Annotated in this window: 40 protein-coding genes; 36 read left to right on the forward strand and 4 right to left on the reverse strand. The window is 45.7% G+C overall.

Translation table 11 applies throughout. The features are described from left to right. A partial coding sequence (locus FPZ49_RS36145) for a hypothetical protein (RefSeq protein ID WP_222429988.1) occupies positions 1-412 on the forward strand: 412 nt, incomplete at its 5' end. Between the two features lie 326 nt (positions 413-738). Here FPZ49_RS36145 and FPZ49_RS29885 read toward each other — a convergent pair. After that, the gene (locus FPZ49_RS29885) at positions 739-1,044 is read right to left on the reverse strand and encodes an IS110 family transposase (protein ID WP_144854025.1); all 306 of its coding nucleotides are present in this window, start codon (positions 1,042-1,044) and stop codon (positions 739-741) included. Positions 1,045-1,404: 360 nt separating this feature from the next. Between FPZ49_RS29885 and FPZ49_RS29890 the strand changes: the two genes are divergently transcribed. The 6 genes from FPZ49_RS29890 (at position 1,405) to FPZ49_RS29915 (ending at position 9,445) form a co-directional block, all read left to right on the forward strand. Then, on the forward strand, positions 1,405-3,141 hold the full coding sequence (locus tag FPZ49_RS29890; RefSeq protein WP_186446174.1) for a sensor histidine kinase: 1,737 nt from the start codon (positions 1,405-1,407) through the stop codon (positions 3,139-3,141). Further along, positions 3,142-4,776 (forward strand): response regulator transcription factor, encoded by a 1,635-nt coding sequence (locus FPZ49_RS29895; protein WP_144854027.1) that lies wholly within the window; start codon positions 3,142-3,144, stop codon positions 4,774-4,776. Positions 4,777-4,867: 91 nt separating this feature from the next. Further along, positions 4,868-6,169: an ABC transporter substrate-binding protein gene (locus FPZ49_RS29900; RefSeq protein WP_144854028.1), complete on the forward strand. Its 1,302-nt coding sequence runs from the start codon at positions 4,868-4,870 to the stop codon at positions 6,167-6,169. A gap of 47 nt (positions 6,170-6,216) precedes the next feature. Next, entirely contained in the window at positions 6,217-7,104 is an 888-nt protein-coding gene (locus tag FPZ49_RS29905) for a carbohydrate ABC transporter permease (RefSeq protein WP_186446175.1), read from the forward strand. Between the two features lie 13 nt (positions 7,105-7,117). Beyond that, positions 7,118-7,951 carry a carbohydrate ABC transporter permease gene (locus FPZ49_RS29910; protein WP_144854030.1) on the forward strand — a complete coding sequence of 278 codons (834 nt, stop codon included), beginning with the start codon at positions 7,118-7,120 and terminating at the stop codon, positions 7,949-7,951. 24 nt (positions 7,952-7,975) lie between these two features. Continuing rightward, a complete protein-coding gene (locus FPZ49_RS29915) occupies positions 7,976-9,445 on the forward strand; it encodes a sulfatase family protein (protein WP_144854031.1) in 1,470 nt (489 codons plus the stop codon). 991 nt (positions 9,446-10,436) lie between these two features. Here FPZ49_RS29915 and FPZ49_RS29920 read toward each other — a convergent pair. Together FPZ49_RS29920 and FPZ49_RS29925 are read right to left on the reverse strand one after the other, a co-directional pair. After that, positions 10,437-11,210 (reverse strand): sugar phosphate isomerase/epimerase family protein, encoded by a 774-nt coding sequence (locus FPZ49_RS29920; protein WP_144854032.1) that lies wholly within the window; start codon positions 11,208-11,210, stop codon positions 10,437-10,439. A gap of 25 nt (positions 11,211-11,235) precedes the next feature. Then, positions 11,236-12,117 (reverse strand): TolB family protein, encoded by an 882-nt coding sequence (locus FPZ49_RS29925; RefSeq protein WP_144854033.1) that lies wholly within the window; start codon positions 12,115-12,117, stop codon positions 11,236-11,238. Between the two features lie 353 nt (positions 12,118-12,470). Between FPZ49_RS29925 and FPZ49_RS29930 the strand changes: the two genes are divergently transcribed. From FPZ49_RS29930 to FPZ49_RS30070, 29 genes are all read left to right on the forward strand, one after another. Continuing rightward, entirely contained in the window at positions 12,471-13,484 is a 1,014-nt protein-coding gene (locus tag FPZ49_RS29930; protein ID WP_186446176.1) for a response regulator transcription factor, read from the forward strand. After that, the gene (locus tag FPZ49_RS29935; RefSeq protein WP_144854035.1) at positions 13,481-15,337 is read left to right on the forward strand and encodes a cache domain-containing sensor histidine kinase; all 1,857 of its coding nucleotides are present in this window, start codon (positions 13,481-13,483) and stop codon (positions 15,335-15,337) included. The genes FPZ49_RS29930 and FPZ49_RS29935 overlap by 4 nt, the downstream gene beginning before the upstream one ends. Before the next feature lie 92 nt (positions 15,338-15,429). Beyond that, complete coding sequence (locus tag FPZ49_RS29940; RefSeq protein ID WP_144854036.1) at positions 15,430-16,983, forward strand: extracellular solute-binding protein; 1,554 nt, start codon at positions 15,430-15,432, stop codon at positions 16,981-16,983. Between the two features lie 189 nt (positions 16,984-17,172). Then, positions 17,173-18,132: an ABC transporter permease gene (locus tag FPZ49_RS29945; protein WP_186446178.1), complete on the forward strand. Its 960-nt coding sequence runs from the start codon at positions 17,173-17,175 to the stop codon at positions 18,130-18,132. A gap of 1 nt (position 18,133) precedes the next feature. Then, positions 18,134-19,003 (forward strand): carbohydrate ABC transporter permease, encoded by an 870-nt coding sequence (locus FPZ49_RS29950; protein WP_144854037.1) that lies wholly within the window; start codon positions 18,134-18,136, stop codon positions 19,001-19,003. An 88-nt stretch (positions 19,004-19,091) separates the two neighbouring features. Continuing rightward, positions 19,092-19,550, forward strand: coding sequence for a VOC family protein (locus FPZ49_RS29955; protein ID WP_144854038.1), 459 nt, complete (start codon positions 19,092-19,094; stop codon positions 19,548-19,550). A 36-nt stretch (positions 19,551-19,586) separates the two neighbouring features. Next, entirely contained in the window at positions 19,587-20,093 is a 507-nt protein-coding gene (locus FPZ49_RS29960) for a VOC family protein (protein WP_144854039.1), read from the forward strand. Further along, entirely contained in the window at positions 20,090-20,746 is a 657-nt protein-coding gene (locus FPZ49_RS29965; RefSeq protein WP_261381683.1) for a ThuA domain-containing protein, read from the forward strand. The genes FPZ49_RS29960 and FPZ49_RS29965 overlap by 4 nt, the downstream gene beginning before the upstream one ends. Positions 20,747-20,895: 149 nt before the next feature. Continuing rightward, a complete protein-coding gene (locus FPZ49_RS29970; RefSeq protein WP_144854040.1) occupies positions 20,896-21,600 on the forward strand; it encodes an SDR family oxidoreductase in 705 nt (234 codons plus the stop codon). Between the two features lie 42 nt (positions 21,601-21,642). After that, entirely contained in the window at positions 21,643-22,110 is a 468-nt protein-coding gene (locus FPZ49_RS29975; RefSeq protein WP_144854041.1) for a heme-degrading domain-containing protein, read from the forward strand. A 457-nt stretch (positions 22,111-22,567) separates the two neighbouring features. After that, a complete protein-coding gene (locus FPZ49_RS29980; RefSeq protein ID WP_144854042.1) occupies positions 22,568-23,407 on the forward strand; it encodes an aldo/keto reductase in 840 nt (279 codons plus the stop codon). Positions 23,408-25,256: 1,849 nt separating this feature from the next. Then, positions 25,257-26,519 carry an ATP-binding protein gene (locus FPZ49_RS29985; RefSeq protein ID WP_144854043.1) on the forward strand — a complete coding sequence of 421 codons (1,263 nt, stop codon included), beginning with the start codon at positions 25,257-25,259 and terminating at the stop codon, positions 26,517-26,519. Positions 26,520-26,744: 225 nt separating this feature from the next. Further along, positions 26,745-26,984 carry a cold-inducible protein YdjO-related protein gene (locus FPZ49_RS29990; protein ID WP_315899214.1) on the forward strand — a complete coding sequence of 80 codons (240 nt, stop codon included), beginning with the start codon at positions 26,745-26,747 and terminating at the stop codon, positions 26,982-26,984. A gap of 246 nt (positions 26,985-27,230) precedes the next feature. Beyond that, positions 27,231-27,482 carry a hypothetical protein gene (locus FPZ49_RS29995; RefSeq protein WP_144854045.1) on the forward strand — a complete coding sequence of 84 codons (252 nt, stop codon included), beginning with the start codon at positions 27,231-27,233 and terminating at the stop codon, positions 27,480-27,482. A 289-nt stretch (positions 27,483-27,771) separates the two neighbouring features. Continuing rightward, positions 27,772-28,074: a histidine phosphatase family protein gene (locus FPZ49_RS37110; RefSeq protein ID WP_261381684.1), complete on the forward strand. Its 303-nt coding sequence runs from the start codon at positions 27,772-27,774 to the stop codon at positions 28,072-28,074. A 752-nt stretch (positions 28,075-28,826) separates the two neighbouring features. Continuing rightward, positions 28,827-29,876, forward strand: coding sequence for a LacI family DNA-binding transcriptional regulator (locus FPZ49_RS30005; RefSeq protein WP_144854046.1), 1,050 nt, complete (start codon positions 28,827-28,829; stop codon positions 29,874-29,876). A 157-nt stretch (positions 29,877-30,033) separates the two neighbouring features. Beyond that, positions 30,034-30,780: a glucosamine-6-phosphate deaminase gene (locus tag FPZ49_RS30010; RefSeq protein WP_144854047.1), complete on the forward strand. Its 747-nt coding sequence runs from the start codon at positions 30,034-30,036 to the stop codon at positions 30,778-30,780. A 53-nt stretch (positions 30,781-30,833) separates the two neighbouring features. Continuing rightward, positions 30,834-31,946: an N-acetylglucosamine-6-phosphate deacetylase gene (locus FPZ49_RS30015; RefSeq protein WP_144854048.1), complete on the forward strand. Its 1,113-nt coding sequence runs from the start codon at positions 30,834-30,836 to the stop codon at positions 31,944-31,946. Between the two features lie 19 nt (positions 31,947-31,965). After that, complete coding sequence (locus FPZ49_RS30020; RefSeq protein WP_144854049.1) at positions 31,966-33,186, forward strand: Gfo/Idh/MocA family protein; 1,221 nt, start codon at positions 31,966-31,968, stop codon at positions 33,184-33,186. Between the two features lie 13 nt (positions 33,187-33,199). Further along, the gene (locus FPZ49_RS30025) at positions 33,200-34,552 is read left to right on the forward strand and encodes an ABC transporter substrate-binding protein (protein WP_144854050.1); all 1,353 of its coding nucleotides are present in this window, start codon (positions 33,200-33,202) and stop codon (positions 34,550-34,552) included. 92 nt (positions 34,553-34,644) lie between these two features. After that, positions 34,645-35,544, forward strand: a complete 900-nt coding sequence (locus FPZ49_RS30030) for a carbohydrate ABC transporter permease (RefSeq protein WP_144854051.1) — start codon at positions 34,645-34,647, stop codon at positions 35,542-35,544. Position 35,545: 1 nt separating this feature from the next. Then, positions 35,546-36,385 carry a carbohydrate ABC transporter permease gene (locus FPZ49_RS30035; RefSeq protein ID WP_144854052.1) on the forward strand — a complete coding sequence of 280 codons (840 nt, stop codon included), beginning with the start codon at positions 35,546-35,548 and terminating at the stop codon, positions 36,383-36,385. A gap of 12 nt (positions 36,386-36,397) precedes the next feature. Further along, positions 36,398-37,396 (forward strand): Gfo/Idh/MocA family protein, encoded by a 999-nt coding sequence (locus FPZ49_RS30040; RefSeq protein ID WP_261381685.1) that lies wholly within the window; start codon positions 36,398-36,400, stop codon positions 37,394-37,396. 159 nt (positions 37,397-37,555) lie between these two features. Beyond that, positions 37,556-38,584 carry an alpha/beta hydrolase family protein gene (locus FPZ49_RS30045; protein ID WP_186446181.1) on the forward strand — a complete coding sequence of 343 codons (1,029 nt, stop codon included), beginning with the start codon at positions 37,556-37,558 and terminating at the stop codon, positions 38,582-38,584. A 950-nt stretch (positions 38,585-39,534) separates the two neighbouring features. Then, complete coding sequence (locus tag FPZ49_RS30055; RefSeq protein WP_144854054.1) at positions 39,535-40,677, forward strand: HD-GYP domain-containing protein; 1,143 nt, start codon at positions 39,535-39,537, stop codon at positions 40,675-40,677. Between the two features lie 1,472 nt (positions 40,678-42,149). After that, positions 42,150-42,302: a hypothetical protein gene (locus tag FPZ49_RS36155; RefSeq protein WP_186446183.1), complete on the forward strand. Its 153-nt coding sequence runs from the start codon at positions 42,150-42,152 to the stop codon at positions 42,300-42,302. Between the two features lie 996 nt (positions 42,303-43,298). Continuing rightward, positions 43,299-45,290 (forward strand): GTP-binding protein, encoded by a 1,992-nt coding sequence (locus FPZ49_RS30060; protein ID WP_144854055.1) that lies wholly within the window; start codon positions 43,299-43,301, stop codon positions 45,288-45,290. A 580-nt stretch (positions 45,291-45,870) separates the two neighbouring features. Continuing rightward, positions 45,871-46,530, forward strand: a complete 660-nt coding sequence (locus tag FPZ49_RS30065; protein WP_261381686.1) for a Vps62-related protein — start codon at positions 45,871-45,873, stop codon at positions 46,528-46,530. Positions 46,531-46,992: 462 nt separating this feature from the next. After that, a complete protein-coding gene (locus FPZ49_RS30070; protein ID WP_186446184.1) occupies positions 46,993-47,286 on the forward strand; it encodes a sensor histidine kinase in 294 nt (97 codons plus the stop codon). A 162-nt stretch (positions 47,287-47,448) separates the two neighbouring features. Here the strand turns inward: FPZ49_RS30070 and FPZ49_RS30075 are convergent, their stop codons facing one another. Continuing rightward, positions 47,449-47,532 (reverse strand): IS3 family transposase, encoded by an 84-nt coding sequence (locus FPZ49_RS30075; protein ID WP_261381681.1) that lies wholly within the window; start codon positions 47,530-47,532, stop codon positions 47,449-47,451. Positions 47,533-47,534: the final 2 nt, after the last annotated feature.

Genomic DNA, 47,534 nt, shown 5'->3' on the forward strand with positions numbered 1-47,534 from the left:
GTTTACGAGTGCAGGACTAATGGGATTCTCCATGCAGGGGACGAGCCTTGGTAACGGGATCAAATGGGTTCTTGAAGGCCTGGCTCATCAGTCATTTTTACTTTTTGCCATTAGCGTAGTGTTAATTATCATTGCAGTCACGTTCGTAGGCATTCATCCAATGGTGATCGTGACCGCATTAGTCACTCAAATGAACGCCCACGAGCTCGGTACGACAAATCACGTGCTTGCCGTGTTGCTTATGCTAGGGTGGTCGATCTCGTCTGTATTAAGCCCGGTCAATCCGTTAAATATGCTTGTAAGCCGACTCTCCGGAGTAGCTACAGGAATTGAGGCTGGGTTCCGGGCCAACGGAATTCACTTAACCGTTGTAGCCATCATAGGCTTGCTGATCATAACATGGATCCATTAGCAGGCAATCAAGCCATCTGTAAAGAAAGTTTTAAAAAGCAAATCCTTTGCCGCAGCCTTAGTTCAGTATTAACCGTTCAAAGCTTGTAGGAGCATTGAATTCACCACAAATATGACAATATGAGTTGCGAAAAAGCCCGGATGCGTGTTCACACACAGAATCGGGCTTTTTAAGTCTATATTATTTATGTATCTTAGAGGTCTAACCTCATTTAATTTTTTCAGCGTGAATCCACCCACATTTTGTGTGAGATTATGTGTGCGTATTCAACTGACAGGGAATCCTACACCCGCATCGAAGTAATTTTGCAAGCCACTCGGCGTCTTTCATGTCTTTTTTCGGCCGGGAAGGTTTTTTACATGATGAGCATTAGCCAAGATAAGCTCAACGTCAAGCGCTTCAAGGACATTCCAAACGGGCTTCCAGTAGATGCCTGTGCTTTCCATGGCGACATGGGAGCATTCCATTATAGTGAGCCATTCGCCGAGTTCGAGCAAATCTTCCGTCATCGTTCCAAACGTTCGAATCTCCATCCGTGGAGCCCGATCGAGCGGACCAGATAAAACACAAGCAACGACCGTTTCTTGGTGAACATCCAACCCTGCACAGCGTTCCAGAATAGCTTCCATCATGAGAACAACCAACCTCCGAAAGGAAATGGGGGGCCAGAAAACAACCTGAAAGAGGAAAATTTTTATCCGGACTCGAAGTTCCAATAGCCTGTGCTTCAAAGGTTGTTCATTCAGTTTTATTTTCGGGATCAAGTCACCACAAAAAGCCACGAACTGATCCAGCCCTTAATTCTAAGTATTGTCAGTTGGTGAAAAAGAAAAACGGCTACGATGAGATTTTCATCATAGCCTGTGACCGGGAACGTCATGAAAGTTTTATTTGCATTCTCGTGAAACTGGTACATGGAAAGGAGCAATTATATCTTGCTAAGGAAAGTTCGCAATAAATTTCCATTCAAACGCTGGAGCATAAGAACTATTATGTTAGCGAGTTTTGTCTTGATGGTCATGATTCCGCTGCTTACGATGGTGGTCGTATCTTATCAAAGTTATAAATCGATTGTCACCGAGCAGTCCACGCAGCAAACGTTGCGTACGTTAGAGCAAGTGTCCGTCGGCGTTGATCGGGAAGCCGGGCAAATCATGAACACGGTCGGATATTTGTACAAAGATCCAATATTGCTAGCCGCCGTCGATGAGGCCCACAGCCAGGGCGCTGACGGTACCAGAGTGCAGAGTCTGGTCCACAACTATTTCCAATACACCAACGAGCTGATCGATGTCGTTTTCTTTTTTCGCGGGGGCGGGGCTTATTCTGCAAACCGTGCGGTGCCGATTGACGAAAGCTTGATGAGAACCTCCCTCTGGTACAACAAATCGCTTGCCGCGCCCAGTCAGATCAAGCTATTCGGGGTACAGCCGAGCCATATGTCCGAACTGGACGAGAAATACATTAACACTGCTGCAGTGGCTTTACCTTCCGATATGAACGATCAGTCGCAGGTAGAGGTTATTTATTTTGTTTTTAAAGGCTCACTATTTCAGCATTTATTTGAATCCTCCACCAAAGAACAAGGAGACTTCCTTGTTCTGGACAATGAAAGCCGTGCCATCGCGGCTAACCGTGAGACGTATATTCAGAACTGGCTCGATCAACCTTCTTATTTGTATAAGACCGGCTGGTATTCATCCGGCGAATATACGGTAAGCATCGACGGTAGGACCGCATTTATCACCTATTTTACGGCGCCGGTAACCCAGTTTAAAGTCATCCATATCATCCCTTACGATTCCTTAACCCGTCCTTTACGCAAGGTGCTGAATATGACGTTGTGGGTCGGTGGGATGAGTACGGTGCTGTTTTTGGCGGCTTCATGGTTTTTTGTTCGGACGATTACGGGGCCGATTAGTTCGCTCGTGCGTTGTATGTACCGAGTGCAAACCGGCACGCTTCAGCTGGAATTTGACCCGTCCGGGCCTTCCGAGATATTCATGCTCGGCAATAAATTTCATGCGATGATTAAGGAAATGGAAGTCTTAATGAAGGACAAAGAGGAGCAGCAGCGAGCCAAAGCGATGGCTGAGCTGCAAGCGCTGCAGTCGCAAATCAATCCCCATTTTTTACTGAATACCCTCAATGCGATTAAATTGATGGCGGTCATCAGCCGGGTTCCGAATATCCAAAAAATGACGGACGCCTTTATCCGGCTGCTTTCCACTTCGCTTAATCGAGGCGGGACGATGCATACCATTAAGGAAGAGATCGATTATTTAGAGCAATATTTATATATAATGGAATTCCGTTACGGTTCCTTCGACGTCCAGTGGCATTTTGATGATCGTCTGTACGGCAGTTTTGTCTTGAAGCAGTTGATTCAGCCGATCGTGGAAAACGCGATTGTTCATGGTCTGCAGCATAAAGAACACGACGGACAGATGAAGCTGAGCGGTTTCCTGGAGGACCAAAAAGTGGTGATTGTGGTAGAAGACAATGGGCCGGGCATCGAGTCCAACGATCTGGACGAGCTGCTCGCACCGTCAAGCGAAGACAATTATAACAGCATAGGCATTAAAAATGTGAACGACCGCATCCGCCTACATTACGGGGAATCGTACGGGCTTAAGCTCATTAGCGAAGCAGGCGGAGGAACACGAGTCGAGGTTCATTTACCGTTCGTGGGTAGTACGAGTGAGACAAGAGAAAGGGATGATGACTAAATGGATACCTCGGACAACTACCAAGTACTGATTGTCGATGACGAGCCACTGTTCAGGCTCGCGCTGCGAACCTTAATTACGGAAAGCGGATTGCCGTTTACGATCGCGGGCGAAGCGCCGGACGGGGAAGAGGCACTGGCTTACAAACAACAGCATCCCGAGGTCGATCTGCTCATCGTCGATATGAAAATGCCTAAAATGAGCGGCGTCGAGTTGATGAGAGAATGGAGGGAGTTCGAGGGTTCGAGTGATCGCGGTCCGGTCATGCTGGCACTAAGCTCGTACCGCGATTATGAATTTGTACGGGAAGCGTTTTTGCTCGGAGCCATAGATTATATTGTGAAGGTCGATATGGACGAGAGCCATGTGATCCCCGTACTCCGAAAAGCGATGTCCGAGCTGGAAAAACGAAAGCAGGTGTTTCCTCGTAAAACCGCTGCTATGTCCGAAGGGACCGATGTGATCTTGAAAAGAATGCTAACGGATTTGCCTGAGGAAGAATCGTCATATCTCAAGATGCTGAGTGAGCGGGGGGTGGTTTTGCCTGAAACACAACGGATTGCTGCTGTCATTCTTCCCGACTCGGCGGATTTCGGCGCTTCCGATGCGGGTGTTGACCTGATCCCTACCGTCACGGAACAGGCTCTTCAGGCCAAGGGGATACACGCGGAAATGCTGCTATACCCGCAGTCCGAGGTGGTGTTATTGTTTCATGCCTTCAAGACCAATAGCTATATGTTCCTGAGAAATCAGCTAAACGAACTGTTCACCGTTATTCAGCGACGCTTAAACCGGTATGCGAATTTAAGCGTGACCGTGGGCGTCAGCGAGGCGGGCAACGTCTTTTGGCGGAGGCTTGTTGAAGAGGCTCGGCGCAATACGAGGAGCCGTTTTTTTAGCGGCGGAGGCAGACTGTATTTTTCGGACACCCTGAACTGGCCCGAGTATACGGACGCCCAGCCGGCGACAGATGAATCGGTATTCGCCGAGCAGACCCAAGAGATGTTAACTGCGCTCACGGACTCGAATCCGGAGGTCTGGATAGCTTCTTTCGATACTTGGACGGGAATGATCCCACCCGGCGACGAGCAGTACATCCGCAAATCGTTTGCGGACGTCGTCTGGAAGCTGGGCTCCTTGCTCGTGGTGAACGGCTGCGTTTGGGAGCAGCTTCCAGATCCCTACCAAAAACCTTTTGTATTGCTGGATCACTGTATCACCTTGAAGCAGCTATGGAGTCGGCTTAAGGAACTGATGGGGGCGGTGCATGCCGCCGTTCACGAATCCAAAGCGTCAGCGGCTTCGTCCTTTAAAGGAGTGCTCCAGCAAGCGAAATCGTATATCGAGCAGCATTACGGCGACGGGATCACCCTTACGCTGGTTAGCGAATGGGTCGGCGTCAGCGAAGGTCATTTAAGCAAATTGTTTGTGAAGGAAGCCGGCTATAAATTTATCGATTATTTAACGGGCATCCGGATCGAAAAAGCAAAGGAGCTTATGCACACCGGCTTGAAGCTATACGAAATTTCTGAGCAGGTCGGCTATCCGAACCCGGAGCATTTCAGCCGGGTGTTCAAAAAAGAGGTGGGACTCAGTCCCGCTCAATACCGTGAGCGTCTGGATGCGCAAAAATAATCAAGAAAAGAACAAAAAACATCATCCTCAATCCGTTTTAGATTAGGCACAATGGGGGAGTATCATATTGAACTCTAAGGGGAGATATTCCATGAAAAGAAAGCGCATACTCTTATCACTGCTGAGCGCTGCCGTTTTGTTGCCTGCTTGCTCCGGGGGCGGGGGCGAAGTTAAGCCTGCGGGCACTTCCGCTGCGGATAGCCAAAATAAACCAAAGGAGCCCGTAACCATCGAGTTTTCGACTGGTTTGGATGCATCGGGGGAAATGACCAAATCCATCGAGCGTTTCAACAAGTCACACACGGACATTCAGATTAAATATGTCGAACTGCCCCAGGTGCCCAATGAACAGCTGACCCGGTATACGACCTGGTTCAACAGCAAGAGTAAAACGCCGGATCTGCTCATGACCGATGTGATCTGGCCCAAAATGTTCGCTTCCGCCGGCTGGATTGCGCCAATTGATGAATATGTGAATGCCGACTACCTCAAGCAGTTTTATCCGGCTGCGGTGGATGTAGCGAAAATCGACGGTAAGCAGTACGGCATTCAAGGCTGGATCGACGTCGGCATGATGTACTACCGCAAGGATTTACTGGAGAAATATAATCAGAAGGTACCTACGACGTGGGCAGAGCTCGAGCAAGTAGCCCAAGAGATTTTGAAGAAGGAGAATGATCCGAATCTCGTCGGGTACGTGTTCCAGGGAGCAAAGATCGAAGGAGCAACAATTAACTGGCTCGAATTTTTGTGGGGGAACGGTGGCGATGTGTTTGATGCCGCCGGTAAAATCAAGGTGGACACACCCAAGGCCGTGGAAGCTTTGAAAAAAATGCAGGGCCTCGTCCAGCAATCGAAGGTTTCACCGGTAAGCGTCGCGACCTCGAATCCGAATGATAATCAGATCGTATTCGGCAATGGCAATGCGATATTTATGAGAAACTGGCCGGGCAGCTTCTCCACCCTGAAGGACACGAAGGTATCGGGCAAATATGACGTCATGCAGATTCCTCATTTCGATGGCGGCAAAAGTACTCCGAGCACCGGCGGCTGGGTCTATGCGATTAACAGCAACTCTCAGCATAAAAAAGAAGCGGTGGAGGTCATGAAATTTTTCCTGTCCGATGCTGAGCAAAAATCGATGGTGCTTCAAACTAGCAAGCTCGCTACGAACCGGAAGGCCCTTACGGATCCGGAGGTTGCGTCCAAGCAGCCGATTACCCAAAAAGCCCAGACGATGCTGGAAACCGCGAAGAGCCGTCCAGCGCTGCGCGCTTACGAGCAGTTTAGCCGTGCGATGCAAACGGAGATCAACCTCGTCCTGAACGGGCAAAAGGATCCGGAGCAGGGGATCAAAGACGCGCAGAAGGAAATCGACAAGATTAAGGAGTGATGCTGGTGTCCTCACGGTCTATAGCTGCTAGGCAGGTACTTCTGCCCATGAAAAGATCCAAAAGATTAAACGATAAAACGCTGGCTTTTTGGTTGATCACTCCGCCAGTGCTGTTCTTGCTTTTGTTCACGCTCTACCCGATCGTTAAAGTATTCTGGATGTCGCTGCATCAAATTTCGGTGACCCAGCCTTGGCTGGGTACCCCCTTTATCGGGTTGGACAATTATGCCGAGGCCCTGAAGGATACGCGATTTTGGCATTCCACCGGCTTCACCCTGGCGTTCTCTCTTATCACGGTGGTGTTCGAAATCGTGCTTGGCCTGTTTCTTGCCATGATCGCCAACAAGACGTTTCCTTTCCGCGGCCTGGTCCGGGCGGCGATCCTGTTTCCATGGGCGCTACCGGCGGTGACCAATGCGTTAACCTGGAGATGGATGTACAATTCCGATTACGGCTTGTTCAATGGAATGCTGCTTCAGTGGGGGTGGATCGACAAGCCGATAAACTGGCTGGGAAGTACCAATCTGGCTTTCATCTCCGTGTGTATCGTTGCCATTTGGAAAACGGCCTCCTTTATGGCCATTATTCTCTTGGGCGGATTGCAATCCATTTCTCACGACATTTACGAAGCGGCCCATATCGATGGAGCCAGCAAGGTGCAGGCTTTTTTTCAAATTACGTTGCCACTGTTGAAAAACGTCTTTTTGGTAGCCCTGGTTCTCCGCACGATGCACTCGCTCCAAGCGTTTGACCTGATGTACGGATTGACGCAGGGAGGGCCGGGCAATTCCACCGAATCACTCCCAATGTACATTCATACGAAGGCGTTTATCGACATGGAGTGGGGCTACGGTTCCGCGCTCGGCGTGCTGTTGTTTGTCATCATCTTTGCTATTTCGATGTTATACCTGAAGTTTTTATACGATCCGGAATAAAGGAGGAAGCACATTGGCCGGGATTGAACCTGTTAAAAAACTTATTTTTTTCATCACCGTCGCAGCCCTTGTCGTCCTTTCCTTCTTTCCTTTGTACTGGCTGTTTATTTCCTCTCTGAAGCCGTCCGATCAGTTGTTTTCCATGCCGCCCAAATGGATTACGCTGACACCGACGCTTAAACATTACATTGCCGCTTTCAAAACGCAGCCGTTAGCACTGTATTATTGGAACAGCACGGTTGTTGCAATCGACACTTTGATCATTACGCTGATTTTCGGCTGCATGATCGCGTACCCGGTGGCCCGTCTGCAGTTTCGCGGCAAATCTGCGGTGTTGATGCTGGTCGTTGCCACGTCCATGTTTCCGGCGATGACGATGGTGCTGCCGATTTTCTCCGGCCTGCGCGATATCGGGCTGCTGAATTCGTTCACCGGACTTGGCATCACCCACGCGGCTTTTTCACTGCCGATGGTCGTATGGCTGCTTTCAGCCCTGTTCAAGGATGTGCCGATGGAATTGGAGGATGCGGCGCTGATCGACGGCTATAACCGGCTTCAGGCATTTCTGCGTATTATGCTGCCGCTGGCGGCACCCGCCATGGCGACAGCTTCGATTCTGGTATTCGTCAACAGCTGGAATGAATTTCTGTTCTCGTTTACCTTGATGTCCGAAGCCGGCAAACGCACACTGCCCGTAGGGATCATGATGTTCCCGGGCGAATACGAGTTCCCTTGGGCTACCATATCGGCAGCCATCGTGGTTTCCGTAGTACCGCTCGTTCTTGTCATTTTGTTTTTTCAGAAGCAGGTTGTTCAAGGATTAACAAATGGTGCCGTCAAGGGATAAGACACATGTGAGGAGATCAAACCGATGAGAATTTTGTTACTTGACCTGGATTCGCTTAGCCCGGATCATTTGGGCTGTTACGGCTATCACCGCAATACGTCGCCTAATATCGATAACATTGCCGGGCAGGGCGTCCGCTTCGAAAATTATTACACCTCCGATGCACCGTGCTCACCTTCGCGCGCGGCGTTAATGTCCGGCCGGTTCGGTATTACTAACGGGATCGTGGGCCATGGCGGAACCGCGGGGGATATGAGGCATGAGGGCATTACCCGCGGCTTCCAGGATAAGCTGGCCAAGGAGAGCCTGCCTGCTTTGCTTCGTTCAGCCGGTTTGAACACAGTGCTATTCAGCCCTTTTGGCGAACGGCATTCACAATGGACGTTTTATGCAGGATTTTCTGAAATTCACAACACCGGCAATCGGGGGATGGAATCGGCCGAAGAGGTTACTCCCGGCGTGCTGCGTTGGATGGAACAGAATGCGGCTGAGGATAATTGGTTCCTTTATGTGAATTATTGGGATCCCCACACGCCTTACAGGGCCCCGGCCGATTTTGGCAATCCCTTTGCGGGCGATCCGCTCCCGGAATGGATTACGGAAGAGGTGCTGGAGCGCCATAAGCAGAAGGTCGGACCGCATAGCGCACGGGATATTAACATGTACGATAATAAAACGAATCCCTCGTATCCGCGCCATCCTGGAGAAATAATGGATATGGAAGGAATGCGTAGGATGATTGACGGGTACGACTGCGGCATCCGTTATATGGACGAACACCTTGGACGGTTGTTCGGCGAGCTTGAGAGGCATGGCGTATTGGATGATCTGGTGATAATCATTACCGCCGATCACGGAGAAAACATGGGGCAGCTCGGGATCTACGGTGAGCATGGCACCGCTGATCAAGGAACATGTCACATTCCGATGATCGTTAGGTGGCCGGGGGTTACATCTCCGCACGTTGACAAGGGTCTCCATTATCATCTTGATCTTGCCCCTACACTAGCCGAGTTGCTTGGCCAGCCGGCTGCTTCCGGCTGGGACGGTCAAAGCTATGCGCCGGCGCTTACACAGGGAGCCGAATGCGGTAGAGAATATTTAGTTGTATCCCAGTGTGCGCACGTATGCCAACGAAGCGTTCGATTTGATGAGTGGATATACATCCGCACTTACCACGATGGCTACCATCTGTTCCCAGAGGAAATGCTTTACAATTTACGGGACGATCCTTTCGAACAGCAGGACGTTGCCGCCGATCATCTGAGAACACGTAAGGACGCGGTATATTATTTGAATCAATGGCATGATGAAAGGATGAAAAAAATGCCGTTTGCAACCGATCCGTTGTGGACGGTCATGAAAGAGGGCGGACCGTTTCACGCAAAAGGACACTTGGAAGCATATATTGAGCGATTGAGGGAGTCGGAGCGCGCTCACGCAGTGGAAGAGCTCATAAGTCGACACCCTTACGAAGTGAAAAATAGTAAGTAAACTCTGTCTTGCAGCATTAAACCTGAAAACCGGCGTAGTACGTCGATCGATAAGTAAAAAGGGCCAAAATATATTAATCGCTTGATAAAAGGTGGTGAACTGTGACCCAGAGGGTGGATACTTTGAAAAAAGTGCCCACCCTCCGGGTCATTTGCGTTTATCTAGCCGTTCATTCAGCAGTAGCACTTTATTATTCTCTTGAACGAACGGATCGCGTACTCAAAGAGTACGGAATAGGGATTTTCAAGAGTATTGATATGAGCAAGAATCAAGCAAAATTCAATTTAAAACTGGTCAATCTGTCCACCTTAAAAAGACGGTGTTTTTTGTCTGTCGGGAATGGGATAAAGTTCTTGTCATTTATGACATCAAGTTCTTGTCAACCGACACTTCCCGCAGTGGTCATTTTCATCAACCTAGGAAACCTATTTTGTTCTCCGTTTATATGCTTTGAAGAAAATCATCTCAACATCGAAAAGGAAATGTCACCTCCTAACTGGTATACCCTGGTAAAAAAGAATAACCGATGGTATTAGCACTAATTATTGATGCAATTATTGATGCAGTACAAAATGATGGATAACAACAACCTCAGGTAGAAGAATTGATTCGATTATTTTGTCTCCGGTGGGATGTAAGGCGAGACAAACATAGGCGCTTTGAGATCTCGCAATAGGGACCGCGACTGTTGAACTCTGCACATTCAAATGTTAGGTTGTCCCTAACAAGGGGGAGATGATCGAGCCTGTAGCGGCTCTTTTGCTTGTCAGTACTTAACAACGGTGATACAAGCTTTTATGATCCCATAAGCGCCTGCTAGAAAGTGTCATCGGTGGGCATTGATGGACAAAGGCATATCGCCTCTATGGGCAATATTCGCGTGTTGCCGAACGGCTACAATACCCTAGATAAACGTTAAAGCCCCACTTCCCTCGATATCCTTCGAGGGAAGTGGGGCTTTTTGCAGCAATCGTTAACCGGAAGATAAGTTCTAACGTACTAGGCATACTGCTCGTTTAAGCGTTAATAAATCATGTTCTGCTTCCAAGTATTCATTTTCGCCACCCCGGAATTCTAAAGACCAGCAACCCTGGTATCCTCCTTGATGCAGCAGCTGCACCTTATGTAGGAGATCCGTCCCCGAAAAATCTACAAACGCACGGTCGAACTGGGCATGCATCGTAAAGGGTGCAACCATCTCATCGCCGATTTCCTTGTCTACCAACCAACGGCTTACATTTAGTAAAATTCCAAACCCAGGAGCTGAAATTTCGTTATAGATGCGCTTGAGGTTTTGGGGAGCTTGGGAAGCAGGTTGATGAGTCTGCGGGCCTACCCGAAATCCATGGTCATAAGCAAATTGCGCATATTCTCTATACCGCTTGATACAATACTCAAACTGTTCTTCCGACATTTCTACCGAGCCTACTCCCATATCGATCCGAAGCGTTTGAACTCCCCACCTACGTGCAATGTCGAGGTACAAAAGTGCTTTTTGATACTTTTGATCACGTATTGCGGGATCGTTATGCCAGACGTCTGCACCATCCACACTTAGACACGCAACTGTCAATCCTTCTTCATCCAAGGTTGTCTTGATGCTTTGAATATAATTATCCTCTGTTGAAACGAGCATACCGTTCCAAATGTCAGCATGACTGAGTCGATAGCGATACTTGATACTCTCTAAATAGCCGAACAAATTCATTTTCCCTGATTTAAATAGACCATGAAATGACCACGAACCTATAGAAAACGCCGTCATCTGAGACCTCCCAAATAATTATTAATTAGTCTTTAAGTTTGTAGCTCACAAACGCCAGTTGCCTACTCTCGGGTGACCAAGAATTTACATTGATGGTACCCTGTCCGCCGAACAGTTTGACCAGTGTACGGGTTTCGCCTCCAGAACTGGACATTAAGCAAATTTCAACGTTCTTGTTTGCGGGATGTTCCCCGGGTGCGACATCACCCTTGCGGTAGGCGATAAAAGCTACCCATTGTCCATCAGGGGATACATGAGGAAACCAATTGTTACTTTCGTCGAAAGTCATCTGTACCTGATCATCACCATTGGCGTTCATACGCCACACTTGCATAAGGCCCGTTCGCACAGAGTTAAACCAAATGTAATTGCCGTCAGGAGAATATTCAGGACCGTCATTAAGTCCAGGGGAGTTAGTCAACTGCGTTTCAACACCCCCGTTTGTTGGTATGGTGAATATGTCGTACTCGCCGTTACGCTCTGCGCAATAAGCCAGCGTACTTCCATCAGGCGACCAACCATGCAAATAGCTGGGGGCGATCGGCGTGATCAGGACGGGATTTCCGCCCTGAAAGGGAAAAATGTAAATGCGGGACATGCCATCCTCGTAAGTGTGATGGCTTACAGCGATGTTCGAGTTATCCGGTGAAAGCACATGGTCGTTATTACATTGATTGGCGTATCCTGAGTCTATAACGGTACTTTCGCCCGTTGCAATGTCGAAAGAGTAGAGGCAGCCCAAACTATTATAAATGAGCTGTTTACCATTGCGAGTCCAGTTAGGTGCCTCAATCAGAAAATCGAATTCGGCTAGAACCTTACGCTCGCCACTATACACATCAACCGTTTCCAAGAAGCTTGTCACGTTTCTGCCAGTAATCTTACGGGGTTCTTTTAAAGTATTCATAGTGTTCTCTTCCCTCCATAATTATTGTATTAGCTAAAAACTAGACAGGGAACAAATTTAATAAAGTTCTGTGGGTTTTGATTGTAAACTAGTTAGATGAATATTTTTTGCGTTGCTATGTACTAGTTAACCTTGGCTCTTAAAACGATTTTCTTAAATAACAATGATAGTATACTCTTTTTTAAGAGAAAGGCATGAATCAATCTTTTGATTTCTTACTCAATCGTATTAATATAAAAAGATTTATTTTATATTCCAATATTCGACAATGCTTTTGAACAGATTCATATAAAATAAAAAAATGAACGCGCGTTCACTGCACTTAAATCATGGCCACCATAGGGGGTTATACGATGTTTCAGGTATTAGTGGCTGAAGATGAAATATGGATACGCGATGCTGTTGCGGAAATGGTCGATCGCCTGGCACCCCACTTTAGTGTGGCGGGAGAAGTAAGCAATGGCCAGGAAGCATGGGATTTCATTCAAGAGCATTGGCCCAGTATCGTAATCACGGATATTATGATGCCGAACAAAAACGGTATTTGGTTAAGTGAACAAATTTACCAGGCTAATTTACCTTTAGTTACCATCATTGTAAGCGGATATGATAATTTTCAATATGCTAGGCAGTTGATGCGGTTCGGCATTACCGAGTATTTGCTGAAGCCGGTCGTTGAAGAGGAGCTACATGCGGCTCTGAGAAGGTCGCTCGTGAAATTAGAGGGAATGGCTGAGATTCACAAGGGTGTCATGAATATCCAGAGATTTGTCGAGCAGATGGCCGAGATGAGCCATCAAGAAGCGGCCATAGAGCTCAGGACGCTGCTGACTTCCATGCAGAAGCTGAAGGTAACGACCCCGGGCATGCGAAAGAGCCTGCTGGCAATTTTGTCCTCCAAATTAAACGGATTGCTGGAAGTGTATGATCACCGGCGCACCTTTATACCGCTTGACGTTGAAGATGAATCGGGGATACATAAATATTTTGCAGGCTTAATCGAGGAATGGCGGCTTATTTATCCTCAAAATGCTCAGCATCATGTAAATAATTCGATAAAAAAAGCACAAGAGTATATCGATGCTCATTACTATGAGAATTTCTCGCTGGCCCGTTTAGCCGAAAAGTCCCACATGAGTGTTTCGCATTTCAGCATGCTTTTCAAAAAAACGACTGGCTACACCCTTTTAAATTATTTGAATCTGGTCCGGATCACCAGGGCTAAAGGGCTTCTACAGGAGCCAGATTTGAAAATCTACGAGATTGCCGATATGGTAGGATACTCATCTTTGCCTTATTTTAACCGAATATTTAAGCAGACCGTTACAATAACCCCCGTTGAATATAGAAAGAGAATGGGTCAATGAACAATTATCCGATCCTTCCGAAGCTATCGATAAAAATGAAGATGGTGCTGGCCTTTCTCAGCGTAAGCGTATTGTCGGTACTGCTTGCAGGCGGTTTCTCTAACTACTACTACAGCAAAGCGGCGGAACAGGAGTTTATTAGTGTCTCCAGCGAAGCATCGTCGCGATTGAATTATCATCTGGATTATTATTCTCAGCAGCTCCAGCAGTCTACGCATTCGATTATTCAAAATGATATTATCCAAGATTGGCTAACCAGCGAAAGCTATACGAATATTGACGTACAGAACGTCGAGAAGGAACTGCAAAGATACTTAGCACTGAATTATTCGGAAATTCAAGGCATGTTTCTCATCTCTAAATCCAATCATATCGTTTCCATGGCACAATATTATGGCAAGCTGGACCATATCGCAGACGAACCCTGGTATGGCCTTCCTGTTTCCCCGGATATAAGAATTCTCCCGACTCATATTGCGAAATATGAAGGAGCTTTCGGGCAACCGGTAATATCAGTGCTTTTGCCCATTTACGATAAGAAAACGATCGATCTGATTGGAGTCCTTGTTTTAGACATTTCCCTGCGAGAAATCGACAGATCCATAAAGATATCGAAATTAGGGTCCTCGGGGATCTTTTTCATCCTTTCCGAAAATGATACTATCGTGTATCACCCGAATGAAGCATGGAACGGACTTCCAAGGGGATTGACCGATCTGTCTTCTCTTAAAATTCCAGATAATGCTGAAATCTCCATTCAACAGTATAAAGGATCAGACTACTTAATCGGGGGTTCACGCTCGTCTGTCACCGGTTGGCGAATTGTATCGCTCGTTCCTTTCGCTGAGGTAGCGATAGGCTTAAGCTCTGCGCGTTTTTCTACCCAATGGGTACTAGGCATTATTACTCTTCTTGTAATCTTCGTCGTTCCGCTGCTGTCCAATCGTTTTGTCAATCCGATACTAAACCTGAGAGGCTTAATGAACCGGGTGTCTACAGGAGACCTAAGCGTGCAAACGGAATCCGTGCCGGGGCAGGATGAGCTACAGCAGCTGTTTCATAGCTTTAATGTGATGGTAAAGCGACTCGACGAATTGATCGCTACCAATTCGCGATTGCAGATGAAAGAAATGCAAGCTCTATTGAAGCAAAAGGAGACCATGATTAAGGCGTTGCAGAATCAGATCAATCCTCATCTGCTGTACAATACGTTAGGTATTATTACCAGCATCGCTTATCTTGAAAATGTACCGGTAATTGTGAGGATGGCGCGTAATTTGTCAGATGTTTACCGGTACACAGCCAAATTTACGAATATGGAAGTGAAGCTGGAGGATGAACTCGGGCAACTTCGCAAATATTTGGATATTATTCACGTCCGTTTTCCAAAGCACTTTCAGAGCCGGTTTCTTATAAATGAAAAATTTAACTGCTGTCTTGTCGTTAAGTTTATTCTTCAACCCATCGTAGAAAATGCAGTGAAATATGCGATCGAACCAAAGGGAGGAGAAGGGGCGGTCATGATCAGCGCGTACGATGACGGTCCCGATCTTGTCATTGAAATAGCCGACAATGGTCCGGGGCTCAAGGAACAAGAATTGCAGCAGATCAACGGGCAATTGGAGAAGATTTCGGCGGCGGTTGAACAGAGCGAGGCACAGCAGGATTCACTTGGTATAGCCAACGTGCACGCAAGGCTGATTTTGCATTATGGTTGTGAATATGGGGTCAAGCTAACTTCTTTTCCGGGCAGGGGTACCGTCGTTTCCATCCGTATACCCATTCATTTCGATAACACGGATTCCTTGGGGGATTATCATAAGATTAGACCTGAAATACTTAAGGAAATCTGATAGGAAATCATAATATTTGGTAATGTGTTCGTTATCAATTTACCTTATGTTTAACTATGTAAGATTCACATTGACTTAAGGGGGAAAGCGGAATGGTTCAATGGATGAAAACGTTCGTCGTGCTTGCACTCTCCGCCAGCTTAATTGCGGGATGCTCTGGTGGCGAAAAGAAGCAATCTGCAGGAGATAAGCCTGTGGAGACCAAATCGTCAGACACGAAAACGGCGGCAAACGGCACCGGTATAGACCTAAGTGAGAAAATCAGCATTAATATGATGTCGATCGCCTATGAAGGCGGCGCTTGGGGCGAAAAGCACCCGGTCATTGACGAATTAAACAAGAAGCTCAATATTGATCTGAAGATTCAATGGATTCCATCTGACAACTTTGTAGAAAAACTGGGTACGATGGCCGCATCCAACTCGTTTCCGGATGTATTTAGAATCAATAAAGACGAATATCTGAAGTGGCGTGATAAGGGCGTTTTTCTAGATATCGCGCCTCTGCTCAGCAAGTTTCCGAATCTGCAAAAGGAAATGGATCCGGAAACGCTAGCCATCGGCAACCCAAAAGGCAAAATCTACGGCTTGCCTAACTGGACTCCCGAATACCGAGAAACCTTGCTCATTCGTAAAGATTGGCTGGAGAAGCTTAACTTAAAGCCGCCGACAACGCTCGACGAATTTTATGATGTGGCCAAAGCATTTACGAAGAACGACCCGGACGGCAATGGTAAAGACGATACGATGGGCTATTCCTTCGCGATTGCTAATAACAGAAGCTTTACCCGTGGCGCCGATCCGCTCCGTTTCGCCTTTGGACTAGCTAATGGCTGGAAAGAGAAAGACGGAGGTATCATTCCGTGGCAGTCTCAAACGAAGGAATTGAAGGATTTCTTAACGTTCACGAGTAAAATGTATGCGGATGGACTTTTGGATAAAGACTTCGCCATCAATAAACAGCAGGATCCGGATTTTAAATTTGAGTCTAACAAGGTCGGTTTCACGGATGTTCCCGGAACAAATATTTACGACACCGGTCTTCCGAATCTTAAGAAAGTCGTGCCTACGGCAGATGTACTTCAGTTAGCGCCGCCGAAGGGTCCTGCAGGTCAAGGAAATACGACTTATGCGACTACCAACAAGGTTGTTATCAATGCCAAGATTGATAAGAAGAAGCAGGAACGCATTCTGGCGCTGATGGATTATATGGTTACAGAAGAAGGACACAACCTGATTACATACGGCGTAGAAAACATTCATTACAAGAAAACCGGTGACAAGTGGGAAATGCTCCCTGCCTTTGAGCCCGACCGTCCCATGCTGATCAACTTCTGGTTCTTCCACAAGTTTGATCCGTTTAACACGGTCAGACCTTGGGAGGATCAGGAAAAACCGAAGAAGGTTAAAGCTTTGTTCGAGGAAAACAAGAAGTACTTGGTCAAGGACAAAGGAGCAGGGCTCTACTCAGAAACCCTCACCAAGTCTGGAGCTTCCTTGGACCAAAAGATGATGGGCGAGATGGTAGCCATCATAATGGGCAAGAAGCCTGTTGATGCGATCGAAGCAGCCGTAGAAGCCTGGAAGAAAGACGGCGGAAACAAAATTATTGAAGAAATGAACGAGCAATATAAGCTTACCAAATAAGCGGAAATACGCTTAATGAAACAAAGAAACCCGCGACGCCCAAATGTCTGCGGGTTTTCTTATCAGTTCCATCTGCAGGGCAAGAAGACAACAAGATTTGAACGGAAATCGTAAAAAGTGATCATTACATTATTTCTCGATAGGAATATAGTTAACTTATACATAACATTCAGGAAAGGACAATGCTTTATGGAAGCGATAACAGTTAAGGGAATGGAACAAAAAGCACCTGTATTGACTGAGCGCCAAAGAAATATTCGCATTTGGAAACGGGGCATACCACTCTATCTGATGCTTTTTCCAGGACTGCTTTATTTTATTGTTTTTAAATACATCCCGATGGCAGGGATCGTGATCGCTTTTCAACAGTTCGACCCTTTTGACGGATTTCTGAAAAGTGATTGGGTTGGCTTGGATAATTTTCGAAGACTGTTTGCGGAGCAAGATTTCCTTAGGCTCTTTAGCAATACCTTATTGTTAAGCTGCCTGAATTTAGTACTGTTTTTCCCTGCGCCAATCGTCCTTGCCTTGCTGCTGAATGAAGCCAGGTTGGTATTGTTCCGCAAATTCATACAGACCATTGTCTATGTTCCCCATTTCTTATCCTGGGTTATCGTTGTCAGTCTCACTATACTATTGTTCTCGGTTCAAGAGGGCGGTATTAACAAGATGCTGGTCAATTGGGGCTTCTCCCCGCTTGAGTTGCTAACCGATAGCCAATACTTCCGCTGGGTTTACGTATCACAAAGCATTTGGAAAGAAGCCGGATGGAGTGCGGTTATCTTTTTCGCAGCACTTGCGTCCATTGATCCTACCTTATACGAAGCGGCCGTTGTTGACGGCGCCAGCCGCTGGCGGCAATTGTGGCATATCACGCTGCCGGGCCTAAGAACTACAATCGTGATCTTATTCATTCTACGGGTTGGCTACTTAATGGATACCAGCTTCGAGCACATTCTCTTAATGCAAAATCCGACGAATTTGCAAATCTCTGACGTATTCGATACGTACGTATACCGGATGGGAATTGTGCAAGGCGATTTCAGCTACACGACGACGGTCGGACTTTTTAAATCCGTTATCGGATTAAGCTTGATTTTATTTGTGAACCGTGTTGCTAAAAAGTTCGGCGAGGAAGGGGTTTACTGAGATGAAAGCACATGATTTCAGGGGAAATGATCCGATTTACCAGACGATCGTCTATTCTTTTCTGGTTCTTATCTTAGTCATTGTGCTCATCCCATTTTTGTACGTTGTACTTGCCTCTTTTGCTACTAAGCAGGAAATCTATACGCGAGGCTTTTTCCTGATACCGCATACTTGGACTACGAATGCCTATCAATATTTGATGGTAAATAAGAACTTCCTTACCTCCTTTAAAAACTCGGCCATCATCGCTGTAGTGGGCACATCGATCAGCATGGTGATTACTACCTTAATGGCTTACTCGCTTTCCAAAAGCTGGCTCAAAGGCCGTAAAGTTGTGAATTTCATGGTCTTATTTACGATGCTGTTTAGTGGAGGCATTATCCCACTCTACCTGCTAGTCAGAGGCTTAAACCTGATTGACAGCTTTTGGGCCCTGTTTTTGACAGGCGCAATTGCCCCCTTTAATTTGATTGTGATTCGCAGCTCGTTTCAAAATTTCCCTTCCGAAATTGAAGAGTCGGCCAGGATAGACGGCTGCTCCGAATTCGGTTTACTTTGGAAGATCGTGCTTCCGCTTTCCAAGCCGGTCTTGGCAACTTTTACGCTCTTTTACACCGTGGATTATTGGAACTCCTATTTTGGCGCCTTATTGTACTTGACTTCTGTCGAAAAAATGCCGCTGCAGGTGTTCCTTAGACAGATGCTGATTCAACCGACCGAAAATATGGGACCAGCGATAGAAGGTCTGGAATTCAGTCCGGCCGTTAGAATGGCGGCAGTAGTCTTTACTGCAATTCCGCTGCTAGTTGTCTACCCATTCCTCCAAAAACATTTCAACCAAGGGATGCTGCTGGGCTCTGTAAAAGGATGATGTATTATTTATCACTTTCATAAATGGGGTTTTCCTTTCCTTTATATCCCTGTTTATAAATAAAAAACATTCAAAGGAGATTAACAACATGGAAAAAAACTTGCTGGGTACAAACGTTATCGCGCAAATCGGGATTTTGGTTCATGATATCGAGAAGACGTCTCAGGTTTATGCAGACTTTTTCGGTGTAGAAAATCCGGGCTGGCAGATCACGGACGTGGTAGATAAAGCACAAACTGAATATAGAGGGAAACGAACGGAGGCGAGAGCCAAGCTGGCATTCTTCAAAATGGGTTCTCTACAATTGGAACTAATTGAGCCTGACGAACATCCGAGCACCTGGCGGGAATATTTGAACGAGCATGGCGAAGGTCCGCATCATATCGCATTTCGTATCGAAGGAATGAAAGATAAGGTCATGACCCTTGACCGTAATCAAATGCCACTGCTGCAGAAAGGCGAATATACGGGCGGAAGATACGCCTATATCGATACGTTCGAGCAGTTGAAGGTCATTGTGGAACTACTGGAGAATGACAAGAAGTAATTATTCCGAATGATACGTAGAGGAGCTGCGGGAAATATGGAGCACATTGAGAATCGTAATTTAGTGAAAATCGGTATTGTTGTAGGCGACATTGAAGCGGCGGCCAAACACTATGCCGAACTGTTTGGCATGGAGATGCCGAAAATTCGCATACCCGATTTGAACCGTGTGCCTGAACATAAGGAGAGCGGCTATACCTGGTACCGTGGTAAATTTATCCCGGGCCGTGTCAAATTGGCCAATATGCAGATGGGGCCCGTGACGGTGGAACTGCTGGAAGCGTATGACGAGCCGGGTCCGTGGAACGAATATAAAGTGCAGTACGGGCAGGGCGTTCATTTCATTACTTTTACAATTTCCGGCTTTGAACAGCATATCGATTTTGTCGAAAGCAAAGGATTTCCATTGACACATAAGGGTGAATATGGAAGCGGACGATATTGCTACTTCGATTCGATCGAGAAGCTTGGGGTTACGCTTGGCCTACAGGAGCTGGGCAAGCCCAAGGATACGCCGGTTATGCCGAAGGAGGAACGGGCATGAGTCCTGTGAAAACCGTATACGCGATTGTCGGAGATTATTATCATGTCAGTGAAAATGTTCGAGAGTCTTTGAACCAGGCGCTAAAACCTATGGTGGATGGCGGCCAGTATCAGTTGGAATACATATCGGAAGAAAATTTGACACAGCGATTGCAAAGCAAGCCCGCTGCGGTCGTCTTGTTTAAGGAAGACCGGCTTAATCCCAAAGATGAGAAGATTCGGCATTGGTTAACGGAAGAGATATCCGAAGCGATATGCCGTTTTGTGGAAGAGGGCGGAGGCTTTCTTACCTGGCATTCGGGACTGGCTTCCTACCCACCAGATTCCGCATTTATCAAAATGCTGAGAGGATATTTCGAATATCATCCGACCAAGCATCAAATGGTTAGCTATTCAGGCGTGCTTCCGACGGATCCTTCCCGCGAGGTAGCTTTTGAAATTTTGGATGAGCATTACTTCGTATTTTGTGACGAAGCCAATACGAACATTTTTCTAAAATCGGATTCGGTTGACGGACATTCCATTGGTGGTTGGTATCACAGCTACGGGCAAGGAAAAATTTGCTGTTTAACCCCCGCGCATAACAAGGAAGGACTGTTGCATGAAGGAACGCTGGAGCTACTGCGCAGTTCGGTACAGTATTGCTGCGGGTAGCTATAGATGATTTGGAGGAGCCGTTCAGAACCAAAAAGCGTCAAGGGTGTTAAATTCCTGGACGCTTTTTCCTTAAGGCAACGATGTCATAAATTGAGCATCATTCGTGAATGCGATTATAACGATAATTCCCAGGAGAGTGTACAATAATGAATATTTTGATAACGGGTACGAACCGCGGTCTTGGCTATGAATTAACGGTCCAAGCTGTAGAGAGAGGCCATAAGGTTATAGCCGGAGTCCGTTCCTCACGCCCAGAAGGGCAGCTGCTGGAATTAATGGGACGTTACCCCGGACAGATCGAGGTCGTAGAGCTGGATGTTACCAAAGAAGATACGATTGCCCGTTTGGCAGAAAATATCAAAGCACAAGGCCAGGTGCTGGAGGCAATCATTAATAATGCCGGGGTTTTGCTTGGCAGAGGTGTTCCGCTAGAGGACTTATCGATGGATGATGTGGTACGAACTTTCCAGATTAATTTGTTTGGGCCGATTATGGTCGCCAAGCATTTGCTGCCGCTTGTGCCAAAAAACAATTCAGGAGTTGTGATCAATATTTCTTCAGAAGCGGGAAGCTTGACCAATGCTTATGGTGGCGATTATCCCTATGCCATCTCCAAAACAGCATTAAACATGTTTTCCAAACAATTGAGAGCTCTCGTAAAGAAGCAAGGAATCGGAACACGTGTATTTGCGCTTCATCCGGGATGGATCAGAACCGATATGGGAGGGGATAAAGCTCCTGGTGATCCGCGAGAAAACGCACGAAACATTATGGATATCGTAGAATCGAAAACGGAGATTCCAGCCGAGCATTTTTTCATTAATTTTAAAGGCGAGCCTATGCCGATTTAATCGTGCCTTGCCTTGTATAATGGACATAGGAGGAGAAGGACAATGACCGATTATGCTCAGCAATTAGCTGGTCTATTGGAAGAAGAAGAGAAATTGCAATTCTCGAAATTTACCAACGAGATGGCCCTTCAGATTGGCTGCAGAATTATTGAAAAAGTAAAAGCAGAAAATCAGCATGTAACCATCAATATTTCCAGAAATGGACAGCAATTATTTCACTATTCTTTTCCTGAAACTTCAACTGACAATGATATCTGGGTGAAACGAAAAAGTAATGTAGTTTATCGTTTCGGGCATAGCTCCCATTATATTTATACATACCTTAGGTCTATCCAAAAAAATATTCAAGAAAGATTTTTCGTCGATCCTTCGGAGTACGCAGCAAGCGGAGGGGCGTTCCCGATTGCTATAAAGGATGTCGGAATTGTCGGGGCTATAGCCGTTTCTGGTTTGGCTCAAGAGGAAGATCATCGGTTAGTAACTTCCGTGATCAAAGAATTTATTTCATAAATCGGTTCATACCGTTATCAATCGATGGGCTGCGATTTGCACACAATATCTACATTTTTTGGATAATTAAACCTTAAAGTAGCAAAATAAGTATTGGCAGTAGTTCTGTAACAGCTCTGCAAACAATTCCGATCCGTATCATCAAACGATTCTAAGCAAGAATCGCTTGTTCCGATGTGGTGTTTAGAACCATTTTAAACAAATGATCAAAGCGATATGTTGATCATTTATGTCGATAATCTTTGCAAAACGTTGGAAAAAGTGGTTATAAAACTTTTCGAAGCCATTCATCGAGGCTTGATTACGGTTACTCAAACCAAGACAACTGTGCAGATCAACGAAATTTATAATTTCCGGCGGTACTGATCTTTCACAGCAAGGATCTGTTAATTGGAAGCAGATAATGGAGGAGCGAATCATTTTGAGAGGCGATACAGATGAAGGAGGAGACAGGATAATGTTTAAGAATCTGAAAAGCAGTACTACACTACATAATGGTGTCAAAATGCCTTGGATTGGTTTAGGTGTTTTCAAAGTGCAAGACGGAGAGGAAGCCGTCAACTCTGTTAAGGCTGCGTTGGAAGTCGGTTATAGGAGCATTGACACTGCTGCGATTTATCGCAATGAGGATGGCGTAGGCAAAGGAATCAAAGAATCCAACGTACCACGTGAAGAACTTTTTATTACGACGAAGGTCTGGAACGCGGACCAAGGATACGAATCTACTTTGGCGGCTTTCGACACTAGCATGAAGAAACTGGGGTTAGATTACCTGGATCTTTATTTGATCCACTGGGCTGCTCCGGCGGTTGGTAAATATGTAGAGACTTGGAAAGCGCTTGAGAAGCTTTATAAAGACGGGCGTGTTCGTGCTATTGGCGTAAGCAACTTCAAGATTCATCATCTTGAAGAAGTAATGAATCAATGCGAAATTGTACCGATGGTAAACCAAGTGGAATACCATCCACGGTTTAATCAACGCGAACTGCATGCATTCTGCAAAAAACACGAAATTCAGCTTGAAGCATGGTCTCCATTAGCGCAAGGCGGCCTGCTTGAGGATCCAACCTTGGTCGAGATCGCCAACAAGTACAACAAATCAGTAGCGCAAATCATTATCCGTTGGGATTTGCAAACGGGAGTCGTTACCATTCCGAAGTCGACGAAGCCTCACCGCATTGAGGAGAATGCGAATGTCTTTGATTTTGAGCTTTCGCCTGAGGATATGACAAAGATTAACTCGCTCAACACGGACCAGCGTTTATTCGCGGATCCGGATGATTTTAACCGAGTGTAATGCGAGGCTTATGTATTAAGAATACAAATATTGGCGACTCCATCGGCTGTTTTAGGGGGATTAATATCTAAAAAGCAAAAGTTAGAGTACGTAAATTCGAGCAAATTTAACAAACATAGTTTAAGCTAAAAACAATACGATAAAAGCCTGCCATCAACCTAGGGATAGCAGGCTTTTATCGTATTGTTGAATATCCCTGCAACTGCTGTTCAGCCATCTGAACCAGTCTGCGGGTTATGTTGCCACCTTATCGTGAGGAATTAGACAGAAGGTGACAAGATTGGAAAACGGAACCGCGCCCTTTGTACTCCAAGGAGATTATGTCTTTTTAAATGAACCAATAACCCTTGAGGCGTAATTGATTCATTGATTGAATGGGCAAATGAATATTTACGTTTAACAGATATAAATAGGATCAGGCTGTTATTATCAAGTATCATAGGTAATGGCAGTAATTATATTCCATCTTATTTTTTAGAAATTAAGGTGTTGATTTTTTAGAAATTAAGGTGTTGGCTGAAAAGAACTATATAACATAAATGACAAGAACATTATATCATTCCTGAAAGCCGCCAAAAGTCCGGATGTTGTGTTAAAGACTCGATCAGTGGCAAGGCGATCGCTGCGGAAACATACTAAGTTGAAATTTGAACCGATTGGGGTATAATGAATGTATAAAGAGTAGATCCCTTGAGAAGACTAAAAGACCCGGACCTGCGCTAACAGGAACCGGGCCGCATCAATAGTCGCCCTTCAAGGGGGCTAGCTCGTTTTGGGTGAGAATGGACCGTCACTTTTCCGAGTGGGGCGGTCTATTTCTTTTTATGGAACGTTGTGATCAACGTGATCATTAGATTGACGAACAGAATCGTAAGGGTTACAGCTCCTATGACAATCGTTGCTACGTCTTTTGTCTCCACTGGCTCGCCTCCTTTCGGAGGAGCCAACACCCATGAGAGCACACTTTTCGATGCTTCAAGAATTATATCATAGGCTGGTATATTAATCTATCAATCGGGACATGCAAGAAATGAAGAATAGTGGTTGACATTCCACACGGCTAATGCAGTGGGATTCTGAACTAGTTCGTACGTCCGCAGTCGTTTCCAGATTGGACATTGATGCGGTTATATATACCGCTGCTGAGGCTTGAAGCGCGGAAATCCCGGTTTCTCACCCGATTTCGCTCGTCGAAAGAAGGCTTGAAAAGCTTTATGTAAGCGTTTTGCAATGTCTAGTAGCACTTGGGAGTATACCTGTTTGAGTGCGGGAATATGTTGCCTTCGCTCTTTTAACGTATTGGATTGATCATAGTAGTTCAGGCTGTTACCTTCCGTTTTGTATGCAATGATGCGTTCTTCGAGCAACCGGTTATACAGCAGGGGGCATCGTTCGAGTGTGAATTGAATGTACTGCTCTGTTCTTTGGTTAGATACAATCTATATTTATACGTGAGTCTCAACCTCTACTTCACCTCCATGATTTATTATATCACAGATAGGGAACGTGTGTTTGCAAAATTCGAAGAAGGCGGCTTATATCCCACAACTGAAGAGAGTGGGTTTTACGCCTCTATAAATGATAACGAACCCCTTGGATACTACTCGCTCCAAGGGGTTATTTCTTATTCTCTAAGAAAAGATGATGTCCACCTCTACGAATACCATATTGGTAACACTTATTCCATCTTGAACCGTCTGGACGTGATGAATTAAATGGAGAAAAATATGGGGGGTTGCCGCCTCAAAGGCTGTCATAACATTTAGAATTTATTAGAATTTAATGGTAGTAGAACATAAAAGTTGAATGTTATTATACATATAAAGCAAATTCAAAGGTGGAGAGCATATTGGCGCAATGGTTTCAAATCATCATGGGGAATTTTGTGTTTATATGTATTCCATTAATTTTATATTTTGTTTTTTGGATGAGATTTGGTTACAAAATTGAGAAATTCTCGAAAATTGTATTGTCCCTATTTTTAAGCACTGCATTATTATTATGTCTGTCTTTTCCTTATCAGTTTGAAGATGGCTATCTTTTTGATTTTAGGCTTATTCCTCTTGTGCTAGGCATAATATATGGTGGTCCATGGGTAGGGGGAGTACTTTTTGCAATTCTCATAGTGTACCGTTTTATGATTGGTGGGGATGGTGTCTACATCGCGGTGCTAGTGGCTAGTTGTACCTACTTAAGCCTTGTGATCTTCTCGACCAAAGAACGTTTGAATAGCTCCGCGAAACTATTTAGAGCGCTTATTGTATCTACTGCACTTATCCCAATATCGATGAAAATTATTTGGTTTTTCTTGGGCAATATCAACTACAAACAAACTTTAATAATGATTTCGTACAGAATTATTGAGTTCCTCGCGATATGTGTAACAGTCTACCTCGTGGAGTTTGTTAGCAGTCATTTCAGAATGCAAAAGGAACTTCAAGAGATTGAAAAAATGAGAGTGATTAGTCAAATTGCGGCTAGTGTATCTCACGAAATCAGAAATCCCTTAACGACAGTTAAGGGGTTATTACAACTGTTTAAAGAGAAAGAGTTGCCTCTGGAGAAGCGTGAAAATTTGTCCGAATTAGCGATTAATGAACTAAATACAGCTATAAATATAATTTCTGATTATCTAACATTTGCAAAACCCCAAATTGCCAAAATGGCCTGCCTTGATATGTCAATGGAACTGCAGCATGTTATTGTCGTTTTGACCCCTTATGCAAATATGCTACAAGTAACGTTAACGTTTGTTTCGGACATCGATCAATCAATCCTTGGTGACAGCCAGCAACTCCGTCAGAGTCTAATCAACCTTATCAAAAATAGTATTGAGGCTTCATCAAATGGAAGAGTGGATATAGCCGCTCTAATGGTCCGAGAATCCGTGGTGATACGAATCCAGGATACGGGCTGTGGCATGACAGAAAAACAGATTCAAAGGCTTGGTACTCCTTACTATTCAACGAAGGAAAAAGGTACTGGTCTCGGTACTATGGTAGCCTTTAGCCTTATTAAGGCGATGAATGGATCAATACATGTAGAAAGTGAAATTAATAAGGGGAGTTTATTTGAGATTTCATTTCCAAAAGCTACTCGTGTTTCTCAGTAATAGTTAATGATTATTTGGGTATTTTTGAATTCGTATTGAAAAATATCGGCTCGTGTTCGCATGTTCTGCGACCGAGCCGATTTCTGTTTTGCGTGAATGTTTTCTAAGGTTCCATAGGTCTAAACTAAGATCATTAATTATGAAATGAGGAAAAGTGGAAACATCACTTTTTCAAGCACCAGCAGCATATCTTAGTAGTATCAGTATTAAAAGGAGGGAAGGTTGTTGAAGGGACAGTTTAATAAACCACCAGTTCAAGAACAAGAGACTTCAGTTTGGATATGTATTAAAGAAGAATGCAAGGGATGGGTCCGTGAAGACTTTTCGTTCAATAAAGTTCCCAATTGTGCATTGTGCGACTCAGAGATGGTTCGCGGAACAAAAGTTCTTCCCATTCTAAGCATTGAAAAAATGGAATCAAATCCGGATACAACTATGAGAAAACACCGTCGCAGTATCGTGTGAAAAATCATAGCGTTAAAAGATGGATGCTAAAAATTCTCCTTCACGCAGTTTTCTATAAAAACATCGCAAAGCAAAATCGTCGCAATGTTTTTTGTTTGTAAAGGGGAATCGGAAATGATATCAAGTTCTTATCATGTAGAAAGTGACAAAAACATTAGCGGAAACATTGATTGGATTGATTGGATGCAAGCAGCAGCGGCAAAGTGAAGCTGTACAAACTGTAATTAAAAGAGGGTGCTGCGTCAATTGCCTGACGGTGTGGATATCGATCAGCTGTACTTTGACTTGTGGTACTGCAACGGCCCGATCGGAATCGTGCTTTGGCTTTGCGCTAATGGCGGCGCCCGCAGCTTCACCTTTGGCTCGTGCTATCCTATACAGACCTTTGAAGCCACAGCACTGCAGGTGGATCAGTCCGATATTTCCTCTGAGCAGCGCCGCGCCTTGGGCGCATCCAATGCAATCCGATATTTAGGATGGATGGAAGGCCTCTCATAAATGGTCCATAAGAGTCGAACTCACTCACCATAAGAGCTCGACTCTTTTTAATTTTCTGAAAGAAATTTTAAGCTCGGTACGATAGCGCGGCGTTTGGACTACTGGCAAACAATTCGATTTGCATGGATCAAGCAGAAAACAAGTATGCTTTAGCTGCGGTAATCTATAAACAGCCTTTAATTTTTTATAATTATATATCTAGTCCTTATACCCGAACAATTCTTAGTGTTGAGGGATTGGCCAAGCACTTAAAGTTAAAAAGTATTTAAAAATCTTAGAGAACGTCATTTTGCATCTTATATTATTGAAAATGCTCATAGGGAGTTTAAATGACCCTTATTATTCCTTGCCGAGAGAGTCTAATGCTGATAGTCAGAAAAGAGCAATCTCGGTTCTAAACCCCATATTAAAAGAGCACATAGGGAAGAAAATAGCAATCGGGACTCATGGTCTTGTAATGACATTGATGATGAATCATTTTGATCCAGCTTTTGGCTTGGAGTTTTTGAATCAATTAAAGAAACCAGATATCTATAAAATGCAATTCGAGGACTTAGAATTAAAAGAAGTAACAAGAATGTGGAATGATTAGATTTTATAAGGTTTATCGAAGAGGACTAATGACATCATATAATCGTTAGAAAGGGATTGAGCACTATAAAAGAGGTAACCAAACTGATGATTTTCATAGGTGTAAGTATCCTCATATGGTTCATTTTGGCATTCGTATTTGATTTTTACTTAGTGAAGAAACTTATTACTGAACTTGAAGGTGAGGTTATTATCATACAGCTTATTACGTGGATAGTAGACCCGATTATTTCATTGGTGTTCTCCGGAATTTTTTGTTGGATATACTTCAGAAGGCGATTTTCAATCACGGGATTAAGCTAACGGATACGATCATGACGAACAGGCAGCCGGTCTTAGGCTGCCTGTTGAAATCTGGGCTTTTTCTTTTTATAGATAAATATGTTCTTGTCTTTTCCCAGGACAAGAACATACATCGTTTGCCGAGATTAGACAAGAATATATATTGAGGATAGCCGATGGTTCTAAATATCATGCAAAGGGCATCCCAGCACCGTCTAATTATGTAAAATTATGATGTAAAATTGATTATAATTTAATTTTGATCTTACATGATGTGACATGTTTTTCAAGTGCTTTGAGCTAAACTAGTTTTACTTGAAGATGTATTTGGGAGGAGATTTACTAGTTTGAGTAGCCTCTCACAATCATAGACAAAAGAGCGATTTCAGTAGTAATTCAACAGGGAGCAGCCATCGCGCCCCTGGACTGCACAGCTAGGGGGGATCCGAAGCCGTAAACAGAGGTGATTATATGAGCGATAAACCAATTACTATTTACGACATCGCCCAAAATGTAAACGCTTCACCCGCGACGGTGTCCCGCGTTCTTAGTAACAGCGAATATCCGGTCAGCGCCAAATTGAGCCAAAAAATTAAAGCGGTCGCAAAAGAAATGGGCTATACCCCGAACATGCTGGGCAGACAGCTGAAAAAAAATAACACCATGTCCATTGGCGTCATCATTCCTTCGATTAGCAACCCGTTTTATGCCGATGTTGTTTTGGGAATCGAGGAAATCGCCAGGAGCAATGGCTACCAGGTGCTGCTGTGCAATTCACACCAAAACCCTGACCTGGAAGCTGAATATTTGCAAACACTGCTCGAAAAACAGGTAAAGGGAATCATTTTATCCTCGATATCACGCAAAAAGGGCTGGCTTGCCGGTTATTTGGCCAAAGGTTTGAACATCATTTCCATCGATCAAAAAATTGATAATCGTCATGTATATCAGATTGAATTCGATTATCGGAAAGGAAGCGCTCTGGCATGCCGTCATTTGATTGAACAGGGCCACAAAAAAATCGCATTTATTAGCGCCGCGTTAGACCGCCCAACCAGACTCAATTTGTATCGAGGGTATCAGGACGCGCTCCGGGAAGCGGGGCTTACGCCGCTTAAAAAAGAATGGATTCAATTATCCAAAGCCTGCGAAAATCTAAATTACGACAGCGCGTTTGAATTTAACAACGGAAAACAGCTGACCCGTAATCTTTTAAAAATGAAGGATCTGCCTACGGCCATAATAACCTGCAACGATCTTACGGCTGCAGGCGTCATTAACGAGCTGAATGAACAAGGGCTTCACGTCCCAGGCGAGGTCTCGGTCGTCGGTTTCGATAATATTGAGCTATCTCAGATGCTGACGCCTGCACTTACCACCGTGGATCTACCAAAATACGAAATGGGCCGACTGGCCTGCAGCAAGCTAATGGCACTTTTGAACGGCGACGATACCAACCAAAAAGAAGTCATGCTACAGCCAATTTTAATAGCGAGAAATTCCGTTGCTAGGCTGGAATAATTGCCATCGTTTCTAGAAATCGGTTTCTAGAAACCGATTTCTATTAGAGCAAAATGCGGAGGAGAACATAAGGATGAATGTAAATAGGCTGGAATAATTGCCATCGTTTCTAGAAATCGATTTCTATTAGAGCAAAATGCGGAAGGAGAACATAAGGATGAATGTAAAGATACTGAAAAACGCGGCTGAGCTTGGAGCAGAGGCGGCAAAAATTGCTGCTAAGGTACTTAATAATCGGATCGAGGAAAAAGGAAAGGCACGTTTGGTGTTATCTACTGGTGCCTCACAGTTTGAAACGTTAAAAGCGCTTGCGCAGGAAGATGTCGATTGGAGCAAAGTGGAAATGTTTCATCTGGATGAGTATGTGAACCTTTCCGAAGCGCATCCGGCCAGCTTTCGCAAATATCTAAAGGACCGATTTGTCGGCCTGATCCCGCTGCAAAAGGCTCATTACGTTAACGGTGAAGGGAATCTGGACGAAAATATAGCTGCTTTGGCGAGCGAAATACGCAAGGAGCCGATCGACCTTGCGCTAATCGGAATCGGAGAGAACGCGCATATTGCTTTCAATGATCCGCCAGCTGATTTTGATACGAAGGAAGCATACGTTGTTGTAGATTTGGATGAAGCCTGCAAACGGCAGCAGGTTGGAGAGGGCTGGTTCGCCACGTTGAATGATGTTCCGAAGCAGGCCATCACGATGACCGTTCACCAAATCATGCAAAGTGAAGTCATTTTGTCTTGCGTTCCGCATAAGGTGAAAGCCAAAGCCATTCATGATTTTTTCACAAACGATGTAACTAATCAAATCCCCGCGACCATTTTAAAAAAACATCCTAACTTCACATTATTGCTGGACGAGCTATCCGCTTCCGAAGCGGTATCCTTCATTGGAAAGGATTGAGGCGCATTAATAAGACATGGATCGGAAAGCACTGGCTTACTGGACAGGCCATTATGGTCACAGCTCAGGACGGTAGTGTACAGACCGTACAGGAAACGGATCAACCGGCACAGCGCTGGATTGCTCCGGGTTTAATCGACGTGCAGCTTAACGGTATCGGCGGATACGATTTGAATGATACGGACTTGACCATCGAGACGGTGAAGAAGGTCGTTGAGGTGCTCCATCGCGGAGGCGTAACCCGGTTTTGTCCCACGGTCGTCACCGGTTCGAAGGAGCGAATGCTGCACTGTATTCGAACGATTGCGAATGCTTGTGATGTGGATCCGAAGGTAGCTCATGCGGTCATCGGGATTCATGTCGAAGGGCCGTTTATTGCCTCGGAGGACGGACCCCGCGGAGCGCATAATCTCAAGTGGGTGCGGGATCCGGATTGGGAAGAATTTCTGGAGTGGCATGAAGCCGCTCAAGGACGGATATGCAAAGTCACCTTAGCACCGGAAAAGCCCGGGGCCATCGCCTTTATCGAGCGATTGCACCAGTTGGGAATCGTTGCTTCGATCGGTCATACGGCAGCTTCGGAGGAGCACATTCAAGCAGCCGTCCGCGCCGGTGCAACGATGAGCACTCACCTGGGCAACGGCGCGCACCCGTATATTAAACGGCATCCTAATTACATTTGGGCACAGCTGGCGGAAGATCGACTATGGGCAGGATTGATCCCGGACGGCTTTCACTTGCCGATGTCCACGCTGAAAGTGATGATTCGCACCAAAGGATCCAAGGCAATTCTAACCAGCGATGCGGTCAACCTAGCAGGAATGCCTCCCGGCAGGTACACGACGCATATTAACGACGATGTGATTTTGGAGGACAACGGCTTCCTGCATCTGGCGAGCACGCCGGATATTTTGGCCGGCTCGGCCACGCCATTGCATCTTGGCATTCAGAAGGTGGCGGTATCGGGGATCGCCTCGCTGGGCGAAGCTATTACGATGGCAACCAAGCATCCGGCCGAGCTGTTAGGACTGGATCAGGAAGGCATTGGTACGATTCAGCCCGGCTCTCCGGCGGATCTAATCATCTACGATCAGCACCCGGATGGAAGCTGGACGATTCTCGTAACGGTATCAAACGGTGAAACGGTGTATGAATACTCCAATTAAAAGGGATGAAGCCCAAACCATGAAAACCTATGCGATTGTCGGTGCAGGCAGCCGATGTACATCCATGTTCGCGCTTCCGCTCAGCACTCAGTTTCAAGACGTGGCCCGAATTGTCGGTGTCTACGATATCAATTACAAGCGGGCTCAGCTATTGCAGCAAAAATGCCGCGGGGAATTTCCGGTCTACGACAGCTTTGAGCAAATGGTTCGGGAAGCCAAGCCAGATATTGTGATTGTAACCACGATCGACCGGTACCATCATGAGTACATCATTAAGGCGATGGAGATGGGCTGTGACGTCATCTCGGAGAAGCCGATGACCATCGACGAGGACAAATGCAATGCCATTCTGGAAGCGGAGCAGCGGACAGGCCGCAAAGTGACCGTCACGTTCAATATGAGGTATAGACCCTTTGCCGCCCGCATCAAAGAACTGCTCCAGCAGAAGACGATTGGACAGATATTAAGTGTCCACTTCGAATGGTTCCTGGATACGGATCATGGAGCAGACTACTTCCGGCGCTGGCATCGCAAGAAGGAAAACTCCGGCGGACTGCTGCTGCATAAGTCGACGCATCATTTTGACTTCATCAACTGGCTGCTGGAAGAGGAGCCGGTTCAGGTATCCGCCTTCGGTTCGCTGCGCTATTACGGCCCAACGCGAGAGGAGCGAGGGACGCGATGTTTGACCTGTAGCTACAAAAGCAGCTGTGAATTTTACTTTGACATCAACAAGGGATCTCTCAAAGAGCTGTACCTCGACTGCGAAGATGTGGATGGCTATTACCGCGATCAATGCGTCTTCTCGGAGGAGATTGATATCGAGGATTCGGTGAGCCTGCAGGTGAAATATGCCGGAGGGGCACTGATGAGCTATTCGCTGACAGCGCATTCCCCGCTGGAAGGCTTCCGACTAGCAATTAACGGAACGGAGGGCCGAATGGAGGTTGAAACGTACCATGGCCGAGTCGGACCTTTTGCAGGGGAAGACATTAACCGGCTCAAGGTGTACAACCGCGTGGAGGAAGAAATAACCTATAAGGTGCCTTTAGCCTTAGGTGCACATGGCGGGGGAGACGAACGGCTGCTGAAGATGCTGTTCCGAGGCAATCTGGAGGATCCGCTGCAACAGCAAGCGAGCTCCTGGGATGGAGCGATGTCCAATGCAATTGGGTTTGCTGCCAACAAGTCGATGCGGGAAGGTCAATCGATTCTCATAAGTGATTTAGTAAAAAAATAGGGAGGGTTTCTCGATGAGAAAAACGTTTTCGTTTACCCTGACTTCACTCCTCATGACCGCACTGATCGGCTGCAGCTCCACTCCAAGCGCTCCGGCTTCCACGGGTGCTACCGGAACACCGCAGCCGGCAAAACCGACACAGACGGCACAGGCAGACACCAGCAAAAGCAAAGACCCAATCAAGCTGCGCGTCGCCTGGTGGGGCGGTCAATCGCGTCACGATTACACGCTGAAAATGATCGACATGTACGAAAAGGCGCATCCGAATGTGAAGATCGAAGCCGAGTACGCCGCCTTTGACGACTATTGGAAAAAGCTTGTACCGCAAGCGGCAGCTAACGATCTGCCCGACGTGATCCAGATGAGCGTGGCCTACATCAGCCAATTCGGCGACAGAGGTCAACTGGAGGATCTCGGTCCTTACCTGCAAAAGGGCACGATCGACAAGAGCTCAATCTCTGATAGCTATCTGAAGGTCGGCCAATATAACGGCAAGCAGTATCAGCTTACGCTAGGCGTGAATGCCCTTGCGGTGGCCTACGATCCGCAGATGATCAAGGATGCCGGAGCTACGCTGCCATCAAACAACTGGACATGGGACGATTTGGAAGCGATCGGTGCGAAGCTGAAGGCGAAGGGTAAGCTGGTCGCCGCCAACATTGACGACCGCAATTACTTGTCCTTCTATTTGCGCTCCAATGGAGGAAATTTGTTCCGCCCGGACGGAACCGCGCTGGGCTATACCGACACGAAGCTGTACACCGATTACTACACCCGCCTACAGCGCATGTACAACAACGGGTACCTGCTCTCGCTCGATAAGCAAGCCCAGAAGAAGGGCGTGCCGGAGGACGACGAGCTAGTCCTGGGCAACGCGGGGACAACGTTCACCTGGTCCAATCTGTTCTCCGCGGATTCGGCAATTGCCAAACGTCCGCTTGAAATCGCACCGCCGCCGGGACCGAACATCGACAAGGGGCTGTTCCTCCAGTCAAGCCAAGGGCTATCGGTCTCGAAGAATTCCAAAAACAAAGAAGAAGCCATCAGCTTCGTGAACTTCATGATCAATGACATTGAAGCGAACAAAATTATGAAGGGCGAGCGCGGGGTGCCGATTTCTACGAAGGTGCAGGATGCGATTAAGCCGCTGCTGAGCCCGGCAGATCAAAAAGTCGTAGACTACGTGGCCTGGGCAGGCACGCAAACCAAATCCGATAACCCGATTGACCCGATAGGCGCGGTGGAGGTCTCGAAGCTGCTGACGGATACCAGCCAGCAAATTTTGTACAACAAAATCTCGCCTGCCGATGCATCTGCTAAGTTCTTCAAGGATTCCAACGCCATTTTGGCCAAAAACAAAAAATAGCCCTCAGCACGAGAATCCGGATCAGGACAGCGTCAATCGGCGCTGTTCTGGTTCATTTATACTCTTTTTTAGTAAAGGGGGAAACCTATTCAATGAAGCTGCGTGACAATAACCATTTGGTCGGCTATTTGTTCATCTCGCCGTTTGTGCTCGGATTTCTGATTTTTACGTTGTATCCTATCTTATCCTCCTTCTATTACTCCTTCACGGACTATAATTTGTTCGATGCACCCCATTGGATCGGTCTTAACAACTACCAGAAGATTGTCCTCGATGACGAAAAATTGGCCAAGTCGCTTCAAGTGACGTTTACGTATGTGTTTACCAGCGTTCCACTCCGTCTGGTGTTTGCGCTGTTTGTGGCCATGCTGCTGAATACGACAACCCGTGGGGTTGGGTTTTACCGTTCCACCTATTACTTGCCATCGCTAATCGGAGGCAGTGTGGCGGTATCGATCATGTGGATTCAAGTGTTCGGGGATAAAGGGCTGCTCAATTCCCTCTTGGGGCTGATCGGCATTCATACGTCAACTTCATGGATCGGGAGTCCGGGTACGGCGCTGTGGACCTTGATCGCGCTTTCGGTTTGGCAGTTTGGGTCCTCCATGCTGATCTTTTTAGCCGGCTTGAAAAATATTCCCACGTCCTACTATGAAGCCGCCAGCGTGGACGGAGCGACGCGATGGTACCGATTTTTCCACATTACGCTGCCTCTGCTCAGTCCGATCATCTTGTTCAATCTGATCATGCAGACGATCTCGGCGTTCATGACGTTTACTCCGGCCTATGTCATTTCCCGGGGCGAGGGCGGTCCTCTCGATAATACGCTGCTGTACTCGTTGTATTTGTATCGGAGAGCGTTTGCCTTTTTTGAGATGGGCTATGCTTCGGCCATGGCTTGGGTCATGCTGCTGATCGTCGCGGCAATTACGTTCGCGATCTTCAAATCGTCGAAGTATTGGGTGCACTACGAAGCGAAAGGGGAGGGGTAGCATGCCAATCATCTCAGCCAGGGCTATTACGAAGCATTTCATCATCAGCCTCTTTGCCTTAGTGATGATTTACCCGATCCTGTGGCTCGCCGTCAGTTCTTTGAAGCCGAGCAGCGAGGTGTTCTCCACTGCTTATAGCTTGATCCCCAGCCGATTGGAATTCAGTAACTATGTCAGCGGGTGGAAAGGTTTCGGAAACAACAGCTTCACCGTCTTTTTCAAAAACTCATTTATTATCGTAATCATCTCTACAATCGGTGCAGTCGTGTCATCGGCGTTGGTGGCCTATGGGCTGGCTCGGATTCCATTTTGGGGGAGATCGTTCTGGTTCAGCTGCGTGATGATGACCTTAATGCTACCGCACGACGTGACGATCATTCCTCAGTATGTCATGTTTTCCAAGCTGGGCTGGGTGTCCTCATTTAAGCCGGTGATCGTTCCGAGCTTTTTCGGGATGCCGTTCTTTATTTTCCTGATCATGCAGTTTATTCGGACGATCCCTTCGGAGATGGATGAGGCGGCAAAAATGGACGGCTGCAGCAAAATCTCGATCTTTTTCCGCATCATTGTTCCGCTCATTGTACCAGCGCTGGTGACGGCCACGATTTTCTCGTTCTATTGGCGATGGGACGATTTCATCACTCCGCTGCTTTATTTAAACAAGCCGCAGCTATACCCGGTGTCGCTCGCCCTCAAGCTGTTTCTCGACGCCGATTCGACTAGTAACTGGGGTGGCATGTTTGCGATGTCCACCATGTCGCTTGTGCCCGTAGTGCTCGTCTTTTTCTTATTCCAAAAATATATTGTCGAAGGCATCAGCACAAGCGGTTTGAAAGGATAAGGGGGGAAAGCGGTGCAAAGCAACGAATTTTGCATTATCGGTTGCCGTCACGGACATATCGTGGAATTTATTAAGGAGATGTTCGAATTAGGTTATATGTGCAAAGGAATCTATGAGGCGGACGAACCTTCTCTGGCACAAGCATTATCTGAAAAATTTTCAATACCGATTGTTTCTGATCTGGAAGCGATGCTCAAATCTAATGTCAGCATCGTCGGGTCTTCGGCGATAAACAATGAAAAGATCGATGTGATTGAAAAGTGTGAAGAATATGGAAAACACATTATGCTGGATAAACCGATCGTCACATCGAGACAAGGTCTTAACCGTCTAGAGGCGGTTTTCAACCGCGGGAAAATTCAAGTAGGCATGCAGCTTACGTCCCGGGAAAGAAAGTCTATCGTCACATTGAAGCAAAAAATTGATAAAGGCTATTTAGGAGATATCGTCAGCATTACGATGCGCAAGCCTCATCGTTTATCTCCGGCAAAGCGGCACCCGTGGCATTTTTCCAAGGAACAGAATGGGGGCATCATTGTTGACCTGCTGATCCACGATTTCGATTTGCTGAGATGGCTGACCGGGAAGGAAGTGCGCAGGATTAACAGCTGCATGGCAAAAAATATTCTGCCGGAATATCCGCAGTTTTACGATACGGCCACCGCGGGTGTACTCATGGAAGGCAATGTTTTGGCTCAGCTGTACACGGATTGGCATACACCGGATACGTGCTGGGCGTTCGGGGATTGCCGAATTTTCGTTTCCGGTACTAAAGGCAGCGCGGAGCTTCGGTTGTTCGGCGATCCATCCGTGGAGATGGAGGAATTGATGTTCTGCATGACGGGCGAAGACCATTTTCATCGGGTAGAGCTGATTACACCCGCGGTTTCGGTAGTCGAAGACTTTTTGCTGCGGATCCAAGGCAAACCAAGCAGCATTTCACATGAAGATTTATTTTCAGCCAGCAAGGCTGCCATTGAAGCGGATGAACAGGCCGTCTTACTCAATTAACTGTTGATAGGGAGTGTATCGATTTCTATGTGAAATTCCGATTCCGGAGAAAGCTCCCTATTTATCGCCTGTTCTGCTGGAATCGGTGGACGCCCAAAAGCATTTGATGCAGGGGATAGCAACAACTGGCTTAAAGGGCGAATGAGGAGGAACATCAAAATGGCAAATAGACATTTTTCATCGAGAGCATATTGGAATGAAAAAGCGAAGGAATGGTCACCGCTTTGCACTTTTCAAGGTGAGAGTAAAGAGGATTGGGAAAATTGGAAATCGAACGCAACGAAACAACTCAAGTCATTACTTGGCGAGTTCCCCCAGAAGGTGGATCTCATGGCTGAAGTTGAATATTCCATTGAAGACGGGGATCTAATTCGAGAACGGATTATCTTTGATTCGGAGGAATTTGCTTCTGTACCATGTGTGCTGCTGCGGCCAATTACAATGAAGAACGATCGCAGCAATGCGGCAATCATTTGTTGTAATGGACATCCTGTAAATTTAGGTAAAGACCCTGTCGCAGGTATTCGTTCCACACCAGAGCATGACCATCAAATTGCTTTAATGAATTATAATTTCGGAGAACAAATGGCCAAGGCAGGTTTTCTAGTAATTGTACCAGAGTTAAGAGGATTTGGAGAGCGTAATGACACTTCCGGTAGAGTAGATGCCTGCAATATTAATTACATAAAAGGCTCGATCCTTGGGATTTATCCACAAACGTTGAATATTTGGGACATCAAATGTTGCATTGATTATCTAGAAACGAGGTCGGAAATCGATCCTGAGCGCATCGGTATGATGGGATTGAGTTACGGAGGGACAATGACAGCCTTTACAACGGCGATTGAACCGAGAATTAAAGCGGCTAATGTGATGGGATATATTAATCCTTTTGCAGAGTTTGGGATTGCACGCGGTAATTTTTGCGGTTCGCAAATCGTACCCGAAATTTACAAATATTTTGACACACACGATATTGCTGGACTAATTGCTCCGCGGCCGCTGCTGGTGGATATGGGCATTTACGATGAGTGTTTTTTTATTCAGGATCTGCTTAAAGGATATGAGGGTGTACAGAAAATATATGCTGCAGCTGAAGCTTCCGATAAACTCGTAGCGGATATTCATTCCCATGGACATTCGTTTGCGGGTAATAAGGCTTTTGAGTTTTTCAAAAAGAATCTTTAATGCAAGAAACATGAGAAAAGACATCGAAGTCGGGAACCGAGCTGTCGGGTGACAAGAACATTACATCATTATAGGCTGCGAAAATCGCGGCTTTTTGTTTTATGGGATAAAGTTCTTGTCAAATCCAAATGACAAGAACATTATCTCATTCCCGATTTTGACAAGAACATTATCTCATTCCCGACAGGTTGAAATATAGGTAAACTGAATTACAGATAGGGTTATGTCTGATGCACAGGGGACGGGTTTCGAAGTGTGTGAAACGGAATCAATTTACTAACGCTAACGTTTATCCAAGCCATGTATCGCCAAGGATTTTGTTATTCTGGTCAACCGAAACACTTGAATCGTATGGATTTCCACTTGCTACAAAAAACGATTGGTCTGTGTACCCTCACATATGGTTCTAAACAATGAAAAAAAGAATTGAATTAGTAGTGAATGGAAAATCTTGTAATATTAGGTCTTGATATTTCGAACCTACCGTAAAATATACTACCATGAAAACATTAAAAGCAGATTAAAGTGTTCCAGTGGGAATTCTACCTAGTCTCACTCTTCCACTCTGAAAATGCTTCAGCATATTCGTGAACATATAATCCCAAGTATTGTGACAGCTTTACATCTAAACTCTTTAATGCTTTAATTGGCTTTACTTATGATTTGGATCTTAATGTTTGGGGGCTAATGGCAGGGGGATGCGTCGTCTTCATCAACGCTAAAGCCAATTAAATGGCAACCAACGGAGCATCGATCTAAACGGAGGGGGAAAGGCGAAAGAATTGACATGTACCGCAATATCTAATTAGCTTAGGTAACAAATTGAATTGGATACGACTATCTTCCCTGCTGCCAATTTTAAAGTTTTTTTAATAGGGCTTTACTGAGAAACCGATTCTCAATAATAACCTAAGCCGTTATAATTGAGTTAAAAATTCTAAGAGGTTTTCATGACTGATATCACCGTCAACAACGACCGCACCCAGAGGCTAATAATTATTGGTCAAATTTCTGTTTACTTCGGTCTAATGATTTTATCTTTACGACACATTTGGGTGTATCCTGCCAAGCATTATTTTGCACTAGTGATTATTATGTTAATAGGCTTCCTGCCTTCTGTGCTAACCCGTTATTTTTCTCCAAAGGTTAGCCCCTATATCCTCGTGGCCAACGCTTTAATGATAGTTTCTTTAATCTTTACCTTGTTACAGGAATGGGCTTTAGCAGGGGTATTTGTGCTGGTGCCTGTGTTCTCCTTGCTATTTCAAAATAAATCGATTTATTTATTTGCGTCGGTTAGCTCACTAGCCCTAAATGTTGCATTGGCTATACTTTTTTTATTTGACTCGGCCCAAACCAATATTCAGATAGTAATCTTATTAGATGTGCTTACGGTATTTTTTATACTGGTCTTTATTATATATTTTGTTTCAAAAGATGTTCGTTCGCGGAATATGTTGGAAGCCAAGTATTTGCAAACCATCCTTACGCTGTCACAAAGCGTCGAAGCGCGCGACCCATATACTCAGGGCCATTCAGAGAGGGTGGCTTACTTGGCTCGGTTGATAGCGGATAGACTTCCTGAATTGGATGCTCAGCTCGTATATAACTGTGGGCTCATTCACGATGTTGGGAAATTATCCATCTCGGATACAATTCTGCTTAAAACGAGTCGCTTAACCAACGAAGAATACGAAATAATGAAAACCCATACCACCTCGGGGGCCCAATTGTGTAATAATTTGAATATATACGGACAGATCGTTATGGGGGTGTTGCATCATCACGAGCGTTTTGATGGCAAAGGTTATCCGTACGGTCTTAGAGGAGAAGGGATCCCTTTAATCGCAAGAGTACTTTGCGTTGCGGATTCTATTGATGCGATGTGTTCCAATCGATCCTATAGAAATGCTTTGGGAATGGAATATGTGCGTATGGAGCTAGAAAAATGCAAGAGCTCCCAATTTGACCCATCCCTCGTTGACATTGTTCATGAAATATGGGCGGACATCACACTGTTCTACGAGCCAAATCTCACCAAAAGTATCGATATCGAACCGAATGCCGCTGCTCGGGCGACCTCAAGCTTGTGACCACACCTGTAGAGGTCTATGGGGCGTTATCATCGGACAGGGGTTCGCCTCCCCTCGTCTCCATAAAGAGCAAAAGGCACTGACCATCTGGTCGGTGCCTTTTGTTCAACATTAATCGTATTATGGGTTACTTTATCCAATATCTTATTTAAGTCTTAAAATGGTGAATCGTTGACGATATTTACGAAGCTGTTGAAACTTTGATGGATTTTTTAAAATAATATCGCCATTGGCTTCTTGGATATCGGCAACCGAACTCATCGAAGTAAACTCCTATGCATCATTATTTTCTTTGTGACGTATATATACTACTTAACTCTTCGTAAAGAGAAACTGACACGAATGCGTGTATAATGAGCTTATGATTCTATCTAACACTTTTCACTAACAGTTTATACTGGTTCCCTCCTACACTTTCTTCGGAACGGATGTCACGAGGCGACACCTGTACTTGAATATTAAACTCTTCTGAAGGATCCGTATAAGCAACCATCTCTCTCTTTCCTTCACGGTATACCTTAATTCCCTCGATATTCGTATACAAACAAACCAGCATCCCACTCCACACCTTTCTGTACGTATTAATTCAGGAATAGTGCACAAAATAGTCCGTTGTAATCTTGACATATATTGTCATAGTGATTTTATCCTCATGAACTGGACGAGATTTCAGATTTCCAATACCAATGTACCAGATGAAATTTCCGAGGTTTGTCGAACCCTATCGAATAAAAAATTAAAAAAAGTTTATTTCCGAAATTTATCTTTGTGAATATTCGTAAGCTTATTTTGCTCCTGTATAACAAGCTAAGAGAGAGAAGTTGATGGTGTGTTCATTTAAAAGGTCGTATGTGCGCCAAGCATCGTACGCAAATCCTAGCAATAGTAAGGGTGAGACTTCTAGCGAGTCTTTATTGTAGAGTCGTATCAACACAGCTTATCGAATCAGGGATTTACGTAGATTTCCCAAAGGTGCTGCGATCTCTTGCCGGCATTGACTTAATCGTACGAGCTGCCGGTAGTTACAATCGGGAATGGCGATTGAAGCAAGCACAAGTTGTTGTGTTTTATCTGGAGAAGCATGGTAAGCTCGAAAAGATGGATGAAAGAAACAGCTATAGAGGAGCAGCACGAATTGTCATCACAAACGGAACCGCTTTTATTGGCTTGCATACAAGGCTATTTTGAGAGCATTCATGGTATTTGCTCTAACAATATGCAGCAATTGACGGACTCCAAACAAATAGCTAATGCAGCATTTCGAGCCCTATGAAGATATCGCAGACAAATTCAAGTTGACTGAAGAAGTTACAAGGTCAGTTATCGTTTCTTTCGATGATACTGCTACACAATACAAAATCCTGCTGTGAGCTGACCGGGAGCTTACGGCGGCTCGATCCACCGTATTAAAGGGCGACCGGGAGATTGCCGAGCATTTTCGAAAAGCTAATCGGCGAGAAGGTGGATTGGGAATGAGCGAGGACAATCGTGAGATAGAGCATAAAATCTGGGATTCGATTAAGCTCTCAGCCGAGGAAGCACTAGAGGAGATGAAGGACCCCAACGGCTATATCGTTGCCATGTTAACCAAAAAGCACCCAATAAGCTGGATGCAAGATATTTGAACTATCAACTAATGTCTTGTAGAATGATTATAGCCCAATCAGTTAAGGAGATTATGATGCATAAACAACGTGAATTGAAAGTACATTCCGATTTCGAACGTATGAGAGTATTCCAGCAACCGTTATCCATATATCAAAATGGAAAATTGCTTGATGAAAATGTTGTTATAGAATCGCATAATGATGATATTGTTGTGAGTCGAAATGGGGATCGATATTTTAAATCTGCATGTGTTTTTATTAGATTGTGAATACACAAGCTAATAATGAAACGGAAAAAGACCTCACCATCTTAAGCGATGTCTTCAACCTAGCCTGATTTAACCTCAATTACTTCCCATCTAATCCAATGGCTCTACAATTTAGAGCACAATAATATGCTAAGACATCTGAACATTCAAATGGATTATCATAAACAAGTCTATCCCTTCCATTCATATGCTCATATACTCATCGTTTAACTCATCTTCATCCGACACTACCAGAAGTCCTGCCGTTTCACAGCGATCACCAATAGATCAAATCAAATCTAGGTTTTTGGATACAGTAGTAACATCAATATTGAATTGTACTGCAATATGATTAATGGATAGTTCTTGTTCTTCGTATAGTTGGATCCACTTATCGACTTATCGACGAGATGTGCGAACTGTTGTTTTTGAACGAGTTGTGACGACATCTTTTAATACGGTTTGTACTTCACACTGGAACATTTAATACTATCAATAAATCTAACAATATTATTAGTTTTATTAATGATCCAGCCATAATCGCATTGAATTACAGATTTAGTAAACGATGCATTTTGGGGATCTCACAAAGAATATCAAAGTAAGTTCAATAGCAATTGTTGGTTAAGTGGCAAAGACCGCGGATTGGGAAAATTATCATTGAGTACAAGTGCTTGAGCTAGGAAATCAAAATCTACGGCATTGTCCAACTCGGCTGCTAATTATGTTAAAATGTGCTTATTACCATTCGGGGGGAAGCACCATAATGCATGAGGCACGACGGAACCCAATTCGGAATGTAGGTATCTTCGCTCATGTTGATGCGGGTAAAACAACGACGACCGAACACATCTTATACGAAAGTGGACGCATTCGCACGCTCGGTAGCGTTGATAACGGGACAACACAAACGGATTGGTTGGAAGTGGAGCGAGAGCGGGGCATCTCAGTGCGGGCTGCGGTCACCCGATTCGTTCGAAACGGAATTCAGGTGAATCTTGTGGATACACCTGGACACGTGGATTTCCTATCCGAAGTAGAACGATCGCTACGGGTAATGGACGGTGCAGTTCTAATCGTTTCAGCGGTTGAGGGCGTGCAGGCTCAGACGGAATTGATATGGCAGGCGCTACGTGATCTTCGTATACCGACGATAGTTTACGTCAATAAGCTCGATCGAGTCGGGGCCGACCCTATGCGTACATTCGAAAGTATCCGTCGCCTGTTATCTGACGGGGCGATACCGATTCAGGCACCGATTGGGGTAGAAGAGGATTTTGCTGGAAGCGCGGATTTGCTGCAGGAAGTAACGGGCACACTCTCAAGTGAGGCCGAGTTGTACCGAGAACTGCTAGTCGAGACGGTGGCCGAACGAGCCGAAGAGTTGTTGGAGCGTTATATTGAAAAGGGGTATCTAACTACGGCAGAGATACTCCCATCGCTTGAGGATGGTATTTTCCGATCTAAGCTTTTCCCTGTGCTATTCGGCGCCTCAAATCGGGGGATCGGCATCCCCGAGCTTATGGACGCAATCTTGCGCTGGCTACCTGGACCGTTAGGGGACTCTGCGGCACCTGTTGCAGGTATTATCTTTAAGCTCGATCGTGACCCGGACATGGGTAGGATTGCTTATGTACGCTTGTACAACGGAACGCTTCGCAATCGCGATACCGTGTATAACGTGACACAAGACATCCAGGAAAAGGTTACTCAAATCCGCAAAATTGATGTCCGCAAGTCGGAAGATGTTGGAATTTTGCAGGCCGGGGATATAGCAGCAGTTTACGGTTTGAGCCGAGTGCGAATCGGAGATATCGTTGGCACGGCTACTGGAGTTCCCGACGAGCGCAAGCTGGCTGTGCCGCTGCTAACAGTGCAGGTGCGATGGCGCAGCGAGACCGACTATCCCAAGGTGGTGGCGGCGTTTCAGGAATTGGCTGACGAGGACCCACTACTTGACGTTCAGTGGCAAAAAGAGGATCGGGAGCTGCATTTGAAGGTAATGGGGCCGATTCAAATGGAAGTCATCGCTTCGGTGCTGAAGAGTCGGTTTGGGCTCGAAGTCACCTTCGACCGTCCTTCTGTCATCTATAAGGAAACTCCAACCAGGATGGGCGAGGGGTTCGTTGCTTATACGATGCCGAAGCCGTGCTGGGCCATATTGCGTTTCCTAATTCAACCTGGGGAAAGGGGGACCGGTCTTCAGTACAGCTCTGTGGCGAGGCCGGAGCGCCTGCTCGAGAGTTACCAGAACGAGGTCGCACGTCGTGTGCCCGAGGCATTGCAGCAAGGGCTGCGCGGCTGGGAGGTCACCGATTTGAAGGTTACGCTCGTGGAAGGTGAACATCATGTGTGGCATACACATCCGCTCGATTTCGTCATAGCGACACCGATGGGCATTATGAACGGTCTCGAGAACACAGGTACCACGCTGCTCGAGCCGCTTTTGCATTTTCGCCTGTCCGTACCTGAGGAATTCGGCGGTAAGGTCATGGCCGAACTCATTGTCATGCGCGGTGAGTTGGATTCACCGGTGATCCACAGTGGACGTTTTGAACTGAAGGGCTTGATACCAGTCGCGACGTCGCTCGACTTTCCGGCTCGGCTCGGCTCGATGACGAAGGGGCGAGCCATTCTGTCTACAACGTTTGCATGCTACCGGGAATGCCCGCCGGAAGTCAACGCGGAGCGTAAACGCCAAGGTATCAATCCGCTTGATCAATCCAAGTATATTTTGTCCGTGCGTAATGCGTTGTGAACGTAATAATTTTTGTTCCTTTTGAGAGTAGCTACGTACTATTGGCACAAGTACAGGGCTCTATGAGTCGCAGTTCACTTAGGTGAAATGTGTGTCATCATAGTGCCTTTTTTGTGCTGAAAAACGAATTGTCCTATCGAAGTACTGCCATTCTGGGATGTTTTGGTTTGTGGAAGAAGTTCAATTGCATTAACTGTTGCACTGATGGCCATCTAAGTGGCAAGCAATCTACTATGCTATGACAGGTTTCCATACCTAGGGCAGAAGCTGATTTGCTCATTGGCATATTTGTTTATTTTGTTTGAATTAATTCACGGTGAGCAACATCATGGTAATCACCATCACGAAATTTTTCAAGGCGTATTTATTATAAAAATTACGCTAAACACACCAAAGGTTAGTCTATTCTTCTAGCGGCAGGGGGGAACTTTTAGTTGAACACGTACTTCGATGACGATCTACTCGAGTTCTTTGATATCTGGATGAAAGATCAGGGATTTACCCGTCAAACCCAAAAAGCATACTTAGGTGATGTACGCCAGTTATTAAATGCGATCTCACCCAACACAACAGCGACAATATCCGTTCTGATCAGGAGCGCGATACGTATCACGACGAGGGCTTTTTCCTGCAGCCGCCGGACGAAACGACCCATCTAGGCGCATCCAGCTCCTCGAACTGGAAAATTTATGCCAATATTCAAAAGAGTACTACGCTGAGCGGCAGGTATGATTTGCAGTACTGGTTCTTCTATCCGTATAACGATTCGTCTTCGGTCGCCGGTGTCGACTTGAACCACGAGGGCGATTGGGAGCATATTACTGTCACGCTGGACAGTGCGGCGACTTTTCAAAACGCTTACTATGCCGCCCATGATAACGAAGGGCTGCGTTACACTTCGTCACAGAGCAGCTTCGCGGATAGTACGGGCGTGATCGCAACGAACGCGCAAAAGCTGACAGGCGGCTTCACCCACCCGGTCGTGTACTCGGCGATCGGCACCCATGCGAGCTATCCGACTGTTGGCACCCATTCGCGCACCGGTTTGCCTGATGATACCACATCCGCGGGTACGGCCTGGAATACGATGAACAGCGTCGTCAACGTCGGGGAAATAAGCTACCCGTTGAACGGCCAGACGTTTATCAAATACGGCGGGCTATGGGGGGAGATTGGACAGACGACGGAATCGACAGGCCCTGACGGACCGGCGTTCCATGGCGCATGGACCACGTATTAGATCGACAAGAGGGAGAATGCTGCTTGGCGCCAAACCAAACAGGCACTACCTGTCATTAACGACAGGCTTTCTCGTTCAACCTGCTCATGAATTTATTGTCAAAGAAATAGGCCGGGGTTTTTCTAGATACTGAATTATTAGTGAGTCTAATCTTGTAGTCAGAACTTGCAAATATGGGTGGTGTATATCCAAGTTTTGCTCTGCGGAGAGGAATACAATTTCCTTTTTTAACATGTTTATCTTATCCATAAGAGTTAATGCATCGTCCATGATGTCTTCTCCTTTTAAATCTTTTCAAAATCGGGCTATTGTATTATCGAACAGAGGGATGTATGTTGTAAAGAAACAAATGCTGGGTAATAGAGCTGAAACCGCTGAAAAGCGGTTTTTTGATTTTAATCACGTAAAATAAGAGTTTGACAAAATTGGGTATATCAATAAAGAACCTTAATCTAGGGCCGTTTGGAAAAGCGGCGTAGCGATAATACCTTTGTTGTCCAGGTCAAGGATACCGGGATGGGGATCTCGGAAGAGCGGCTCGCGGAAATCCGCCAAAGCTTGCGCGAGAAGGATGTCATGGACGGGGGACCCAGCATCGGTATTGTCAATGTGCATCGCAGAATCCAGTATTTGTTCGGAGCAAGTTATGGCATTACCATCGATAGCCAGGCAGAGCAGGGGGCCGTCGTGCAAATTTGTTTGCCGTTGACGGGCCTGACGAGCATGACCGAAGAGAGGAGGACGAACGTTGTATAACATACTGCTAGTGGAGGATGAACGCTGGGTGCGAAGTGTTTTGATCCGAAAGTTTAAACGAGTAACAATATGTTAATGATGTTATTACATCTAGAGTTAACATAAAAAATACCTCCCTCAGATAGTGGTCAAGACCCCATTTAATGGACATTGAAAAAAGCCCTAAGCTGCAAGCTGGCGTCGGTATTCAACCGGCGTCAGCTTGTTTAGTTTTCTTTGTGCTCTTTCCTCGTTATAAAAGCGAATAA

The organism is Paenibacillus cremeus, from assembly GCF_007786445.1.
GTDB classification, from domain to species: Bacteria; Bacillota; Bacilli; order Paenibacillales; family NBRC-103111; genus Paenibacillus_G; species Paenibacillus_G cremeus.

Excerpts from the sequence above, each read along its gene's own strand:
- FPZ49_RS29885 (WP_144854025.1), bottom strand. The coding sequence starts at position 1,044 with ATGATGGAAGCTATTCTGGAACGCTGTGCAGGGTTGGATGTTCACCAA.
- FPZ49_RS29890 (WP_186446174.1), top strand. The coding sequence starts at position 1,405 with ATGTTAGCGAGTTTTGTCTTGATGGTCATGATTCCGCTGCTTACGATG.
- FPZ49_RS29895 (WP_144854027.1), top strand. The coding sequence starts at position 3,142 with ATGGATACCTCGGACAACTACCAAGTACTGATTGTCGATGACGAGCCA.
- FPZ49_RS29900 (WP_144854028.1), top strand. The coding sequence starts at position 4,868 with ATGAAAAGAAAGCGCATACTCTTATCACTGCTGAGCGCTGCCGTTTTG.
- FPZ49_RS29905 (WP_186446175.1), top strand. The coding sequence starts at position 6,217 with ATGAAAAGATCCAAAAGATTAAACGATAAAACGCTGGCTTTTTGGTTG.
- FPZ49_RS29915 (WP_144854031.1), top strand. The coding sequence starts at position 7,976 with ATGAGAATTTTGTTACTTGACCTGGATTCGCTTAGCCCGGATCATTTG.
- FPZ49_RS29920 (WP_144854032.1), bottom strand. The coding sequence starts at position 11,210 with ATGACGGCGTTTTCTATAGGTTCGTGGTCATTTCATGGTCTATTTAAA.
- FPZ49_RS29925 (WP_144854033.1), bottom strand. The coding sequence starts at position 12,117 with ATGAATACTTTAAAAGAACCCCGTAAGATTACTGGCAGAAACGTGACA.
- FPZ49_RS29930 (WP_186446176.1), top strand. The coding sequence starts at position 12,471 with ATGTTTCAGGTATTAGTGGCTGAAGATGAAATATGGATACGCGATGCT.
- FPZ49_RS29935 (WP_144854035.1), top strand. The coding sequence starts at position 13,481 with ATGAACAATTATCCGATCCTTCCGAAGCTATCGATAAAAATGAAGATG.
- FPZ49_RS29940 (WP_144854036.1), top strand. The coding sequence starts at position 15,430 with ATGGTTCAATGGATGAAAACGTTCGTCGTGCTTGCACTCTCCGCCAGC.
- FPZ49_RS29945 (WP_186446178.1), top strand. The coding sequence starts at position 17,173 with ATGGAAGCGATAACAGTTAAGGGAATGGAACAAAAAGCACCTGTATTG.
- FPZ49_RS29950 (WP_144854037.1), top strand. The coding sequence starts at position 18,134 with ATGAAAGCACATGATTTCAGGGGAAATGATCCGATTTACCAGACGATC.
- FPZ49_RS29955 (WP_144854038.1), top strand. The coding sequence starts at position 19,092 with ATGGAAAAAAACTTGCTGGGTACAAACGTTATCGCGCAAATCGGGATT.
- FPZ49_RS29960 (WP_144854039.1), top strand. The coding sequence starts at position 19,587 with ATGGAGCACATTGAGAATCGTAATTTAGTGAAAATCGGTATTGTTGTA.
- FPZ49_RS29965 (WP_261381683.1), top strand. The coding sequence starts at position 20,090 with ATGAGTCCTGTGAAAACCGTATACGCGATTGTCGGAGATTATTATCAT.
- FPZ49_RS29970 (WP_144854040.1), top strand. The coding sequence starts at position 20,896 with ATGAATATTTTGATAACGGGTACGAACCGCGGTCTTGGCTATGAATTA.
- FPZ49_RS29975 (WP_144854041.1), top strand. The coding sequence starts at position 21,643 with ATGACCGATTATGCTCAGCAATTAGCTGGTCTATTGGAAGAAGAAGAG.
- FPZ49_RS29980 (WP_144854042.1), top strand. The coding sequence starts at position 22,568 with ATGTTTAAGAATCTGAAAAGCAGTACTACACTACATAATGGTGTCAAA.
- FPZ49_RS30005 (WP_144854046.1), top strand. The coding sequence starts at position 28,827 with ATGAGCGATAAACCAATTACTATTTACGACATCGCCCAAAATGTAAAC.
- FPZ49_RS30010 (WP_144854047.1), top strand. The coding sequence starts at position 30,034 with ATGAATGTAAAGATACTGAAAAACGCGGCTGAGCTTGGAGCAGAGGCG.
- FPZ49_RS30015 (WP_144854048.1), top strand. The coding sequence starts at position 30,834 with ATGGTCACAGCTCAGGACGGTAGTGTACAGACCGTACAGGAAACGGAT.
- FPZ49_RS30020 (WP_144854049.1), top strand. The coding sequence starts at position 31,966 with ATGAAAACCTATGCGATTGTCGGTGCAGGCAGCCGATGTACATCCATG.
- FPZ49_RS30025 (WP_144854050.1), top strand. The coding sequence starts at position 33,200 with ATGAGAAAAACGTTTTCGTTTACCCTGACTTCACTCCTCATGACCGCA.
- FPZ49_RS30030 (WP_144854051.1), top strand. The coding sequence starts at position 34,645 with ATGAAGCTGCGTGACAATAACCATTTGGTCGGCTATTTGTTCATCTCG.
- FPZ49_RS30035 (WP_144854052.1), top strand. The coding sequence starts at position 35,546 with ATGCCAATCATCTCAGCCAGGGCTATTACGAAGCATTTCATCATCAGC.
- FPZ49_RS30045 (WP_186446181.1), top strand. The coding sequence starts at position 37,556 with ATGGCAAATAGACATTTTTCATCGAGAGCATATTGGAATGAAAAAGCG.
- FPZ49_RS30055 (WP_144854054.1), top strand. The coding sequence starts at position 39,535 with ATGACTGATATCACCGTCAACAACGACCGCACCCAGAGGCTAATAATT.
- FPZ49_RS36155 (WP_186446183.1), top strand. The coding sequence starts at position 42,150 with ATGAGCGAGGACAATCGTGAGATAGAGCATAAAATCTGGGATTCGATT.
- FPZ49_RS30060 (WP_144854055.1), top strand. The coding sequence starts at position 43,299 with ATGCATGAGGCACGACGGAACCCAATTCGGAATGTAGGTATCTTCGCT.